Consider the following 57,671-nt stretch of genomic DNA (forward strand, 5'->3'; position numbering starts at 1 on the left):
ATGGCGCCGAGACCGCCGGCAACGTCGCTGGCGCGCTGGTTGCCGGCGAGGTACTTCTGGTTGGTATCGCCCCAGCGCTCCAGCATGCGGCCCGTCATGCCCATCGCGACCAGCACCTCGGCATTACGGCGGCTCGTGGTGGCCAGATCGTTGCGGCGGGCGGCGAGGCCCATCGCCTCCTTGGCGGGGGTGCGGGTCAGAAATTCCGTGATCAGGGTCAAGGTGACGAGGATGACGGCACCGACCAGCGCGGTCACGCCGAGCAGGACGTGGAAGGCGAAGCAGATCGCCAGATACAGCGGCAGCCACGGCAGGTCGAAGAACGCACCGGGGCCCTGGCTGCCGAGAAAGCTCCTGATATTGTCGAGGTCGCGCAGCGGCTGCAGCCCCTCGTTGCGCCCGCCGGACGACAGCGGCAGCCGGACCACCGTGTCGAACACCCGGGCGTTCAGGCTCTCGTCCAGCGCGGTGCCGATCCGGCCGAGGATGCGGCTGCGGATCATGTCGAGCGCGCCCTGGGCCATGTAGAGACCGGCCGCGATGATGATGAGGCCGATCAGGGTCGGCACCGAGCGGCTCGGCAGCACGCGGTCATAGACCTCGAGCATGAAGATCGAGCCGGTCAGATACAGCAGGTTGATGATGCAGCTCATCACCCCGACGCCGATGAAGGCGCTGCGGCAACCGTGCAGGGCATCGCTCAGCTCGGATTGCCTCACGTGAGGTGCGGCCGCCATCACCACCATCTCTTCAATTGATCAAATGAGCTGCAGAGCCGCCGATCAAACCGACAAGTTGGCGGCAAACAAGGCGAAATATACTGATTCCTGCGGCGAGCGTCCAACGACGCGCGCTTTAGCGTAAATTAGCAGTTGCGCCTGATGTGTCTCGCGGCGCAACGAAAACGTTCAGAACAGCGGGATCGCAGCGCTAGAGGCGTCCGCCGGTTCGCACCAGCCGGACGACGAGCAGCAGAATGATGGCACCGAGCGCGGAATAGACGATCTCGGACACCAGCCCCGTTCCGAGCCGGATGCCGAGCCGCGGAAAGATGAGGCTCGCGACGAGCGCACCGAGCACGCCGATCACGATGTCGCCGATGAGCCCGAAGCCGGTGCCGCGCACGATCTTGCCGGCCAGCCAGCCTGCGATCAGGCCGACGAACAGGATGACCAAAATACCTTCGTTCGATACGTGCATGGCATGTCCTCAAGGGCGGCGGACGATCGGTCCCGCGCGCCGCCGCAGCATAGCGATGCTGTCGCCAGGCTTCGACATGCGATGCAGGGTTCCGTCCGGGCGGCGCTGCGTTTCGGTGCAACCGTTACGTTGCCGCCACACTGGCCGGCGCTTCCGCCAGGATGCAGCGGGCGAGGCGCTGGGGACCGAGATCGACATTCGGCGGCAGCGTCTCCGCGCAACGCGGCTGGGCGAGACTGCAGCGTGGCGCGAACGAGCAGCTCTGCGGCGCATGGTCGAGCGAGGGCGGTGTGCCGGGAATGGTCTGCAGCCGCTCGCCGCGCTTGGCGCCATGGACGGTGGAAGCCAGCAGGCCGCGCGCATAGGGGTGGACGGGCTGGCGAACGATGTCGCGCAGGGAGCCCTGCTCCACGATCTGGCCGGCATACATCACCGCGACGCGATCGCAGATCTCGATCGCGACGCCGATGTCGTGGGTGACGAAGATGACGGACATGCCGAACTCGCGCTGCAACTCGCGCAGCAACAGCAGGATCTGGATCTGCACGGTGGCATCGAGCGCGGTGGTCGGCTCGTCGGCGAGCAGCACCTTCGGCCGGCACGCCAGCGCGAGCGCGATCATCGCGCGCTGCCGCATGCCGCCGGACATTTCGTGCGGATAGGACTCCAGCCGCCGCTTGGCCGAGGGAATGCGGACCACATCGAGCATCTCGAGCGCCCGCGCCGTGCCCTCCGCGTAGCTCTTGCCCTCGTGCCTCATCACCGTCTCGGCGATCTGCCGGCCGATCGTGTAGACCGGATCGAGCGCCAGCCCCGGCTCCTGGAAGATCATCGACACCGTGCGGCCGCGGAACTGCGACAGCTCCTCGTCGCTCATGGCGAGCACGTCGCGTCCCATCACTCGGACGCTGCCGGATATCTGCGTCCGCTTCTTCGGCAACAGCCGCATCAGCGCCCGCATGGTGACGCTCTTCCCGGACCCGGACTCGCCGAGCAGTCCAAGCACCTCGCCATCCCCAAGCGACAGGCTGACGTCGTTGACCGCGTGCACCGTGCGCTCGCCGGTGAAGCGGATGGTGAGATTGTTGATCTCGACGAGGTTGGTCATCTCTACTTCACTTTGCTGTCAGGAGCGCCTTGGCAAGCTGCCACCCTCCCCTGGAGGGGGAGGGTCGGCTCGCATGAAGCGCAGCGGAATGCGAGACGGGGTGGGGTGGCAGCCCCTCCATTGGCTCGCTTCTAGACGGAGAGACTGTCACCCCACCCCGATTGCGCATTGCATGCGCAATCGACCCTCCCCCTCCAGGGGAGGGTGAGAGCGTCGGGCGGGATGCAGGTGTCTGTCCCATCATGGCAGCGTCGGCACCCGGGCGTGAAAGTCTGTCGCCCTCTGGAAGGCGGCGCCGATGGTGAGGATCGTCGCTTCGTCGAACGAGCGGCCGATCAGCTGCATGCCGACCGGAAGCCCGGTCGACGTGAAGCCGGTGGGGATCGCGAGCGACGGCAGGCCGAGATAGTTCACCGGCCGCGTGAAGCGGGTGATGCGCTGGATCACGGCTTCGGCGCCGGGTGCGCCGCCGACATCGCTGTCCGCGATCGACGGCGTCACCAGCGGCGAGACGGGCGCGATGATCGCGTCGACGCCCGAGGTCGCCGCGACATGCGCGGCCAGCGCCGCGCCACGCCAGCGCAGCGCTTCGAGATAGGCGACGCCTGAGACGGCGAGCGCGTTCTGCAATCGCATCAACACCTGCGGGCCATAATCCTGCGGCCGCTCGATCATCCAGCGCTTGTGGAACGCGGCCGCCTCGACCGCCAGCACGAGCTGGCAGGCTGCGGTGAGCTGGCGCTGGTCCGGGAGATCGACCTGCACGACATCGGCGCCCTCGGTCTTCAGGACCGCGATCGTCGCATCGAGGCAGCGCGCGACCTCCGGATCGAGGTCGTCGACATAGAATGCCTTGGGCACGCCGATCCTGAGGCCCTTGATCGAGGCCTGGGTCGCCGCAACGTAGTCCTGCACCGGCGCGGCGCTGGCGGTCGGATCCTCCGGATCCGGACCGGCCATCAGGCCGAGCAGCAGCGCGCAATCCTCCGCCGTCTGCGCCAGCGGTCCGACCGTATCCAGCGATTGCGATAGCGGCATCGCACCGGCGCGGCTGACGCGGCCCCAGGTCACCTTGAGGCCAGTGACGCCGCAGAAATTCGCGGGCATCCGGATCGAGCCACCGGTGTCCGAGCCGAGCGCCGCAAACGTCAGGCGGGCGCCGACTGCGGAGCCCGAGCCGGACGATGAACCGCCGGTGACGTAGCCGAGCTTCCACGGATTGTGCACGGCGCCGTAATGCGCGTTGTGGCCGGTCGGGCCATAGGCGAACTCGGCCATCTGCAAAGTGCCGAGCCGGATCGAGCCGGCGTCCTTCAGCCGCTGCAACGCGGTCGAGGTCGTCGTCGCGACGAAGTCGCGGCGGATCAGCGAGCCGCAGGTCGAGACGTGGCCGGCCTCGTAGTACATGTCCTTGTGCGCCAGCGGCACGCCGTGCAGCGGCCCCTTCAGACCGTCCGTCGCAAGCGCCGCATCGGCCTCGGCGGCGGCCTTCAGCGCCGGCTCGGACTCGATCGCCATGAAGGCGTTCAGCTTCGGCTGCCACTGCGCGATGCGGTGCAGGCAGGCGCGCGTCACTTCGACGGCGGACAGCTTCTTCTCCGCGATGGCTTTCGCCACCTCGGTCAGGGTCATCAGCGCGGGCTCGGTGCTCATCGGCCCACCTTCAGGGTCTGCGCCACGACGTAGCTCGCCGGCTCCAGGTCGAACGGCAGGGTGCCGGCGACGGCCGCGAAATTGTCGAACGCCGGTCCGATCGAGTCGGCGATGCGGGTCGCGACCTCCTTGTCGACCGGCAGGCCGGAGGCCTCCGCGATGGCACTGACTTGCTGGGGCGTGGGTCTGGTCATTGACGCTTCTCGCTGCTGGTGTCTGCCCTCAGGCGGCCGGCGCGCGGCTGTGCCCCGAACCGGGGATCGCCATGTGGCAGGCGGCCTGATGGCCCATTGTATCCAGCTCCGTCAACCTTGGCGCGACATTCGAACAGGGCGCCTCGGCGAACGGGCAGCGGGTGTGGAAACGGCAACCGGCCGGCGGATCGATCGGGTTGGGCGGATCGCCGGACAGCGGCGGCACCTGCGTGCGCCTGTCCGGGTCGGACGACGGCATCGCCGCCAGCAGCGCGCGCGTATACGGATGCGCCGGCTTGGCCCAGACCCGCTCGACCGGGCCGAGCTCGACGACCTCGCCGAGATACATCACCAGCACGCGGTCGGAGATGTAGTTGATGACGTTGAGATCGTGGCTAATGAACAGATAGGTCAGACCGAACTCGCGCTTCAGGTCCATCAGCAGGTTCAGCACCTGCGCCTCGACCGATTTGTCGAGCGCGGAGACGGCCTCGTCGAGAATGACGAGGCGAGGCGACAGCGCCAAGGCGCGGGCAATGTTGACGCGCTGGCGCTGGCCGCCGGAGATCTCGTGCGGATAGCGGTTGGCGAAGGTTTCGGGCCTCAAGCCCACCTTGCCGAGCAGCTCGCGCGCGAGCGCACGCGCGGCGCCATCGGCCATGCCGTGCACCTTCGGCCCGAACGCGATCGATTCCTCGATCGTCAGCCGCGGATTGAGCGAGGCATAGGAGTCCTGAAACACCATCTGCATGCCGCGGCGCAGCTCGCGCAACGAGATCTCGTGGCCGACCTGCCGACCGTCGAAGATGATCTCGCCGGCATCGCGGTCCATCAGATGCATCAAGAGGCGCGCCGTCGTCGACTTGCCGCAGCCGGACTCGCCGACGATGCCGACGGTCTCGCCCTTGCCGATGTTGAACGAGACGTCATCGACCGCCCGCACCGTCTTGCGCGCGCCGAACAGCCCGCCGCGCACGGGAAAGTGCTTGGTCAGTCCATCGACGCGCAACAGCGGCTGCGCCTTGCCGCCGAGATCTTCGATCGGTGCGAGCCCGGTGACGGTTGCTGCTTCGCTCATAATGCCCCCGAACGTACGCGACAGAGATGGTGCGCACCCTCTCCCCGTTCTTCACGGGGAGAGGGTTGGGGTGAGGGGCAGCCACACGGGAAGTGTATGCGGAGAGACCTGTACCCCCTCACCCGGATCGCATCTTTCGATGCGATCCGACCTCTCAGCGCGAGCGAAGCTCGTCGCGCCCCCGCATCCGCCTTCGCTCTTCGAGCTACGGCGGACAAGAGCGGAGCGAGGTGCACTACCGATGCCGCGCGCCTCTCTTTACAAATTAGCATGGCAAACATCAGCTCCGGATATCCATGGCGCTACGCAAGCCATCACTCAGCAGATTGAAGCAGATCGACACAGCGAAGATCATCACGCCGGGCAGCGCCGCCACCCAGGGATTGACGTAGATCGCCGTGCGCAGCGTGTTCAACATCAGGCCCCATTCGGGCTCCGGCGGCTTGGTGCCAAGGCCGAGGAACGACAAACCCGCGGCGAGGATCATCGACACCGAGATCAGGCCGGTGGCGTAGACGAAGATCGGCCCGAGCACGTTGCCGAGCATGTGCGCCCGCATGATCGTGAAAGCGTTCGCGCCGGAGGCGCGCGCCGCTTCGACGAAGTCGCGGTTGCGCACGCCGGTGGTAACGCTCTCGGCGACGCGGGTGATCTGCGGCACGAACACGATGGTCAGCGACACGATGGAGTTGGTGATCCCGGCGCCGAGCGCGCCCGAGATCGCGATCGCCAGCAGGACCGACGGGAACGCATAAAACACGTCGATGGTGCGCATGATCATCGTGTTCACCCAGCCGCCGACATAGCCGGCGATGAGCCCGAGCAGGGTGCCGATGCTGAAGGCGAGGATGACCGGCGAGATGCCGATCAGGAGCGACAGCCGGCCGCCATAGATCAGCCGCGCCAGCATGTCGCGTCCGAGCTCGTCGGTGCCCAACGGGTAGTTCGGCGTGCCGATGTGGCGCAGGCGGCGGATCATCGAGCCCTGGTAGGGATCGGCGAGATGCAGATACGGCGCGAGCAATGCAGAGAGAAAGATCAGCAGCAGGATCGCGACGCAGACCATGCTGACCTTGTCCCGGACGATGCGGCGGCCCACGGTCGCCCAATAGCCGCGCGCGTTGGCCACTGGCGCGGCCTGCAGCGCGGAGTCGTTCATCGCGCTCGAACCGACGCTCATCGCTAGCCCCGCTTGATGCGCGGATCGATCGCGGCCTGCGCGATGTCGACCACGAGGTTGAGGATGACGAAGAACATCGCCAGCACCAGGATCGTGCCCTGCAACAGCGGCAGATCGCGCTGGAAGATCGCGGAGTTCAAGAGCAGGCCCGAGCCGGGCCAGGAGAACACCGTCTCGATCAGGATCGATCCACCGAGCATGTAGCCGAGCTGCAGGCCCATCACCGCGAGCGCGGTCGGCGCGGCGTTCTTCAGCACGTGACGGAACACCTGCGTCTCGCGCAGCCCCTTGGCGCGCAGCGCCTCGACGAAGTCCTGACTGAGAATGTCGCCGGTGAGCGCGCGGACGGTACGCGTGATGATGCCCATCGGGATCACCGACGTCGTGATCGCCGGCAGAATGAGAAAGCGGATGTGCGCCCAGTCCCACGCCCACGCGCCGGAGCCGGACGGGCCGGCGCCGACCGCGGGCAGCCAGTTCAGCTCGACCGAGAAGATGATGACGAGCACCATGCCGAGCCAGTAATGCGGCACGGACACGCCGGCGATCGCGATGGAGGTGGCGACCTTGTCGATCCAGGTATCGCGGAAATAGCCGGCGACGAGGCCGAAGAACAGGCCGAGCGAGAAGCCGATGATCGCCGCGGCAATCGCCAGCGTCACGGTGTTCGACACCGCGCGCAGCACCTCGGCCAGCACCGGCCGGCCGGTCGCGATCGAGCTGCCGAGATCGCCGTTGATCGCGCGCCACAGCCACAGGCCGAACTGCACCGGCAGCGGCTTGTCGAAGCCATAGGCGACACGCAATTGCTGCGCGAGCTCCTGCGAGGCGTCGGCCGGCAGCACCGCGACCAGGGGATCGCCGGGCGTGATGTGAACGAGCATGAAGCAGACGAGCGCGACGCCGATGATGATCGGGATCGCATAGACCATCCGCCGGGCAGCATAAGAGAGCACGAGTCACCTACTAAAGGTCTATCGATCGTCATGCCCGGGCTTGACCCGGGCATCCACGCCTTTCCCTCCGCGGGTAAAGATGGATGGCCGGGTCAAGCCCGGCCATGACGGCGACTGATGTTGGTCGCTTACGGCTCCACCGAGATCGGCGAGAAGTCGATGAACCAGCTCTTCGGCTGCACCACGCCCTTGACCTTCGGGCTCATCGCGCGCGGGCCGACGTCGTGGGCGACGTAGAGGAACGCCGCGTCATCCACCGACGCCGCATGCAGCTCGGCCAGCGCCTTGTCGCGCTCGGCGGGATCGAAGGTCTGGCGCGCCTTCTTCACCAGCTCATCGAACTTCGGGTTGTTGATGAAGCCCCAATTGTTCGACACGGGCGGGGCCATCGACGACTGCAGGAAGCGCACCAGCGCGAAGAACGGATCCATCGCCGCATAGGTCACGTTGGTGGCGTTGGCGCCGTTCGCCGAGGCGTCCTTGGCACCGCGGCGCCAGTTGGTGAACAGCGTGTTCCACTCGATGACGTCGAGTTTGACGTCGAAATAGCACTCGGCGAGCGCCTGCTGCAGATACTCGTTCATCGGCAGCGGCTGCATCTGGCCCGAGCCCGACGCCGAGGTCTGCGTCTTGACCTCGAGCTTCTTGTTCGGACCGTAGCCGGCCTCCTGCATCAGCTTCTGCGCGGCCGCCTTGTCGTACTTGATCTCGAAGGTCACGTTGCCGCGCCAGGGATGGCCCTTCTCGAACGTCCCGCTGGCCGGCACCATCAGCCCGGCGAGCAGGCCGTCACGCAGGCCCTCGCGATCGATGCAGAGATTGGCGGCCTTGCGGACGCGGATGTCGTTCCAGGGCGAGCCCTCGATGCGCGAGAACTGCCACGGCCAGACATGCGGCTGCTCGTTGGCGTAGAGCTTGAAGCCGCGCTGCTTGATCTCCGGCAGCGCATCCGGCGCCGGCGCCTCGACCCAGTCGACCTGCCCCGACAGCAGCGCCGCGGTGCGCGCGTTGGCTTCGGGCATCGGCAGCAGGATCATCTTGTCGGCCTTGGGCACGCGCGCCTTGTCCCAATAGGCCTCGTTCTTGACCAGCTCCAAACGCTCGCGCGGCGTGAACTTGCTCATCTTCCACGGGCCGGTGCCCGAGGCGTCCTTGGCGAACGCCGCCCAGGCGGCTTGCGACTTCGCCTTGTCGTCAGCGCCGGTCGCCGCCTCATAGAGCTTCTGCCACTTGGTCGGGCTCGCCATGAACAGGTTGGTGAGATTGATCGGCAGGAAGCTGTCCGGCTCCTTGGTCGTCAGCTCGACGGTGAGATCATCGATCTTGCGCGCGGACGCGAGCGTCGGCATGCGCGAAGCCGTCACGCCGACCTGGCTCGGATCGAACTGCGGCGCATCCTGCTTCAGCACCTTCTCGACGTTCCACACCACGGCGTCGGCATTGAACGGCGCGCCGTCATGGAAGGTGACGCCGGGGCGCAGCTTGAACGTCCACTTGGTCTTGTCGGCCTCGTCGACCTTCCACTCGGTGGCCAGGCCCGGAATGACAACGCTCGGCTTTTCGGCCGACGACAGGTCCCACATCGTCAGCGCGTCATACATCGTGAGGCCGGTGAAGCGGTTGCCCTCGAAACCCTGGTCGGGCTGGCCGAGCGTGCGCGGAATGTCGGCGGCCGTCATGCCGATGCGCAGTACGGATTCTGCACCCGCCTGCGCCGGCAGCACCAAGGCCGAGACCGTCGTCATCATCGCGGCCGCAACGGTGGCACGCACATTCATGGAGGTCGCAATACGAGAAAGCACGATCTTCTCTCCGATAAGACTGGCTAGATTCTGGGCAGCATTATGCAACGCCTATGCCAGCACGGCCGGCGGAGCTCACCCTGCGACGCGACGCCACAACGTTTGTACTCAAACGATCTCGCTCGAGGGGCTTGGCACCCGGATTGCAGGTTCTGCGCGTCGAATTTGATCCGGTTTCCACGGAGCCTCACCTTCATGCGTCTTCTCAAGCCACTGCTCGCCACCGCGCTCGCGCTCGGCCTCTCTGCCGCTGCCGCACGCGCCGAGACTGTTCTGCGCTACGGCATCTCGATGGCCGACATTCCGTTGACGACGGGCCAGCCCGATCGCGGCGCCGGCGCCTATCAGTTTACCGGCTACACGATCTACGATCCGCTGGTCGCCTGGGACATGAGCGTCGCCGACAAGCCGGGCAAGCTGATCCCCGGCCTTGCCACCGAGTGGAAGGTCGACGAGGCCGACAAGACCAAGTGGCGCTTCAGCTTGCGCAAGGGCGTCAAGTTCCATGACGGCAGCGACTTCAATGCCGATGCGGTGATCTGGAATCTGGACAAGGTGCTCAACGATAAGGCACCGCAGTTCGACAAGCGGCAGAGCGCGCAGGTCAAGACGCGGCTGCCGTCAGTGGCGAGCTACGCCAAGATCGACGATTCCACGGTCGAGATCACGACCAAGACCGTCGACTCCTTCTTTCCCTATCAGATGCTGTGGTTCCTGATTTCGAGCCCGGCGCAATATGAGAAGCTCGGCAAGGACTGGGACAAGTTCGCCAGCCAACCCTCCGGCACCGGCCCGTTCAAGCTGACCAAGCTGGTGCCGCGCGAGCTTGCGGAGCTATCAAAGAATTCCGAATACTGGAACAAGGATCGGCTGCCGAAGACCGACAAGCTCGTGCTGGTGCCGATGCCGGAGGCGCTGACCCGCACCAATGCGCTGCTCGCCGGCCAGGTCGACCTGATCGAGACGCCGGCGCCGGATGCCGTGCCGCAACTCAAGGCGGCCGGCATGAAGCTCGTCGACAACGTCACGCCGCACGTCTGGAACTACCATCTCAGCGTGCTGCCGGGCTCGCCCTGGACCGACATCCGGCTGCGCAAGGCGCTCAACCTCGCGATCAACCGCGACGAGGTCGTCGGGCTGATGAACGGGTTGGCCAAGCCGGCCAAGGGCCAGGTCGACCCGTCGAGCCCGTGGTTCGGCAAGCCGAGCTTCGAGCTGAAATATGATCTGGCCGCCGCCAAGAAGCTGGTCGAGGAGGCCGGCTACTCGCCGGCCAAGCCGCTGAAGACGACCTTCATCATCGCGCAGGGCGGCACCGGCCAGATGCTGTCGCTGCCGATGAACGAGTACCTGCAGCAGAGCTTCAAGGAGATCGGCATCAACATCGACTTCAAGGTCGTCGAGCTCGAGACGCTGTACACGCATTGGCGCAAGGGCGCGGCCGACGAGATGAACGCCGGCATCACCGCCAACAACATCGCCTATGTCACATCGGATCCGCTCTACGCCATCGTCCGCTTCTTCGCCTCCGACCAGATTGCGCCTGTCGGCGTCAACTGGGGCGGCTACAAGAATCCGAAGGTCGACGCGCTGATCGCCGAGGCCAAGCAGACGTTCGATCCCGCCAAGCAGGACGAGCTGATCGCGCAGGCTCACGCGCAGGTCGTCGACGACGCCGTGCTGGTCTGGGTCGTGCACGACACCAACCCGCACGCGCTGTCGCCGAAGGTGAAGAAGTTCGTCCAGGCCCAGCATTGGTTCCAGGACCTGACAACGATCGGGGCGGAGTAACGAGCTGTCGTCTCGGTCTCGCAGCAAAGCGGTTGTCAGATAGTGCGCCCTCTCCCCTTGTGGGAGAGGGCATGTGCGGCCTGTCCGCGAGCGCGGTTCGGTGAGGGGTCTCTCTCAACGGGCGCAACTTGCAGAGAGAGACCCCTCACCCAACCGAGCTTGCCGAAGCGTCCTACATGCCCTCTCCCACAAGGGGAGAGGGCGCATTCATAAGCACTGCACTCATCGCCCGGCAACCGCACCCTGAAGGGGGTAGTTCATCGTTGCTGAGAGTTTAGCGCTACTTCGACGTCAGCGCGTGTGCGCCGTTCCAGTCGACCGGCGGCGGGTCCTGCTGATAGCTGCGAATCCGCGCCTCGTAGAGATCGAACAGCTTCGCCAGCTCCTTGGCCTCGTCCTTCTTCCGTCCGCGCGCGATCGCGGCCAGCGCCTCGTCCCAGTCGCGGCTGCGATAGGCGGCCAGCATCTCAATGGTCAGGTTGCGCAACAGCTGGAAGCGCTCGGAATACATCACGTCCTCGCGGCCGGCGATCGCATAGATCACCTCCGGCTCGGTCTTGCCCTTGACCATGATGAAATCGAGCTCGAGGATCGCGAGCTTGTCCTTGACCGCCATCGCCGTTGCCGAGCCGACGATGATAGGAAAGCCGTATTCCTTGGTCTGGCCTTCGAGGCGCGAGGCGAGGTTGACGCTGTCGCCCAGCACCGAATAATTCTTCTTGAGCTCCGAACCCATGTTGCCGACGACGCCGATGCCGGTGTTGAGGCCGATGCCGACGTTGAGCGGGATGTAGACATGGCCGCCATGGGCGGCCTCCTGCTCGCGCTGCCGGTTGACCTCGTCGATCTTGTCCAGCATGTCGAGTGCCGCCGTGCAGGCGTTGAGCTGATGCTCCCGGTCGTCGAGCGGCGCGTTCCAGAATGCCATGATGGCATCGCCCATGTACTTGTCGACATAGCCCTTGCGCAAGATGATCGCGTCGGTCAACGGCGTCAGAAAGCGGTTCATCAGCATCGTCAAGCCCTGCGGATCGCGCTTGTAGCTTTCCGAGATCGAGGTGAAGCCGCGCACGTCCGAGAACATGATGGTCATCTCGCGCTCCTCGCCGCCGAGCACGAGTTTCTCCGGCGATTGTGCCAGCTGCTCCACCAGCACCGGCGACATGTATTGCGCGAACCAGCCGCGAATCTCCTTGCGCTGCTGCTGCTCGCGAATGAAGCTGGCGAAGATCAGCGTCAGATAGATCGCCGTGGTCGACAGCATCGGATAGGTGAAGTCGATCAGGAACCGGTGCTGCGTATAGGCGTACCAGGAGAGGCCGATCAGAACGCTTGCGAACAGGGCTCCGACGAGCACCAGCGTGACGGCACCGAGCCGCGGCGCGAACACGATCACGAGCAGACCGAAGATCACGGCACCGAAGAACTCGGCCGAAAGCCCCCAGAACGGCGGGGACAGGATCGAGTTCGTGAGGACGGATTCGAGAACCTGCGCATGCACCTCGACGCCCGGCATGGCCGGATCGACCGGCGTCGTCTTGATGTCGTTCAGGCCGATGGCGGACGGTCCGATCAGCACCAGCTTCCTTGCGATCTTCTCCGGCGGCACGCGCCCCTCGAGCACGTCGATGGCCGACACGTAGATCGACGGATCGGAGCGGGCATAGTGCACCCAGATCCTGCCTTTGCGATCCGTCGGAATCTCGAAGCCGCCGATGCGAAGGCTCTTGATGCCGCCGATATCGGCCTTGATCACCAGGGTGTCAGCGCCGCTCACCACCCGAAGCATCTCGAAGCTGAGCGCCAGCATCGTGATGTCCTGCGCCTGCAGGATCATCGGCACACGACGGATGATGCCGTCACGCTCGGGCGGGATCGTGAACAGCCCACGGCCGGACGCGGCATGCTCGATCACCGAAACGTTGCGCAACAGTCCCGGGTAGCTCTCCATGAAGCCATCGGCTTCGGGCCCGATCGTGGCAACGCCCGTGACCGGCAAGGTCTTGTCGAGATCGGCGCGGACCTCGTTGCTGGCCGTCTCACCGAGAACGATCCGCGACCGGCGCAGAGCATCGGCGAGCACCTGATCGTTCGACGGCAGCGCCTTCAGCTTCTCGCGCGTCGCCTCGTCGAGATTGGGAAAGGTCTCGGCCGCAAGCGCCGGGTTCAACCGGTCCGGCTCGGCAAACACCACGTCGAACGCAATGACGAGGGCACCGAGGCGTGTGAGCTTCTCGATGATCTCAGCGATCCGCGTCCGTGGCCACGGCCACTGACCGAGCTTGGGATCGGCGACGCTCTTCTCGTCGATATCGACGATCGTGACCGGACGCACGGTCTTCACCCGCGGGCTGAACGCCTGGAAGTTGTCGAATGTCCGCAGGCGCAGCTCCTGCATCGGCGCAGGATCGGCGGCGCGCAGCGCGGCGAAGGCAACCAGCAGCACGAGGCACATCAAGCGCGCATAGCCGAACTTGCGTGCGAACCACCGGGGAACTGCTCTCAATCGCTTCATGGCGCATCCGTATCACGCCTGGACCGGCGATTCCCGAGGCGTCTGATGATCCCGCAAGAGCGCTCGGCTTGGCAACGCTGCCGCCCGCATCCCGGACGGGCGCCCCGGCTCAGACGAGGTGGAAACCGTCGTGATGCAGCTTGAACTGGTCGAGCGTCACGCCCTTCAAGGTCAGCGTATCATGCGCCGCATCGGTGATGACGGTGTCGTGGCCATTGTTGGCCGATTGCGCCGATGCGAGCAGCGACTCCGGGTTCACGAACAGCGACTGATCGAACTCGACGACGTCCCGGCTGAGATCGAGATCGCCGATGGTGGCGCTGCCGAAATGCGGGTTGAAGACGAAGGTGTCGTTGCCACCCTTGCCGAAGATCGTGACGCCGCCGCCGACATTGACGAAATTGTCGTCCTGGTCCGTGCCATTCACCGTCGAAGCGCCGTTGCCAGCGAGCGTGACGGTCAGCGCCTTGGTCGCGGTTCCGCCGTGACCGTCGCTCACCCGGGCCTGATAGGTGACGGTCAGCGTATCGCCGGGATTGAGGAAATCCAGGTTGACGTCGGCCGGATGATACGTCCAGTGCAGGACGTCGGGCTTGCCGTCGGATGTGGTGCTGTCGAAGGTGATGGCATGGGCATCGGCCAGCGCCTGGACGTGGGCATTGGCGGGGAGGCTCGGCAGGCCGTTGTACTTGATGACGCCATCGTCGATCACTGCGGCCGTCAGCGTGTCACCGACATCCTTGTCGAGCACGGTCAAGGTGCCCGACATCTTGCTCGCGAGCTGGACCGGCTGATCGGCGACGTTGCCAGCCGAGATGTTGTCGATCTCGAATGCATTCTGGCTGCTGGCCAGCACGACCTTGTTGAACGGTGACAGGCCGAGGAACTCGACATAGCCATTCGAGCTCAGCGACCCCTGGCCGCCATTGGCGAGCAGCGGCGCGACGTCGTTGCCCGTGTAGGACGCGACCAGCTTGTTGCCGTTGTAGAAGGAGATGCTGTTGTAGCTGTCGACCGAGCCCCAATACAGCCCAAAACTGTTCTTGACGCTGTCGAAGGTGATGGTCTCCTGCGCGTGACTGCCGATGCTGAGGTAGTTGGTCTTGTCGGCACCGTCGGCCATGTAGGGCGCCGCCGACACCGGCGAGGAGCCGTGCACGATGCCCGCATTGCCACTGGCCGTGAAGGTCGCGTGCAGCGCCTCGCTGTAGAAGCTGCCGTGACCACGCCCGTTGTCGGAGATGTTGCCGGCCGAGACGTGATCGAAGGTTTCGGTCGGCATGCCCTCGGCATTGGTCTTCGCCGTGCTCGCCAGCACGGTGGCCCGCTCCGACAGGATGACGGTCTGCACCGTCGGGTTGGTCTCGCCGGTGATGACGGGCGCATCCTCTGCGCCATTGACCGTGATGGTGACGGGCACGTCGACGACGACGCCATGGCCGTCGTCGATCGCAACCGTGTAGGTCAGCGTCACTTGCTGGCCAACGCCGAGATAGTCGAACACCTTGTCCCGGGCAGCGAAGGTCCAGGCCTGCGATGCTCCGCCCGTGCCGGTTTCGGTGAGCGTTCCGAGCGACAGCCAGCTCTCGAGCACGGACGCGTCCGCGGGCAACCCGCTATCGTTGCCGGAAGTGGCCACTCCGGTCACCTTCAGGACATGCGCATCGGTGATGTCGGCATCATCGAAGGTGATCGTGCCGCTCGCCTGATCGAGCAGATCCGAGCCGAACGTATCCGTGCGCTCGGCAATCGCCGCGGACTGCACCTCGCTCGTGACGACCGGCAGATCGTTGGTGCCGTTGATGGTCACGACCACCGGCGACATCGCAGTGTGGCCCTGATGATCGTCGATCGTCACCGTGGAGGTGACCGTCACGGTCTGGCCGGCCCCGAGGAAATCGAGCGTGCCGTCGGCAATGGCATAGGTCCAGTCGACTTTGCCATTGTTTGCGCCGCTCTGGCTGAGTTTCAGCGCCTGTTCGAGCGCGGCGATCTGGTCCGGCGTGAGCTGACCCGACAAATCGGTCTGCTGATCGGCCGCAAGCCAGGTCACGCTCTGCGTCCCGATCGACGCAGTCGGCCGGTCGGTCAGGTCCGCATCGGTGAATTTTACGCTGCCGGTGACGCTGTGCTGATCGGACGCCCCCGTCTGCGCCGCCGCTTCGGTGATCGCACCCGGCCGACCCGCATCCGCGACCACCGGCGCCGTGTCGTCGGCCTTCAGCGTGATCAGCGTTCCGCCCTGCCCGTCATCGCTGCCCGCGAAATGCAAGTCGCTGAAGTTGCCTTCGAGCGTCAAGGCGATGCTGTGGCCTTCGCCGTCGACGACCGTGAGCACGCCCTTTTCCGCATCGTAGGATGCCGTCGTCGCGTCGCTCCATTTGATCGTCTGCAGGTCGATCCTGTCGCCGGTGCCGAGACCGGCGAGCTTGGCGGAGAAGCTGGCGTCGTCAATGACGATCTCGCTGTTGCCCTCGCTGCTGAAGTCGATCGTCTGATGGATGTGGCCATCGACTGTCAGCGTCGCATCGGCGTCGACCTTGATCAGCCCGGATCCCTCGACATCGCCCGTGATCTCGAATGTGCCCGCCGTGATCTCGATCGTGCCAAAATTGAAGATCGTTCCGCCGATGCCGCTCAGCCCGCTCGCGGTGATCGTGCCATAGATGTAGAGCGTGCCGTCACTGCTCACCTTGGTATCGGCAAGGCCGAGGGTCGCGCCGGGGTCGACGGTGAAGATGCCGAAATTCTGGACGTCCATATCGGACAGTGTCACGTCGTGGCCGACGATCTGCAGCGTGCCGACGCTGCGGATTTCCAGCGTGCCGCCGGTCAGCGCCGTGTTCCCATCCAGCACCAGAGTCGACTCCACCGGGATCTCGCCATCCTCGTCGATGATGATCACGCCGTCGGTGTTGTCGATGGTGACGTTGTCGAAGGTGGTCGCGGCCGCGGTTTCGACATGCACGGTGCCGTGGTTGACGAGATTGCCTCCGGCGATCGTGCTGTTCTCGATCAGCAGCAGCGCATCGTCGTCGACCTGGACCGTGCCGGAATTGTCGACGGTGACGCCGACCAGGGTCGCCGTCTCGTCTGCCGCAACCTCGAGCGTCGAGCCGTCGCCGATGGTGATGTCGACGCCGGTCAGCGACGCACCGCCCTCGACGGTCAGGACCGCCGTCATCTCCGCGAGCGGACCGATCTCGCCGACCAGCAGCACGCCACCCGCGACTGCGCTGCCGTCGATCGTGCTGTCGCCGTCGACCGAGATCGTCCCCTCGCTGGTGACGGCACCGCCGGCGATGCTCGTCCCGCTCAGCGACAGCGCGCCGCCGAGCGCGATCGTGATCGCGGCGGCGTTCGCATTGGTGATCGTTTCGTCGTCGAAGGCATTGCCGCTGCCCGACACAGCGATGATGCCGGAGTTGTCGAGCGCGCCACCGATCAGCGCGGCGCCGCCGGTCAGTGCGATCGTTCCGCCGGCTTCATTGGTCAGCGTGCCGCCCGACATCTCCGCATGCGAGAGCGTCAGGGTCGCGGACTCCGCGATGGTGACGATCGCGCCAACGGCATTGTCGATGATCGTTTCATTGCCGAGCGCAAGCTCGCCGCCCGCCTTGACGTCGATCAGACCGACATTCGTGATGGTCTCGTTGCTGAAAGTATTTCCGCTGCCCGACACCTCGATCGTGCCGAAATTGGTCAGCTCCCCATTGCTGAGCTCGGCCCCGTTCTTCATGGCGAACAGCCCGTTCACGGGCGTTGGCGTGTCCCCGCCTTCGTTCAGCGTTCCGAAATTCTGAACGACCGGCGCACCTTGGATCAAGATGGTGCCGCCATCGATGCTGCCACCATCCAGGGTCAGCGTCGCGCCGAGGTCGACCTGGATCAGACCGGAGCTGTCCTCGCCGACGTTGGTGACGTCGCCTTGCACCGTCAGCGTTCCGCCGGACAACTCGATCGTGCCGGTGTTGAAGATCCCGGCATCGACCCCGAACATGCCGCCGCCCGCCAGCAGCACGGTGCCGGCATTGTGCAACTCGCTTTGCCCCAGGATCTGCACCGAGCCGCCGACGGTGATCGTCGCAGCCGAGAAGTTGTAGATCAGCGAATCGACCTTGGCCGTCAGCGCGCCGCCGATCGTCAGCGTGCCGTGATTGTCGAGCTCCGGAATGGCTCCGCCGCCGAAATCATTCAGCGTGACCGACTTGGCATAGGCGAGGACGTCCTCGTCGATCGTCACCGGGAAGGCCGGCGTCAGGCCGTGCAGCTGGTCGGTGATGATGATGACGTCGTCATCGGCGGTCGGGACCAGGCCGGTGGCCCAGTTCGCGCCGTCGCTCCACAAATGAACCTGCGCGCCGCTGCTGCCGCCGGCTTGCGTCGTCGCGATCCAGACCACGGCGGGATCGTCGGTCCCGGTGATCGTCACCGTGATCGTCTGGGTCGACGTCGCGCCCTGCGAGTCCGTCAACGTCACCGTATAGGTCAGCGTCACGGTCTGCCCGGCCGGAATGAAATCCGCGACATAGACCGGCAGGTTGCCGAGGCTCCAACTGATCGTTCCGGTGCCGCTGCCGGTGCTGTCGGACGATATCGACGCGGTCAGTGCCTGCGCGAACAGCGCCAGCGGCGCCGGCGGAATGCTGCCGCCGCCTTCCAGAACGGCGCTGGTCAGCGTGGCCGAGACCGTATGCGTGTCGGTGAGGTCGACATCCTTGAAGGTCAGCGTGCCCGCGGTCGGATCGTCGGAGGTCAGCGGCCCGCCGGGAACGTTCGTTCCGCCCTCGAACGCGATCGTCGGCACGCTCGCCGTGATCTCGGGCTTGTCATTGGTGCCTGTCACGGTGATCGTGACGGGGACAAGGGTGAATTCGTTGGACGGCGCAAAATTGTTGTCGACGCGGACGATGTAGGTCAGCGTCAGCGTCTCACCTGCCGCCAGGAAGTCGAAATACTTGTCGGGAACGCTGTAGGTCAGCGTCGCCGTGCCGGAGTTCTTGTTGTTCGGATTAGGCGTGACCGTGATCTTCACGGCCGTCGCCATCACGTCCTGCAGCTGCAGCGCATTCAACGAACCGGTGACATCGGTCTGTTGCGCGCTCTTGTATGAATAGGCGTTGAAGCTCACCGAGACCGTCGGCCGGTCGATGCCGTTGACGTCGAGGAAGCTGACGCGGCTGAGCACGGTGTCGAGATCGCTGCCGTTCCCGGTCTGCCCGGCGCGCTCGATCAATCCGAACGCCGCCGTCAACCGGCCGTCGGCGTCGAAGATCCTGACCTCCGGCGGACCCGGGATGTGCAACGGCTGCTCGCCCGTCTGGCCGGTCCCGGTCGTCGGGCCGGCGTCGTCGATCACGCGGACGATCGGCGTTGCACTGGTGCCGTTGGCCAATGTCACCGGCGTCAGCGCCTGCGGCACGCCGATATCGGTGAAGTGGGTCGTCGACTTCGGGTTGGTGTTGTCGGTGAACTTGAGCGTGAAGACGTCGTTGATCAGCTTCTGGATGTCGGGCGAGAGCGGTACCGCGCTCTGATTGACGATGCCGTTGCTGATCTGGATCTGCTGGCCGGCCTGGTTGACGACGGCGATCGGCTGCAACGTCGTCTTGTCGTACAGCACGTAGGAGCCGGTGCGGCCATCGGGCTCGACCAGCACCTGAAACTTGGCATCGGGCAGACCGCCCTGCCCCGGCACCGTGAAGTCGATCTCGACCAGCACGGCCGTGCCGCGAATGCCCATCGTCGCGACGGGCGTATCGACCTTCATGTCGCCATGCTTGGCGGTCTCGCCGGCCACGAACGAGATCGTGCCGGCCACCAGGCTGATCAGCGAGGAGTTGTTCGACCCGTTGGGGTCGTACACCATCTCGTTCAGCACCATCCGGGCGTTCGAGGACAGGCCGAACACGGTGCCGTCGATGAAGGTGATGCCAACCGTCGAATTCGAGCCGGACTGGACGATGTCGCCCTTCTCGACGTTGTCGCCGTTGTGAAGGAGGATCGAGACGCCGTTGCGGATGACGGTCGCCGTGCCCTGCAGTTTGGTGACGTGACCGATCACCTTGCCGGCGCTCGCAGCGCCGCCGGCCTGGCTCACCTGCACGGCGCCCGACAGCGCGTTGACGAGGTCGCCGGTCAGATGGGCGCCATCGGGCGAGGCCAGCGGCGCCCGCTTCTCGCCCTTGAAGTAGTCCGGCAACACGAGTTCGCGACCATCGGACGACAGCACGAGGTCGAGGCCGGAACGCTTGAAATCGGCGTTGAAAAGAAAATGCGCGTCCGGAACGACGATCGCATCCGCCGGCGCATGGGCCGGCGGCGCATCCAGCTTCAAATAAGCCGGCGCGGACGTGCCCAGGCCGTCGGAGAAAAGCGCGGCGTCAGACTTGCCAGCGTAATTCACGGGGCCACCGACTATGGTTAATTATTACATAACAATTTGTGTTCAAAGCGTGCATATCACTGGCGAGTGTCCGGAGGAACCATCTTCAGCTTGTGCTCCCGAGGCGTGGAAACGGCGGCGTCCACCGGTTTGCTTTGATATCGTCAAGCTTACGCCTTCTTTCTGGCGAGCAAATTGCGGTATAATCAAGTATTCATTGGCCCCGATAGAGCGACTACAAGTCTAGATCTGTATTTCCGAGACCACGATTACAGACCCCGACCGGAACATCCGCACCCGCATACTCCTGCGGACCCATTTCGAGCGGAGGACGGAGACCGGGCGGACGGAAATCTACAAATTGCATCAATTAAGCGTGTGCTGGGGGTGATCGACGGCCACAACCCGAACGCGAATCGCAGTGATCCTACGCGACCCTCGCCTGGCTTTCGCTAGGATTTGTCGCATCGGAGCAACACAACGTTCAGCCTGACTGACGCGATTTTATCGCGGGCACCCCCGCCTTAAGCAGCGCCAAAGCCTCGGCGCGCATGCTGGCCCCAACAACACCCGGTTCCGCAGGCGCGTCTTCGCCGGCGAGGTCCGGGGACGGGGCGTCACATGACCATTCTCGCGCTGATCCGCGCATCATTTGCGGCTGCGGCTGCCACGGCGATGCTGTGGATCGGCAGCCCGGCACAGGCGGGTCCCGTCGGGCAGCCAGCGGAGCTCGGGGCCTTCATCGGCGCTGACGAGCCATTCGGCCTGAGCCGCACGGAGCTCGGAGCCGGCCCGCTGCTGAGCAAATGGGTCACGCTGGCGCATCGGCTCGACGACGAGCGCGTGCAGCTCGCTTTGTGCGACGGAGATCGCGAGCGCTGCGTCTCGCCGGCCGCACTGCGCCTGCTCGCCATCGTCGATCAGGCGCGCGCCAGAGACGGTCGCGCCCGGCTCGGCGAGATCAACCGGGCGATCAACCTCGCCATCCGGCCAGCCAGCGACCAGGTCCAATATGGCGAGCCCGACGTCTGGACGTCCCCGCTCGTCACCTTCGGAAGCCTGGCGGGGGACTGCGAGGACTACGCGATCGCGAAGTTCGTTGCGCTCCGGCTCGCCGGCATTGCGGCGCAGGATCTGCGCATCGTCATCCTCCGCGACACCGCGCGCAACGAGGATCACGCCGTCGCCGCCGCGCGTCTCGACGGACGCTGGCTGCTGCTGGACAACCAGCGGATGGCCATGATCCAGGACGGCGATGCACGGCAGGTGCGGCCCCGCTTCGTGATCGACGAGACCGGCATGTCGATCCTCGAGCCGGCGCCGTTGATGGCCGAGGCGAGCGGCCCGCGGCTCGACCGTCCGGCGCCGGGCACCATGTCCGCCAGCAACTGACGATCGTCCGCAGCGCTCAGTCCCTGGTGACGTGCACGGCCGGTGTCGCCCCGCCGTTCCACTTCCCGTCGATGGCGCGTTCGATCTGGGCGGCCAGCTGCAGCAGCAGGCCGTCATCGGCCTGCTTGCCGATCGCCTGGATGCCGAGCGGCAGGCGATGCTCGTTGGTGGCGAGCGGCAGCGAGATCGCCGGAATGCCGCAGAGATTGGCCAGCGGCGTGAACGCGAAGTTGCGCCAGAGATTGCCGAACCAGTCGAGCACGTCGGGATTGTCGCTGATCGTCAGATATTCCGTGGTGCCGATCTTCGGCGTCGGCAGCGCCGTGATCGGGGTCAGGATGATGTCCCATTCCTCGAAGAAGGCACCGAAGGCGCGCGAGGTGGTGTTGAACACCGCCTGCATCGCCGCGCGCTCGGCGAAGCTGGTGCCGCGGCCCGCTTCCCAGATGCGGATGTTGACCGGCTCGATCAGATCGGCCGGCGGCCGGTCGAGCTGCCGCGACGCCAGGAGGTTGTTGATGACGATCGCGAAGTTCGAGATGTAGCAGGTGGTCTGCGCGGCGAACGCCTTGGGATAGTCGACATCCGGCAGCGCGTAGCCGACGTGATGGCCGAGGCCCTCGAGGAATGTGCCGACGCGCGCGAGCTCGGCCGCAATGTGCGGCGTTGCGCGGTAGTCGCCCCATTGATGCGACAGCGCGATCCGCAGCCTGCCGGGATCCCGCTTGATCAGCTCGACATAAGGCTCCGGCGTGGTCCAGTACGGCATGAACTCGCCCGGCGCGCCGCCGCGGCAATGATCGACGAAGGCCGCCGTGTCGCGCACGCTGCGCGACTGGCAGCCCTGGATCGAGACCAGCCCCGACAGGTCCGACAGATGCGGCGCGATCGAGAACACGCCGCGCGACACTTTCAGGCCGATATTGCCGTTGACGCCGGCGGGAATCCGGATCGAGCCGCCGCCATCGGTCGCATGCGCGATCGGCACCACGCCGGCGGCGACCATCGCCGCACTGCCGGCCGACGAGCCGCAGGTCGTGTAGTCGGTGTCCCAAGGATTGCGCGTCACGTAGACGGCAGGGTTCTCCGCCGAGCTGCAGACGCCGAATTCCGGCGTCGTGGTGCGCCCCATCAGATTGAGGCCGGCCTTGCGCATCTTCGTGGTGAGGTGCGTGTCGGCAGCGGGACGGTTGCCGCGCATGTAGAGCGAGCCCTGCTCCTGCAGGCGGCCGGCCATGGTCGGGCCGAGATCCTTCATCAGGAACGGCAGGCCGGCAAACGGACCCGCGGAATTCGCCCCGGCCTTGATCGGATCCTCGACCGCGTCGGCGAACACTTCAACGACGCCGGACAGCTTCGGATCGACCCTGGCGATGCCCGCCGCGGCCTGCTGCGCCAGCTCCGCCGCCGTCAGCTCGCCGCTGCGAACGCGCGCCGCCAGCGCCATGCCATCATGCCGGGCCCACTCGTCCCAGCTCATCGCCAAAGTCATCTGTCGTCCGATCCTTCGCGCGACCACCGATGGATGCGATGATTCTGCGCAGTGGTGTTCCGCCGCGGACCTTAGTTTGCGAAGGCAACGAGTCAATCAAGCACGCTGCATGCCGCCAATACGGCCTGCTCATGCGCCGCGGCTTACCGCTGAGCAAGGACACGTTCCGGAAATCGGAACTCAAGCTCCCTCGAGCCGCGAGCCGATCGCGAGATGCCTGGCCGACCTTGACCCGCATCAAGGCAAGCAGACGGCGCGCGTGCTCGATGCCCGGATGGACCTCCCGACCTTCGTCGCCGCAAGCATCGCCCTCCTCGCCACGCCCGGACCGACCAACACCCTGCTCGCGACTGCGGGCGCGAGTCGCGGCATCCGCAGCTCCGTGCACCTGCTGCTTGCAGAACTCGCCGGCTATCTGCTCGCGATCCTGGTCCTGCGCGTCGCGCTCGGTCCGGCGCTCGCGGCGATGCCGGTGATCGGTCACGTCCTGCGCATCGCGGTCGTGCTCTATCTGCTGCATCTCGCCGTCGAGCTGTGGCGCCACGGCGGCGGCCGCAGTGACGATGCCGTGCCGGTGACGCTGCGCCGGGTGTTCATCACGACGCTGCTCAATCCAAAAGCCATCATCTTCGCCTTCACGCTGCTGCCGGCGGACGACACGGCGCGCCTGCTGCCGCACGCCGCCGCACTCGCTTTGTCGATCGCGACCCTTGGAGGCGGCTGGATCCTCGTCGGCGCAACCTTGCGCCACGGCCTCGGCGGCCTCGTGCCGGCTGCGCTCGGCTATCGCTGCAGCGCTGCGGCGCTGGCCGTGCTCGCCTGCGTGATCCTCGCGCCGGCGCTGGCCGTGCCGTAAACGGTTCCGCTTGTTACATTGTTGCTGATCGACAACGCCCGACGCCGCATGCTATCCGCGGAGCGAACAGGGGGCACCGTGCGCGGCATGGGTCGATCATATCTCACGAGCCGTCCGCGCCTGCTGCGCCGGATCGCGGCGTTGTGCCTGATGATCGCCTATCTGCTTGCCGGCACGCTGCACGGCGCCTGCGATCTCGATGTCGCGCATGCGTCGGCCGGCAAGCCGGAGATCGCCTCCCTGCTCGACAAGGCCGGGCACTCCGACCAACGCGGCATCGCTGATCATCATTGCCATGGCTGCTTCTCGGTGGCCGTGCCGCAGCTGCAGCTCGCGGCCGTTCCGGCCGAGATCGTCGCAGCGACGGACTGGCCGATCCCCGCCATCAGTGCCGGCATCCTGTCCGAGTCCGATTCACCGCCGCCAAGACACCTGACCTGACGCTACGTGCCGGACGGCGAACGCCGTCCTTCCTCGCTCGTCCAGACAGGTTCATCTCATGCCATTCCCCGCGATGGCTGCGCGCGCGATCTGCGCCGCGGCCCTGCTCGCGACGTCCGCGCACGCCGCGGCCGCACAGACGCTGACCTTGCGCGAGGCGCTGTCGCGCGCGCTCGCCACCAATCCCAGGCTGTCGGCCGCCGACCGCGACATCGGCATCGCCTCCGGCCAGCGGCTGCAGGCCGGCGCGCTGCTCAATCCGGAGCTCAGTTACGAGCAGAACAATTCCCTTGGCTCCGGCCAATATCGCGGCACGCGCTCGGCCGAGACGACCTTGCAGATCAGCCAGGCGTTCGAATGGTTCGGCAAGCGCGACGCGCGCGTCGCCGCCGGACAAGCCGGAGTGCGCGTCGCCGAGATCCAGCGCCAGGCGGTGCGGCTCGAAGTCCTGTCGGAGACGGCGATCGCCTTCGTGACGGTGCTGGCCACGCAGCGCCGCATCCAGATCCTCGACGACCAGGTCGCCGCGCTCGATCGCCTGACGCCCTTGCTGCGGCGGCGGGTCGAGGCCGGTGCGTCGTCGCCGGCGGAGACCGGCCGCGCCGAGGTCGCCTCCGCCCTGGTGCGGGCCGATCGCGAGCGCGTCAAGGCGACATTGGCGAGCGCGCGCCGTGAGCTCGCCGTGCTCACCGGAGACAGCTCGGCGAAACTCCCTTCCGTCACCGGCCGCTTCGATGCCACGACCCAACCGCCGTCGTTCCAGACCGTCATCGCGGCCATCGATGCCAACCCCCAGCTCGTGCGCTGGACTGCCGTCTACGCGCAGCGCAACGCCGAGCTGCTGCTGGCGCGGCTGAAACCCTATCCGGACGTGCGCGTCGGCGCGGGCTGGCGGCATTTCAACGACACCCAGGACGATGCGGTCCGGCTCAGCGTCTCCGTGCCGATCCCGGTGTTCGACCAGAACCAGGGCAACATCCTCTCGGCGCAAGAGAGCGTCGCCAAGACCGAGGCCGAACGCAAGGCCAACCGCAACGCGCTGCTGGTGATCGCCGGCCGCGCCTACGATTCGCTGCAGGGCTCGCTGCGCGAATTGTCCGTGCTGCGCGAGATCGCGATCCCCAAGGCGCAGGAAGCCGCGGACGAGATCGCGCAGGGCTACAGCGCCGGCCGCTTCTCCCTGCTCGAGGTGCTCGATGCGCAGGCGAGCGTGGCGCAGGCGCGGCTGCGCGAGCAGGAGGCGCTGCAGAACATCCATGTCGCCGTGGCGACGATCGAGGGCCTGGTCGGCCGTCCCTTCACGCTGGCACGGGAGACCGCGCGATGAAGACATCCACCGTCATTCTCATTGCGATCATTGCGGCCGTCGGCGGCGCCGGAGCGTCGCGCCTTCTGGTGGATGCGGTGCCGCACACCGAAGCAGCTGCCGGCCATGCCGAGAAGGACCACGCCGAGAAGGCGCCGAAGGATCACGTCGAGCAGGACGAGCACGGCGCCGACCGCATTCGCATCAGCGACGTCAAGCTCGCCGCGGCCGGCGTGACGCTGGCCGAAGCCGGGCCGGCAACCTTGTCGGATACGCTGGCGTTCAACGGCGTGCTCCGCGCCAATCAGGAAGCGCTGGTGCAGGTGACGCCGCGCTTTCCCGGCATCGTCCGCGCGATCAGGAAGCGCATCGGCGACACCGTCGCCAAGGATGAATTGCTGGCATCGATCGAGAGCAACCAGAGCCTGACCGCCTACGATCTCAAGGCGCCGATCGGCGGCACCATCATCGACCGCCAGATCTCGCTCGGCGAATACGCTTCCGAGCAGAAGCCGGCCTTCGTGGTCGCCGATCTCTCGACCATCTGGGTCGACCTGTCGATCTACCGCCAGGATCTCCGGCGCGTCCGGCTCGACGACGAGGTGCTGATCGATCCCGACGACGGCCGCGGCACGATCCGCGGGCACGTTTCCTACATCGCCCCCGTCGGCGCCAGCGAGACCCAGACCGCGCTGGCGCGCGTCGTGCTGGCCAATGCCGACGGCCGGCTGCGCCCCGGCCTGTTCGTCTCGGCGCGGCTGGTGCTGGCCAAGCGCAGCGTCGCCGTCGCGGTTCGCGCCAGCGCGATCCAGACCTTGGAGAACAAGACCGTCGTGTTCGTGCGCGAGGAGGGCGACAAGATCGAGGCGCGTCCCGTCGCGCTCGGCGAGTCCGATCCGACCCATGTCGAGATCCGCGACGGCCTCTCGCCCGGCGAGCACTACGTCGCCGAGAACAGCTTCGTGGTGAAGGCGGAGATGGGCAAGGGGGAGGCCGAGCATGATTGACGCGATCCTGGCTTTCGTCGTGCGACAGCGCTGGCTGGTGCTGCTGGTCTCGCTCGCCGCAGCGGCGTTCGGCGCCTGGAATTTCACCCGGCTGCCGATCGATGCGGTGCCCGACATCACCAACGTCCAGGTGCAGATCAACACCAAGGCGCCCGGCTATTCGCCGCTCGAGACCGAGCAGCGCATCACGTATCCCGTCGAGACCGCGATGGGCGGCCTGCCGCGCCTCGACACCACGCGCTCGCTGTCGCGCTACGGGCTGAGCCAGGTCACCGTCGTGTTCCAGGACGGCACCGACATCTACTTCGCGCGCCAGCAGGTCAATGAGCGCGTCCAGGAGATCAAGGATCAGCTGCCGCCCGGCATCGAGGTCGCGATGGGACCGCTCTCGACCGGCCTCGGCGAGATCTTCATGTATGCGGTGGAAGCAAAGCCCGGCGCCAAGACCGCCGAAGGCACCGACTACTCACCGACCGATCTGCGCACCATCCAGGACTGGATCATCCGGCCGCAGCTGCGCGGCGTGCCCGGCGTGATCGAGGTCAACACCATCGGCGGCTTCGCGCGCCAGTTCCACGTGCTGCCGGATCCCGGCCGCCTGATGGCCTACAAGATCAGCTTCCGCGACGTCATCGCCGCCCTCGCCTCCAACAACGCCAATGTCGGCGCCGGCTATATCGAGCGCAATGGCGAGCAATATCTGGTGCGCGCGCCCGGCCAGGTCGGCAGCGCCGCCGAGCTCAGGGACATCGTGATCGGCGCCCGCGGCGGCACGCCGGTCCGGATCGGCGACGTCGCGGAGGTCGCCGAGGGACGCGATCTGCGCACCGGCGCCGCGACGCTGAACGGCGAGGAGACGATTCTCGGCACGGCCATGCTGCTGATCGGCGAGAACAGCCGCGCCGTGGCGCGGCGCGTCGCCGCCCGGCTCGACCAGATCGCAAGATCATTGCCCGAGGGCGTGATCACGCGCACGCTCTACGACCGCACCCATCTGGTCGAAGCCACGATCCGCACCGTGGAGAAAAATCTCCTCGAAGGCGCAGCCCTTGTCGTCGTCGTGCTGTTCCTGCTGCTCGGCAATATCCGCGCCGCGCTGGTCACCGCCTGCATCATCCCGCTGTCGATGGCGATGACCATCACCGGCATGGTCGAGAGCAAGGTCAGCGCCAATCTGATGAGCCTTGGGGCGATCGATTTCGGCATCATCGTCGACGGCGCCGTCATCATCGTCGAGAACTGCCTTCGCCTGCTGGCGCAGGCGCAGCACAACAAAGGCGGCCTGCTGACGACGTCCGAAAGATTGCAGACCATCGTCAGCGGCGCCCGCGAGGTGATCGGGCCGAGCCTGTTCGGCACATTGATCATCGGCGTGGTCTATCTCCCGGTGCTGACCCTGACCGGCGTCGAGGGCAAGATGTTCACCCCGATGGCGCTGACCGTGCTGATGGCGCTCGGCGCCGCCGTGCTGTTCTCGATCACCTTCGTTCCGGCCGCGGTCGCGATCTTCGTCACCGGCAGAGTGTCCGAGCAGGAGAACCTGGTGATGCGCAGCGCACGGCGGATCTACGCGCCGCTGCTGCGGACCGCGATCGCCTATCGGATGACGGTCGCAGCCGGAGCCATCGTCATCGTCGCCGTGAGCGGCGTTGCCGCGACGCGGATGGGCGGCGAGTTCATTCCGAGCCTCGACGAGGGCGACGTCGCGCTGGCCGCGCTGCGCATTCCCGGCACGAGCCTCACGCTTTCAGTCGATCTGCAGAAGGCGCTGGAGACGCGCCTGCGCCGGATCCCCGAGGTCAGGGACGTCTTCACCCGGATCGGCACTGCCGAAGTCGCCACCGATCCGATGGCGCCGTCGCAGGGCGACGGCTACATCATGCTGAAGCCGCGCAGCGAATGGCCAGATCCGGCCAAGGACAAGGCGAAGCTGGTGGCGGAGATCGAAGCGGCCGCCGACGAGATCCCTGGCAGCAATTACGAGATCTCGCAGCCGATCCAGCTGCGTTTCAACGAGCTGATCTCCGGCGTCCGCAGCGATGTCGGCGTCAAGATCTTCGGCGACGATCTCGACATCCTGCAGGGCGCCGCACGCCAGGTGGAAGCTGCGATCCGCGGCATCAATGGCGCGACCGACGTCAAGACCGAGCAGGTCGCCGGACTGCCTATCCTCACCGTGAAGATCGACCGCCAGGCGCTGTCGCGCTACGGTCTCAGCGTCGCCGACGTGCAGAACGTCGTCGAGATCGCGATCGGCGGCAAGGCGACGGGAAAGCTGTTCGACGGCGACCGCCGCTTCGACATCATCGTCCGTCTGCCCGAGCGCCTGCGCGGCAATCTCGATGCGATTCGCGCCATCCCGATTCCGCTGCCCGCCGGAGAGGACACGACGGCGACGCCGCTGCGCACCGCCTTCAACACCACGAGCCAGCCGCGCTACGTGCCGCTGTCGTCGGTGGCCGCGGTCGCCTCCGCGCCGGGACCGAACCAGGTCAGCCGCGAGAACGGCAAGCGCCGCATCGTCGTGTCAGCCAATGTCCGTGCCCGCGATCTCGGCTCGTTCGTCACCGAGGCGCAGGCCGCGGTCGCGGAGAAGGTCAAGCTACCGCCGGGCTACTGGATCGGGTGGGGCGGCCAGTTCGAGCAGCTGGTGTCGGCGACAAAGCGCCTCACCATCGTGGTGCCGATCGCGCTCGCATTGGTGTTTCTGCTGCTGTTCATGAGCATGGGGTCGCTGGCCGATGCGGCGCTGGTGTTCTCCGGCGTGCCGCTGGCGCTGACCGGCGGCATTGCCGCGCTGCTCGCCCGCGGCCTGCCGCTGTCGATCTCGGCCGGGGTCGGCTTCATCGCGCTGTCCGGCGTCGCCGTGCTCAACGGCCTCGTCATCATCGCCTTCATCGAGCGGCTGCGCCGGGAGGGACGCTCGGTGCGCGTCGCGGTGGAGGAAGGCGCGCTGGCGCGGCTGCGGCCGGTGCTGATGACCGCGCTGGTCGCCTCGCTCGGCTTCGTACCGATGGCGCTCGCCACCGGCGCCGGCGCCGAGGTGCAGCGCCCGCTCGCCACCGTCGTGATCGGAGGCATCATCTCCTCGACCGTGCTGACGCTGCTGGTGCTGCCCGCGCTCTACGTGCTGTTCAGGCGGGAGACGCGGGCAGGCTAAAGCATGATCCGGAAAAGTGCGCAGCGATTTTCCGAAACGATCATGCACAAACAACAACCTAAAGCGCGATGACGATTCATCCTGATCTCATCGCGCTCTAGCGACGTGGCGAGCGCTCCCGCTTGCCACGTCGCGGGACGATGTCGCGGCGTTAGTTGAACACCGGGGTCGCGTTGGCCATCCAGCCATCCAGCCGGCCATTGCGGGCGAACCGCTGGTAGCGCGGCGCGCGGGCCTCGCGCGTCGTGCGGGAGGCTGCGCCGAACATGGTCGAGCCGCCCCTGGGGTTCACGATCGTGTAGCCCGCAATCGAGCGCGGATGCTCGCGGGTGACGTGACCGCCGGAGTTGCCGTCGTGAACGAGCCAGACGTTGCCGGCCACCTGCTGCTGCAGGATCATGACATGCCCGGAGCGGACCGCCGCCATGCCCGGCGCGGGCGCCGTGCGCGGAAAGCGGCGCCAGTTCGATGCGAGATTCAGCTCGGGAATGACGCGGCCGAAGGTGTAGAGCGACGCTTCGCAGCCACAGAACGCGTGCGGGCATCCTGACGGCCGGCCACCGACGACGCGGCCTTCACCCGGAATCGAGGCCATCGCGTTCATGACGGAGTGGTGGCGGTGCGAATAATGATGATGACGGTGATGATGATGGCGAGGGCGGGCCTCCGCCTGAACTGATAGAGCGAGCAATGCGACGACGACAACAACAACGCGGTACATTCGGAGGACTCCTGTACACTGTGAAATCCCCCTGCCGCGCGCCTTTCAACGGCCAAACGTGTCCTCAACGTGACCGAATCGCCCGCGAGCCATGCATTTGCGGGATGCGCCTGCCCGCTTCGGCAGTTCCCAATTGACCTATTTGCTTGACTCGCTCCCACTGCACGACCGCCCAAGATCAACTCATCAATCGAAGCTCGCAGGAGGAAAATATGACCGCATTCCGTGGTAGTTGCCTGTGCGGCGAAGTTGCCTTTGCGGTTGATGGACCGTTCGACAAATTCCTCAACTGCCATTGCTCGCGCTGTCGCAAGGCAAGCGGCACGGCCCATTCTTGCGAGGTCATCGTCAGGGCAGAAGCGCTGCGCTGGCTGCACGGCGAAGCCAGCGTCACGCGCTTCGACCTGCCGCAGGCGCGGAGCTTCGCGACCGCGTTCTGCTCCCGATGCGGCAGCCCGATGCCGCATCTGACCCGCAGCGGCCGCGAGGCGATCGTGCCCGCCGGCAGCTTCGATCAGCCGCTCGGCACCGCGCCGGATCGCCACGTCCATTGGACATCTCGTGCGGATTGGTACGTCCACGGTGAGCGCCTGCTCATCGAGGATTGAAGCTGCGAAGCTGGCCCTGCCTGCCCGGCGGGCGACTCGCCCAGGATGGGAGGGCTCGAGCAGGTCTCCGAGCCGCGCAAACGACCGTGCGCACGAATTCTGATTTCACGAGCAGGTTCAAGCTGATTTGGGCTGTCCAGTCCCTCGGACGAAAATATTCCGCTTCGCGTTTTCGGAATTTCATGATCTTCTCCCGTCATCCCGCCTCATCGACGAGGGGCGCTGCGCGGTCGTCACGAAGCGTGGAGTGCGGGATGTGATGGGCGGGCCGGTTTGCAGCGTGAGCAGTCGCGCCGACGAACAACACCGGCCCGCACGGTCAAGTCGCGTGGTCCTGGCCTCCCGAAGCTGAGGTCAAGTCCGTGCCGATGCGCTGCAAGCGCTCGCGTGGATGACGGTGGCCAACAAGCCCGGCGCACCGGGGAGATCGCGAAGCAGCCGTTCAAACCATCGCGCAGGGAGGGCCGGGTCGATCCGGCTGGACCTGTGGTACCTGCCGCCTGCATTTTTTTCGCAGGCGGGCCACGGGCCTCAGTCGAGGCCCGGCCTTCCCTGCACCCTCGGTTTGGAGGGTGATCAATCACAACACTCGGACGCAAACAGCGGGCGCGAGAATGAATGACCGCGCCGATCTTCTCCGCAGTCGTCCCGGACAAGCCGTGACGCGCAACGCGCGTCGCGGCGCCGATCCGGGACCCATAATCCGCAGCAGTCGTACGAGGCACGCTGGAGCATCCCGCTCGTGCACCCATTCCCGCCGGTGGCTATGGGTCCCGGGTCAAGCCCGGGACGACAGCGAAGAATGCCGCGCTGCCTTCGCCATTGACCGCCGTATCCATTGGCCTATCTCTTCGAAGATCCCCAAAGCAACGGAACTGGACACCCGATGACAGCACATCCCCGAAGCTTCGATACCGCCATCGATCCCGTGAAGCTCGACCGCCTCGCCGAGGTGGCGGTGAAGGTCGGGCTGCAATTGCAGCCGGGGCAGGATCTGCTGCTGACGGCGCCATCGGTGGCGCTGCCGCTGGTGCGCAAGGTCGCCGAGCACGCCTACAGAGCGGGTGCTGGGATCGTCACCTCGTTCTTCTCGGACGAAGAGTTGACGTTGGCGCGCTACCGCTTCGGTCATGACGACAGCTTCGATCGCGCCGCCGACTGGCTCTACCAGGGCATGGCCAAGGCGTTCTCGGAGAACACCGCGCGCCTCGCCATCGTCGGCGACAATCCCATGCTGTTGTCCGGCCAGGATCCGGCCAAGGTGGCGCGCGCCAGCAAGGCCAACTCCAAGGCCTATCAGCCGGCGCTGGAGAAGATCACCAATTTCGAGACCAACTGGAACATCATCGCCTATCCGAGCCCGGCCTGGGCCAAGCTGGTCTTTCCAGACGTCCCCGAGGAGGCCGCGGTGGCAAAGCTCGCGGACGCGATCTTCGCCGCGTCGCGGGTCGACCGCGAGGATGCGGTGTCGGCCTGGGAGCGTCACAACGCTGTGCTGCGCGAACGCACCGAATGGCTCAACGGCCAGCGCTTCAGCGCGCTGCATTACACCGGCCCCGGCATGGATCTCACGATCGGTCTGGCCGACGGCCACGAATGGGAAGGCGGCGCCTCGACCGCCAAGAACGGCATCACCTGCAACGCCAACATCCCGACCGAGGAGGTGTTCACGACGCCGCACTGCCGCCGCGTGTCCGGCCACGTCAGGAGCTCCAAGCCGCTGTCCTACCAGGGCACGCTGATCGACAACATCCAGGTCAGGTTCGAGGAAGGCCGCATCGTCGAGGCCAAGGCGTCGAAGGGCGAGGAGGTGCTGAACAAGGTTCTCGATACCGACGAGGGCGCGCGCCGGCTCGGCGAGGTCGCGCTGGTGCCGCACTCCTCGCCGATCTCCAAGAGCGGGTTGTTGTTCTACAACACGCTGTTCGACGAGAACGCCGCCTCGCACATCGCGCTCGGCCAATGCTACTCGAAGTGCTTCGTCAACGGCACCTCGCTGTCGCCGCAGCAGATCGCGGCGCAGGGCGGCAACCAGAGCCTGATCCACATTGACTGGATGATCGGCGCGGCCGAGACCGACATCGACGGCGTCCATGCCGATGGCCGCCGGGTGCCGGTGTTCCGCAGGGGCGAATGGGCCTGATCTGATTCACGCGGTCGGCGGTGCATCGCATGATGAGACCGCCGACTGCACGAGATCGTGCGTAGAATTGTTTGTTGTTGTTCAAAGCCGTAGATCTACTGCATCCAATGGTTGAATAGTTCGTTCCTGCCCGCCTCGATTAGTTCGTCCTTAAGCACGATCCATGACACTCGCCCCTGTTGCTCAATTGATTCACAGGGAACGACAATGAGTGCGCTCGCGGTCTCCGCGCAGGGTCGGATTCGTTTTGGGCTCAAGGGCCAGATTCTTTGCCTCGGTGTCGCCGGCGTGGCGGTCATCGGCTGCCTCTATCTCACCGGACTATCGATCGAACGGCGCAGCCAGCAGGTTGCGGATCGTGTCGGGATGCTGGCTGGCTTGAGCGGCGGCATCTGGGAAGGGCTGTTACAGGCCCGCGGCACCGCGACGGAGTTCCTGCAGAAGCCGTCCGACGCCAAGGTTGCCGCGCATCAGCAGATCGTCGCGTCGATCGGGTCGCGGCTCGACCGCGCCGACGCAATCCTGTCGGCGGCTCCCGGCGACGAGACCGCGCGGCAGGCCGCGTCGTCGCGCGAGGCCATCGCCGGCCATGCGGCGCGTTTCGCCAACGTCGTCGCAGCGCAGAAGATCATCGGCTTCGACGAGAACGACGGATTGCAGGGCAAGCTGCGCGGCGCCGTTCGCGCGATCGAGACCCAGTTGACGAAACACGATCAGCCGCGTCTCGCCGTGCTGATGCTGATGATGCGGCGGCATGAGAAGGACTTCATGCTGCGCGGCGATCCGAAATACGGCGACGACCTGCGCAAGCGCGTCGACGAGTTCGGCGCGGCGCTTGCGAAATCCGATCTGCCCGAGGCGGTCAAGTCCGAGATCGTCAAGCTGATGGACGTCTATCGCGCGAGCTTCCTCGCCTATATGGGCGGACAGACCAAGCTGCTGGACGAGGCGGCAGAGCTGACACGGCACTACGAGAGCGTCAGCCCGACGCTGCAGGGAATCCGCTCCGCCGCCGATCAGCGTCTCGGTGTCGTCAAGGCCGAGCTTGCAAGCGTCAAGGACTCGGTGTTCTGGTCGATCTGCATCACGGTGCTGATCACGGCGATTGCGGCTCTGCTGTTCGGACGCTGGCTGGCTTCGCCGCTGCTGCAGATGGCCCGCGCCATGGAGCGGCTGGCGCAGAATGATCTCGATGTCCAGCTGGAGCCGGTGAAGCGCCGCGACGAGGTCGGCCAGATCTCGCGCGCGCTCGGCATATTCCACGGCAAGCTGCTGGAGAACCGGCAGCTCACGGAGGAGCAGGCCCGCGCGAAGGAAGCCGCCGAGCGCGAGCGCAAGAAGATGTTCGCCGAGATGTGGGAGCTGCTCGAGACCGATCTGGATTGCGCCGTCGCCGAAGTCATGACCATCAGCGGCGATGCGTCGTCGCGCAGCGCTCAGGCCGTCTCGGAGGCGAAGACGATTGCCAGCGAGGCCGGCATGGTGGCCCAGGCGTCGGCTCGCGCCAGCAGCAACGTCACGACGGTGTCGAGCTCGGCGGAGGAGCTGTCGGCAACGGGACGGGAGATCGCCCAGCGCGCCGCCGAGACGGCCGAGCTGGCCAGCCGCGCCGCGCGGGAAGCCCAGCAGGCCGGCTCGACGGTCGCCGCCCTGAGCGATGCGGCCGAGCAGATCTCATCCGTCGTCAGCACCATCGCCGAGGTCGCAGCCCAGACCAATCTGCTGGCGCTCAACGCCACGATCGAGGCGGCGCGCGCCGGCGAGGCGGGTGCCGGCTTTGCCATCGTCGCGCACGAGGTCAAGGCGCTGGCGCGCAAGACCTCCGACGCCGCTGACGACATCGCCCAGCGCATCGAGCGCATTTCGACTGCGACCTCGGATTCGACGGCCGTGATCAGCAAGATCAGTGCTGCGATCGGCAGCATCGACGGCGCCAGCGCCGCCATGGCCGCGGCCGCCGAGCAGCAGGAGGCGACATTGCGCGAGGTCGCGCGCAGCCTCACCGAAGCCTCGGCCGGCGTCGCCCTTGTGGCAGAGAACGTCACCCGCATCTCCAGCCGTTCGACGGAGATCGAACAGCAGACCCAGACCGTGTCCGAACTCGTGAACGGCACCAATGGCCGCGTGTCCGAACTGCGGGCCAACCTGATGGTGTCGCTACGGACCTCCAGCCTCGGCGATCGTCGCTCGTCCGACATGCGCCGGCCGCTCAGCACGCCCGCGCGCCTGCACAGCCGAGGCGGTCATGTCGACGGCGCCCTGCTCGATATCTCCGGCGGCGGTTTGCGTTTCCGGGCTGCGATGGACGTGGTCGGGCTGGCCGAGCAGCAGCGGGTCAGGGTCGAATGCGCAGCGTTCGGCGTCGTGGAAGCCGACATCGTGGCGATCGGCAATCGCGACGTTCATCTCAGCTTCGGCGAGCTCGACCAGGCCCAGCGCGAAGCAGTCGATGGATTGCTCGCCAAGATCGATCGCGCCGAACAGGCGCATGTCGATGCCGCGCGGGCCATCGCGGACGAAATCACCGAGGCGATCGAGCGGTCGATCGCCTCGGGCGAGTCCACCGTGGCGCAATGGTTTGATTTCGACTATCAGCGCATTCCGGGCACCGATCCCGAGCAGTTCGAGGCGCCGTTCACGGCGCTCTGCGACCGGCTGCTGCCGCCCATCCAGGAGGCTGCGCTGGTTGCGGATCCGAACGTCGTGTTCTGTGTGGCGATCGACCGCAACGCCTACATTCCGACGCACAACCGCAAGGTCTCACTGCCGCAGCGGCGCGGCGAGCGGGTGTGGAACGTGGGCAACAGCCGCAACCGCCGCTTCTACAAGGACCGCGCCGGCATGGCCGCGGCCCGGACCCTTCATGGCCATCTCGCGCAACGTTACGAGCGTGACATGGGCGGCGGCGTCACCATGCTGGTGAAGGAGATCGACGTGCCGATCAGGATCAACGAACGCCATTGGGGCGGGCTGCGGCTGGCGTTCAAGATGTAGATGAGCACGAGCTTGCACCACACAGACGCCAGCCGCGCAGCCCGCCATGACGCGGGCCGCACAGCGGTCGTGCTCAGGCGACTTGGCCTGCTAGGGCGACTTGGCCTGCGTGGTCGGCTCGACCGTGATGGTGATCCGCTCCGACATCACGGGCTTGTTGTGCGGAACGTGGCTCCAGTCGCCGAGCACCATCTGCAGGGTGTGACTGCCCGGCGTGAGGTTGACCGAGGCTTCGGTCTGGCCCTTGCCGAAATGAACGTGCTCGGCATCCACCGGAATGGCTTCGTTGAGCGCGTCACCCGTGAGCGCGGGCGCGTCGATCAGCAGATGATGATGACCGGTGTTCGGCGCCTCGGTGCCGGACGGCGCCACGCCCATGCCCGACAGGCCGAAGCGGATCAGGACCGGCGAGGAGACCTTGTCGCCGTCCTTGAGGTTGATGAAGTAGGCCTTGGCGTTATCCGGAGCGGGCGTCTCGCCGGCCATGACATGGGTTGTCGTGGCGAGGCTGGCGGCGGACAGGGTGAGGGCGATGGCGAGGCTCAGTCGGCGCATCCTGGAAATCCTTATCTCTGCGACGGCGGAAAATCTCTAAAGGTGAAGGCACGATGCAGGATGGGTCGTGCGACCAGCGGAGGCATGTCGCATCTTGCAGTGCGAGCAAACAGTAGATCGGCAGGTTTGGCGAGGCCGCGAACAAATTGCGGCGTTCGCGTGAAGTTTATAGCGCTGGCGTGGTTGTGATGCGACGGCTGGTCGCGGCAGTTCGTTCACATCTTAACGATCGCGGAAAGCAGCCATTAGGCGCAACCGGCTACGGTTGCAGGCCCATGCCGGCTCACGTCCGGTCATTTCAGCCCATGAATTTGAGGTCCTCAATGTCTCCTTCCTTGATCGAAACCGCCAATCTCGCCGTCGACCTGTCGCCGGCGCCGATCGAGCCGTCCTGGATCATCGAGGGCAACCCGACAGCGACCTCCTGCACCGTCGCCCGCAGCAGCGACGGTCTCGGCTCGACCATCGTCTGGCATTGCACCGAGGGCAAGTTCAACTGGTACTACGATTTCGACGAGACCATCCTGATCCTCGAAGGCTCGATCACGCTCGAGAGCGAGGGCATGCCGGCGAAGCGCTACGGACCCGGCGATGTGATCTTCTTCCGCGACGGCGCCCATGCCAAATGGCATGTCGAGGGGCACGTCAAGAAGCTCGCCTTCTGCCTGAAGACCCAGCCTTACGTGCTCGGCCTCGCCGTGCGCGTGATCAACAAGCTCAAGCGCATGTTCCTGACGCCGGAGGGCCGCCGCGGCACCAGCCTCGCGGGTGCCTGAGCTTACACGCCGTCGAGGATGATCACGGTCGGACTCGACGGCAGCAGCTCGCGCGACATCTTCAGCGTCCGCTCGACGCGGCGGTCGATCTCGAACTGCTGGCCGATCTTGCGCATGAACTCGTCGAGCGGCGTCGCGAAGCGGTGCATCGGCAGCACGACCGAGGCGCGCAGCCGCTTGGTGATCTCCGAGATGCCGTCCAGCGACATCGTGTAGGTGCCGTCGATCGGCACCATCACGACGTCGAGCCGGCCGATCGCGGCGAAGTGCGTCTCGTCCAGCTTGACGTGCAGATGGCCGAGATGGCCGATGCACAGGCCGGCAACCTCGAAAATGAAGATCGAGTTGCCGTCCTTGATCATGTCGGCACCGAGCGAATCGCTGAAATAGCGGCGGATGTCGGTGGTGATGTTGCGCACGAGCACGTCGCCGATCCGCTCGAACACCTGCGCCGGCTTGCCGTCGTCGCCCCAGCCGCGCAGCACGTGCGGAATGCGCGGATCGGGCGCCAGCGTGTAGTGCGTCGAGTGCGCGCGGTTCATGGTGATCACGTCGGGCAGCCGTCCGACCTGATAGGCGCCGCTGTAGTCGGTGGCGATGCGGATGCCCATCGGGGTGTCGATGAAGTAGGTCGAATGGCCGGCATAGGTGATCGTCACCTCGTTGGCGGCGGCGGTCCGGCGCAGGCTCACCGGCATGGCGCGCGGCGGGCTGCCGGCCATGGCGAGACATTCGCTGGTGCGCGGTCCCGATTGTTGCGCCAGAGCGGGCGATGCGAACGAGACCAGGACGGCGAGCAGCGAGACCAGCGAGCGCAGCATGGCGGTTCCTCTTCAACGGCGCGTGAGAGTGTAGCGAGGATTCCGGAACAGAACTATCCTCATCGCAGCGCGCGGCGGGCTCAGCGAAGCGGGAGGTTGGCATGAATGATCGGGACGGATCGTCGCAGGCGCAGCCGATGCAACCGATCAAGGCAGTGGATGCCGGGGTCCTGAGCATTGCCTATGTCGAGAGCGGGCCGGCCGATGGACCCGCCGTCATCCTGCTGCACGGCTACCCCTACGACATCCATTCCTATGTCGACGTCGCGCCGCGCCTTGCGGCCCAGGGCTGCCGGGTCATCGTGCCCTACCTGCGCGGCTATGGCCCCACCCGCTTCCTCGATCCATCCACGCCGCGCTCCGGCCAGCAGGCCGCCATCGGCGCCGACCTGATCGCGCTGATGGATGCGCTGGCGATCCCGCGTGCGGTGTTCGCCGGCTATGATTGGGGTGGCCGGGCCGCCTGCGTCGGCGCGGCGCTATGGCCGGAGCGCTGCACGGGCCTGGTGTCGGTCAACGGCTATCCGATCCAGGACATCGCCAGGGCGTTGGAGCCCGCCCCGGTGCCGCGCGAATTCGCGTTCTGGTATCAATGGTACTTCCAGACCGAGCGTGGCCGCGCCGGCCTCGCCGCGAACCGCGCCGAAATCGCCCGGGTGCTGTGGCAGCAATGGTCGCCGAACTGGCGGTTCGACGACGCGACCTTCGCGCGCGCGGCCGCCGCGTTCGACAATCCCGACCATGTCGACGTCGTGATCAACAGCTATCGCCATCGCTACGGTCTGGCCGCGGGCGATCCGCGCTACGACGAGCTCGAGCGGCGACTGGCGGCCCTGCCCGTCATCACCGTGCCCACGATCACCCTCGATGGCGACAGCGACGGCGTCATTCCGGCGACGGACGGCACGGCACATGCCGCGAAATTCAGCAACCGGATCGCGCATCGCGTGATCCGCGCCGGGCACAATCTGCCGCAGGAGGAGCCCGCGGCATTCGCCGAAGCGGTCATGGAGGTGCTGCGCTGAGCAGGTCAGGTCCGCGCGGGGCTCAGCCTCCAGGCGGCAAACAGCAGGCCTGCGGTCATCAGGCCGCAGATCGCAGCGGCTTCGGGCAGCGCGAGCGCCAGCGCCGCGGTCGCGGCCCAGCCGATCGACGAGAACGCCTCGGCAAAGGTCGCAAGCCGCGACGAGGTCTGACGGCGCCGGAACTGGCTGCGCCGCGCCTGGATGCGGAACCAGAGCTGAATGGCGGTCGAGGACATCGTGGCAACCAGCACCGCCGCCGCGGTGACCAAAGCCTGCCATGGAGCGATCCAGCCGAGCGCGAGCACCAGCGGCGCGAAGATCACCGCGATCGTCATGAGCACGACCTCGATCTTCGCGCGCACAATGCGCGCGGCGGTCAGCGGGGCGGTGGCGACCAGTTCGGGCGCATCCTCGCCGGAGATCGTGAGCCAGGCGAGGCCGCCGGCGAGCTGGCCTGCCGCCATCACGATGACCGGCGTGATCAGGATCACCGCCTGCGAGCTGTCGGAATAGCTGCGCCACAGCAGCAGCGCCGGCGGCACCAGATAGAGCAGCTGCATCAGCGTCTGCGAGATCAGCCAGGGATCGCGCCGCAGCAGCATGAACTCCTTGCGCCTGAGCGCCTGCTGCCGCGAGCCGCCGCGGAAGCTGCGGATCCGCGCGCCGGTGCGGCTGGTGACGCCTTGCGCGGCGGCACTGATCGCGGTGTCGGCAAAGCGCGGCGAGAACACCATCATGACGACGCCGAGCAGCAGCAGGCCTGCGGCAAGCAGGATCAGCAGCGCCTGAATGTCGCCGAGCGCGGCGCGCGCCGGCAGCCACACGACGCTCTCCGGGTCGGGCGCGATGGCCGCGGCGGCATCGGAGGTGAGCACGGCAAAGCGCGACAGCGTGCCGTAGGACACGATCGCCGCGATCTGCAGCACGATGACGAAGCCGGCGCCGATCACCGCTGCCAGGATCTGCGCCACCAGTCGGGTGCGTGCAGGGCCGATCAGGCGAAACAGAATGATCGTCACCGCGATGGCAGCCGCGGCCGCCGACAGGCCGACCGCTGCGACGACGACGAACGCAGCCAGCCAGCGCACCCCGCCCTCGATCAGCAGCACGTCCACGAAGGGCGTAGCCAACAGCAGCGCCATGCTGGTGACCGAGAGCGCGATGGCCGCGATCCGGACAGAAAAGATCTCAGCCAGTCGCACCGGCGAGGACATGATCAGGTCGAGATCGGCACGGGCATAGAACACGCGTGTGACCGACTCGATCGCCTGCGACAGCATCAGGGCCCACGACAGCATGATGGTCGCGGTGATGACGATGAGAGCGGTCTTGTCGAGCGGCGGCTGCAGATCGGCATAGCGGCCGACCACGGCCCAGGCCGGCAGATGCATGATCGCGCCGAACAGCACGAGGCCGATGATCGCGGCGCGCGTGCGGCGACGTCTGCCCGCGGTGATCATTCCGAGCCATTCCCGCCAGGCGAGCCTGAGCTCGTGGCGGGCGAACCAGGCCAGCGTCGCCGCCCGCGTCATGCCGCGGACTCGACGTCGACCAGCGCGATGAACAGCTCCTCGAGGCTGGTATCGGTCCGGCCGTTCTGCTCGCGCAGCTCGGCAAGCGTTCCCTCGGCGACGATCCGCCCGGCGGCGATGACGCCGATCCGGTCGGCCATCCGCTCCGCCACTTCGAGAATGTGCGTCGTCATGATCACGGTGCCGCCGCGGCGGACGCGCTCGGCGAGGAGCCCCTTGACGTGACGGGCCGAGACCGCATCGAGGCCGGTGAGCGGCTCATCGAGAATGATCAGTTGAGGATCATGGACCAGGGCGCCAGCGAGCGCCACCTTCTGGCGCATGCCCTTGGAGAAGCCTTCGCAACGCTCGTGCAGATGCCGCTCAAGCCCGAGCGAGACCAGCAGCTCGCGCGCCGCCTGACCGGACGTCATGGGATCGATGCCCCACAGGCCGGCGACGAATTCGAGATATTCGAGCGGCGTGAGCTTGTCGTAGATCATCGGCTCATCGGACACCCACGCCATCACCTGTTTGGCGGCAATTGGCTCGCGCAGCGCGTCGATGCCGAAGATCGCGATCTCGCCGGCGTCCGGACGCAGCAGGCCGGCGACCATGCGCAAGGTCGTCGTCTTGCCGGCCCCGTTCGGGCCGACGAGGGCGTAGAACTCACCGGCGCGCACGACGAGGTCGAGCCCGTCGACGGCCGGCCGTTCGAAACATTTGGTTAACCCTCGGACGGTGAGGGCGGAGCTCTGTGGGGTCATGACCGCTCATTCGGTTCGCATCGGCAACTTGGACGCAACTCGTTGCGGCGCGGTGAACGACCACTCGATCGTGATCGCGACGTGCCTTCCCCGCAACCGGCCCCGAGCCCCCGAACCGGATCGCTCCGGCCCGACTTGGCGTCATGATCCGAACGCAGGGCGATTTCGTTAGCACGACGACCAGCCGCCATCGCGGCTGCGCGGCTCCGGCGAGGATGGACGTGACGGACCAGCTGATCGCGACCGCGGCGAGTGACGGCACTCCGGAAGCAGCAGCGGCCCTGCCCCGGCACACCATTCGCCTGGAGTCCTTCCCGCGCGGCGGCGTCGCTGCGGTGTTCGGCGCCAGCGGCGGCATCGGCTCCGCGCTGAGCGCGATGCTGACCGACAGCGGGCGGTTCGACGCCGTGGTCGGCTTCAGCCGCAGCACAGCTCCTCCCTTCGACCTCACGGATGAAGAAAGCCTCGCGCGGGCCGCCGAGCAGGCGGCGGACGCTGGCGAGGTCCGGCTCGTGATCGTCGCAACCGGCATGCTGCAGCAGGGCGAGATGCTGCCGGAAAAGAGCTGGCGCGAACTCGATGCCGACCGTCTTGCCCGCGCCTTTGCCATCAACGCCACCGGGCCGGCGCTGCTGATGAAGCATCTGCTGCCGAGGCTCCCGCGCAGCGGCAAGGCGGTGCTCGCCGCGCTGTCGGCGCGGGTCGGTTCGATCGGCGACAACCGGCTGGGCGGCTGGTACGCCTACCGGGCTTCGAAGGCGGCGTTGAACCAGCTCGTGCGTTGCGCGGCCATCGAGCTTGCCCGACGGGCGCCCGAGGCGATCTGCGTCGCGTTGCATCCCGGCACGGTGGCGACGCGGCTGTCGGCGCCGTTTGCCTCGGCCGCGGGCATCGCACCGGCCGAGGCCGCGCGGCATCTGCTCGGCGTCATCGACCGGCTTGAAGCAAAGGACTCCGGCGGCTTCTACGACTGGCGCGGAACACAGGTCCCCTGGTGACTCCCCATGCCGAAGATGCGCCGCAAAGCCGATTTGCCGACGAAGACCTGCACCGCCTGTGGCCGCCCCTTCGCGTGGCGGCGCAAATGGGCGCGCGACTGGGACGAGGTGAAGTTCTGTTCCGACCGCTGCCGGTCCGAGCGCGGCCGGGCGTTTTCTTCGATGCCCAAGAAGCGAGCGAGCTAGCCTCATGATGCCTGGCGTCCCCTCTCCGATGCGCGCGCTCGGCCTTGCCGGGCTGATCCCGTTTGTCGGCCTCGCTGGGCTGGTGATCGCGGGTGACGAGACGGTCCGGACGGCCGCACTGCGCGCACAGATCGGCTACGGGGCGGTGATCGCCAGCTTTCTCGGCGCGATCCATTGGGGGCTGGCGGTGCAGACGCCGGCGCTCTCGACCCTGCCGCGCATGGGCTGGGGCGTGACGCCGGCTTTGCTCGGCTGGGCAGCGCTGCTGCTGCCACCTGTCCCGGCGCTGGTGCTGCTGACGACGGCACTGCTCGCAGCGCTCGTGATCGATGAATTCAGTTTCGGCGGTGGCGATCGGCGGGCCTGGTTCCTCAAGCTGCGACGGCTGCTCAGTGTCGGAGCCATGCTGTCCCTGCTCGTCACCTTGATCGACCTCGTCGTGAAGGGTCCACCGGGCTCGGCCTGATATCCGCACCGCCATGGACAAAGCCGTCATGCCTCGGGCAAGCTCGCCCATCCCCCGTGAGGCGCCATGAACATCCTGCTGCTGAATCCAAACATCCGCACCGACATCACCGATCTCATGCTGCAGGTCGGCCGCGACGCTGCCGCACCCGGCACGACGCTGATCCCCTGCACCGCGCCGCGCGGCGTGCCCTATATCGCCACTCGCGCAGAGGCGCAGATCGGTGGCGCCGTGGCGCTGGAGATGCTGGCCGAACGCAACGGCAGCTTCGATGCGGCAATCATCGCCGCGTTCGGCGATCCCGGTCTGTTCGCGGCGCGTGAGCTGTACGACGCGCCGGTGATCGGGTTGGCGGAAGCCGCGATGCTGACCGCCTGCATGGCGGGGCGTCGCTTTGCCATCGTCACCTTCGCGCAGGCGCTCGGCCCCTGGTACGAGGAATGCGTGCGCATGCATGGGCTGATGGAGCGCTGCGCCGGCATCCGCATGCTCGACGGCAGCTTCAAACAGATCTCGGACGTGCAGCACGAGAAGGAGGAGTTGCTGGTAGAGCTGGCGCTGCGCGCGGTCGAGGAGAACGAGGCCGACGTGCTGATCTTCGCCGGAGCTCCGTTATCGGGACTTGCGGCCCGCGTCGCACACCGCATCCCGGTGCCGGTGGTCGATCAGGTGATCGCCGCCGTGAAGCAGGCCGAGGCGCTGCTGGCGCTGAAGATGCGCAAGGCCACGGCCGGGACGTTCCGGCGTCCGGCGGCCAAGCCGACGACGGGATTACCGGAGGCGCTGGCTGCCCGGCTGGAGCATCGCGACGGATAGTTCGGCGAACGACGAGGGGCCCCGTCTCTCTCCACGCCGTCATTCCGGGGCGCGCGTCAGCGCGAGCCCGGAATCCATAACCACGACTGTCTTTGGCGATACGAGATGTACCCACGACCATCCCGCTCTCCAACAACTGCCTGTGGGTATTGATTCCGGGCTCGCCCTTCGGGCGCCCCGGAATGACGTGGAGAGAGGCGGGCATGAGCTGACTGCGTGCGCTTAGATCGAGCGTCGGACCTCGCCACACACTTCCATACCGCCCACCCGCTCGCTTGTACACAAACGGCCGCCACTGCCTCAAAAGACGGCACGCTTCTTGCTTTTTCAACTCAGTTGAGCAGGAAGCCCATGGCCAGCGTATCGGAAGCCAAGTCGCTCGTTCTCGATCGGATCACGCACCGCTTTGCCAGCGGCACGATGGCCGTCTCGGACATCAATCTCGATGTGAAAGGCGGCGAGATCATCGCCCTGCTCGGCCCGTCCGGCTGCGGCAAGACCACGCTGCTGCGCATCATCGCCGGCTTCATCGGCCAGAGCGAAGGACGCGTCATCATCGGCAATGACGTCGTCGACGCGCTGCCGCCCAACCGGCGCGCGGTTGGCATCGTGTTTCAGAACTACGCGCTGTTCCCGCATCTGTCGATCGCGGAGAATGTCGGCTACGGCCTCGCCGCGCGCGGCGTCGACAAAACGACGCGCAACAAGGAGTCGCAGCGGCTGCTCGACATGGTGCAGCTCGGGCCGTTCGGCGAGCGCTTGCCGCGGCAGTTGTCCGGCGGCCAGCAGCAGCGCGTGGCGCTGGCGCGCGCGCTCGCGATCAAGCCGTCGATCCTTTTGCTCGACGAGCCGTTCGCCGCGCTCGACAAGAATCTGCGGCTGGACATGCAGATCGAGGTGAAGCGGCTGCAGCGCATGGCCGGAACGACCACGCTGATCGTGACCCACGATCAGGAAGAAGCGCTGTCGATGGCCGACCGTGTCGCGGTGCTCAGCCACGGCCATCTCGAGCAATTCGGCACACCCAGCGAGATCTACGATCAGCCGCAGACGTTGTTTGTGAACACCTTCGTGGGAACCGCGAATAGGCTAAAGGGCACGGTGCTGGCGACCGATGCTGGCAGCGTGAAGGTCGCCCTGGAGGCCGGCGGCGAGATCATCGCGCGCGCGCCGAACCCGGTCGGTGCCTCCGACAAGGTCACCGTCTGCCTGCGTCCCGAGCATCTCACCTTCGTCGACGACGACTCCGGCTTTACCGGCGAGATCGGCATGGCGCTGCCGCTCGGCTCCACGGTGGTTCATGAGATCAAGGCCAAGGACGGCTCCAGCATCAAGATCTCGCAGGCCCGCACTGGCGGCACCCCGCTGCGCGAGGCCGGCACGCCGGTGCGCATCGCGCCGCTCGCGCCGGGGCTCGCGACCGTGTTCCCGCAATAGACAACCAACACATCGGAGTGAAACATGATGCTTGATCGCCGCCGGCTCCTGACCAGCGCCCTGACGCTGGGAGCCATGCACGCCTTCCCGGGCCTGAGCCTCGCGCAGGCGCGGCCGCTGGTGTTCGCAACCTTCACCGGCAGCTGGGAGGAGGCGCACAAGGCGGTGCTGGTGCCCGCCTTCCGCAAGGCCAATGGCGATGCGGGCATCGTGCTCGACCCGATGCTGTCGGTCGACCAGATCGCCAAGGTCAATGCCGCCAAGGCCAATCCGCCGATCGACGTCATGCTGCACGATCCGGGTCCTGCGCTGGTCGCGATCGGCCAGGATCTCGTCGAGCCTTACCCGGCCGACAAGAGCGCCTATTTCAAGGACCTGATTCCGGAAGCCCAGGACGCGATGGGCCCGGCGCCGTTCTTCCAGGTCGTCGGCCTCACCTACAATCCGGAAACGGTGAAGACGCCGCCGACGTCCTGGGCCGATCTGTGGAAGCCCGAGTTCAAGGGCAAGGTCGGCATCACCAACCTCAACTCGACGCTCGGCACCGGCTGGCTCGTCGAGATCGCGCGCATGCGCGGCGGCTCGGAGGCCAATGTCGACGAGGGCTTCAAGGCGCTGGAGGAGCTCAAGCCGAACCTCGCCGCGGTCGCCGCCAATCCCGGCGCGCTGGCGACCCTGTTCCAGCAGGGCCAGATCGACATCTCGCCCGGCAATTTCAACGCCATCCAGATCCTCAAAGCCCGCGGCGTACCGGTCGAGTTCGTGGCGCCCAAGGAAGGCGCGATCGCGTTCAAGACGACGATCCACATCGTCAAGAATTCGCCGAACAAGGAGCTTGCCTTCAAGCTGATCGAGGCGGCGCTGTCGCCGGAGGTGCAGACCACCTTGATGAACTCGCCTTATCTCATCGTGCCGACCAACACCAAGGTTGCGATGTCCGGCGAGATCGCCAAGGTGCTGGCCAAGGACACCGCCGAGCTGAAAAAGAAGTTCGTGTTCCAGGACTGGAAGAAGATCAACGAGCAGCGCGCCTCCTGGATCGAGAAGTTCAACCGCGACATCAAGATCTGACGCGATGAAGAGCGCCACGACATCACCGGGAGACGTGACCAGCTTCAGCCTGGGGCTTGCACTGCCCTTGGGCCTGGTGTTCGCGATCTTCTTCGTGCTGCCGCTGGCGCAGCTGCTCTATCTCTCACTGCACAACGACACCGCGGCGACGGTGTGGGGGCTCGGCCAGTACATCAAGTTCCTGACCGACCCTTTCAGCCTCGCCGTGCTCGGCTCGACGCTTCTGCTCGGCGCCGAGGTGACGCTCGCCTGCCTCGTGCTCGGCTATCCCATCGCGTGGCTGTATCAGCGTTCGGGCAGCCGGGTGCAGACCCTGATCATCATGATCGTGCTGCTGCCGCTGCTCACCAGCGTGGTGGTCCGCACCTTCGCCTGGATCGTGATCCTCGGGCGGCAGGGCATCATCAACTCCGTGCTGCAATCGCTCGGCCTGATCGGCACGCCGCTGCGCATGATCTACACGCAAGGCGGGCTCATCGCGGCGCTGGCGCAGGTGCAGATGCCGCTGATGGTGCTGCCCCTGATCACCGCGATCGGCCGCATCGATCCCAACCTCTCCGACGCCTCGGCCTCGCTCGGCGCCGGCAGCTGGCGCACCTTCTTCAAGGTGATGCTGCCGCTGTCGATGCCCGGCATCATCGCCGGCTGCACCCTCACTTACGCCGCGGCCATCACTGCGTTCATCACGCAGTCGCTGGTCGGCGGCGGGCAGATGCTGTTCATGCCGATGTATCTGTATCAGCAGGCCTCGACGTTGCAGAACTGGCCGTTCGCCGCGGCGATCTCGATCATCTTCCTGTTCGCCGTCCTAGCCATCGTCGCGCTGTTCTCGACGCTCGGCCGGCGCGCCCGCGGCTATGGAGACGCTCGATGAGCCGGCGGCAGAATAATCTCGAAGCGCTGAGCTTCCAGATCGTCATGACGGTGATTGCCGTGCTGGCGCTGATCCTCATCGTGTCACCGTCGCTGGTCGTGGTGATCGTCTCGTTCACGTCAGGCTTCTCGCTGAAATTCCCGCCGCCGGGCTATTCGACCCGCTGGTACGTCGAATTGTGGAACGCCTGGCAGCTGCAGTTCGCGGCACGCAACAGCGTCGTCGTCGCGCTGTGGTCGACCGGGCTCTCGATCGTGCTCGGCGTCGCCGCGGCGCTGGCGATCTCGCGCTCCAAGGCGCTCACGGCAAAACTTCTGGACTCGCTGTTCATGTCGCCGCTGGTGTTGCCGGCGCTCGCCTTTGGGTTGGCGGCGCTGATGTTCTTCTCGCTGATCGGCCTGCCGGTGTCGCTGCTGACGCTCGTGATCGGCCACACCATCGTCTGCGTGCCCTATGTCGTCCGCAACACCGTGGCGGCGCTGGCGCAGCTCGAGCCGACCTTGCTGGAAAGCTCGGCGATCCTCGGCGCCTCCAGGCTCTACACGTTCCGCCGCATCGTGCTGCCGCTGATCCGCCCCGGCATCATCTCCGGTGCCTTCATCGCGTTCATGTCGTCGTTCGACAACGTGCCGGTGTCGCTGTTCCTGCGCGACGCCGCCACCGACATGCTGCCGATCCGGATGTGGCAGGACCTCGAAGGCAAGCTCGACGTCACCATCGCCGCGCTGTCCAGCGTGCTGATCATCGCCACGGTGGCGCTGATGGCGATCATGGAGCGGACAACGGGGCTGTCGAAGCGACTGACGGGTTAAGGCTGCTTGGCTCTCATCAGTGCCGGCTTGTCCCCGTCTCCATCAGCGCCGTCATGGCCGGGCTTGTCCCGGCCATCCACGTCGATCAGCGATTGCGGACGGACGTGGATGCCCGGGACAAGCCCGGGCATGACGAGCATCTCCTTGGCAGCGACCTCTTTCAATCATCAGCGTACGATGGTGCGAGGCGTACCGCCCTCACGCCCCGCGAAAAATCGAATAGCCCCACGGCGTGAACTTCAGCGGCAGGTGAAAATGCTCCTCGACCTTGTCGATGGCGAAGCGAAACGGCACTGTGGTCAGGAATTTGGTTTGCGCATTTGCCCCGAAGAACTCGCCGATATGGAACAGCACCTCATACTCGCCGGCAGTGACGCCGTCGCCCTTGACGACCGGCGCCTGAAGGGTGCCGTCGGCGCCGAGCGCTCCTTCGGCAAGCAGCGAGCGGTCCGGCGCAACCCGCCAGATCGCGACGCGCAGGCCCAGCGCCGGGCGCCCGTTCGCCACATCGACCGCATGAACCGAGATACCGCCGGCCATTTCGTGCTCCGCCATCAGGTTGTCGCGGCATGATAGACGCGAAACCCGATGCGGCGCCAGCGCCGCCGCTATGGCCCGCGCTGGCGGCAATGACGGCGTTGCAGGCGCTGGTGTCGCTGGCGCTGTTCGCGCCCGGCACGGTGGCGCCGCGCGCCGGGCTCAGCATCGAGGAATTGTCGCTGTTCTCGACCGCGGCGTTTGCGATCAGCCTGGTGTCCTCGTTCTGGGGCGGCACCCTGGTGCAGAAGATCGGCTCGCTGCGCGTTGCGGCGCTGTGCGCGGTGGCCGTCTGCGCCGGAATGTCGATGGCGACGCTCGGTCAAGGTTGGGCGTTGCTCGGCGCCGGCCTCGTGCTCGGACTTGCGGCCGGACCGGAAACGCCGGCGAGCGCGGCCCTGCTCGGACGTCTCGTGCCGCCCGAGCAGCGCGCCATGGTGTTCTCAATCCGGCAGACCGGCAGCCAGATCGGCGCCGTCGTCGGCTCGCTGGTGCTGCCGCCGCTCGCAGTCGGGCTTGCGCCGAGCTCCGCCTATGCCGCCGTGATCATCTGTGCCGTCATCGGTTTCATCAGCTTCGAGCGGCTGCGCCCGGCCTATGCGGTCAAGCTGCCCGCCATGCCGTATCTGGGCCTGCGGCAGCGGCTGCAGCTCGTCAGCTCCGACCGGCGCATGGCCGCGCTCGCGGTGGCCTCGATCCCGTTCAGCGGCATGCAGGTGATCCTCAACACCTGCTACATCTCCTTCGGAACGTCCGAGCTCGCACTCTCTCATGTCGAGGCCGGCTGGCTGCTGGCGTCGGCGCAAGGCGCGGGCCTGATCGGACGACTCGGATGGGGCGCCGTGGCGACGCGGCTGCGCTCGGCGCGCGCCGTGCTGGTGATGGCGGGCGCGGGCATGGCGATCTGCGCGCTGCTGCTCGGGCTGTGGGGGCCGCTGCTGAGCGGATCGGTCCTGGTCCTGCTCACATTCGTGTTCGGACTGACGGCGAGTGGCTGGAACGGCGTGTTCATCGCCGAGATCGCCAACCTTGCCAAGCCGGGCCGCGTGGCGGAGGCCACCGGCGCGGTGCTGACCACGTCGTTTCTCGGCCTCGTCGCGGCGCCGCTGCTGGTGGCGGTGCTGACGCCGCGCATCGGCCTCGGCGGCAGCTTCGTCGTTCTGGGATTGACCGCGGCCGCAGGCGCCGCCGTGCTGCTGATGGAGCGATCCCGTGCGCGCAACTGAGATCGCAAGCGCCGTGACGGCGCGGCAGACGACGGCGAGAGAGATGGCCGAGCAGGCGCTGGCACGCATCGCCGCGAGTGACCTCAACGCTGTCGTGACGACTGATCTGGAGCGAACACGCGCGGACGCCGAAGCTGTCGACCGCCGTGTTGCATCCGGCGAGAGGTTACCGCTCGCCGGCGTACCCATCGTGGTCAAGGACAACATCTGGGTCGAGGGCTGGCGCATCACGCAGGGCTCGCGGCTGTTCGTTGACTTTGTGGCGCCCGAGGATGCCATCGCCATCGCGCGGCTGCGCCGCGCCGGCGCCGTGATCGTCGGGATCGGCGCGACGTCGGAGTTTGCCTGCAAGGGCGTGACGACGTCACTGCTGTACGGACCCACGCATCATCCGCTGGACCCGCACCTCACGCCGGGCGGCTCATCGGGCGGGCCGGCCGCCGCGGTCGCGGCAGGCCTCGTGCCGCTCGCGATCGGCACCGATGCCGGCGGCTCGAGCCGGCGGCCGCCGGCGCATGTCGGCGTGGTCGGCTTCAAGCCGTCTTACGGCGCAATCTCCTATGGGCCCGGCTTTGCCGAGCCGTTCTGGCGCATCTCGGTGATCGCACCGATCGCCGCCGATGTCGCCGATACGAGGCTCGCGTTCGATGTGATGGCAGGTGCCGATGCGCGCGACCCCGACTCATTCGACTTGCCATCGGCTGCTGCCGGGGCGCCAATGCGGCTGGCGTTCTCGCCGCGGCTTGGGCTCGACGTCGCCGTTGATGACGAGGTGAGCTGCGGATTGCAGCAGGCGGTCGATCGGCTCCGGGCCAGCGGCCTGGCCATCGTGGACAAGGATCCAGTCTGGCCCTCGGGGCTCGCCGAAGACGCGGTGATGCCGCTGCAGCATGCAGGGTTGGCCGCACTTTACGGCGACACCTTCCGCAGCGATCCCACGCAGTTCGATCCTGATATCGCCAAGCAGATCGAGCGTGGCCTCGCTCTCAGCGGCGCCGACGTCGGCCGCGCGCTGGAGGCGAGCAGCCGCATCGCGCGCGCCTTCGCCGCGTTCTTCACCGAGTTCGATGTGCTGCTCACGCCGACCGTCCCCTGCGTCGCCTGGCCGTTGACTCAGCTTGGCCCATCCGAGATCGGCGGGCGGCCCGCGAGCCCGCGCGCGCATGCGGTGTTCACGCCGTTCGCCAATCATGCGGGGGTGCCGGCGATCTCGATTCCGTGCGGAAGGAATGCGCAGGGGCTGCCGTTCGGAATGCAGCTGATTGCGGCGCGCGGGCGGGATCGCCTGCTGCTGGATGTGGCTGCGGCGGCGCAGCGGGCATTGCTGGGCTAGCTTGCCTCAGCTCTCGCAGCCCGCGCGGTGCTCATCTCGCCCTGCAGCCGGCCGGGCAATCGCATATGGAGATGCTGGGCCGTCGCGGCGAGCAATCCTGCACATTAGTTACGCCGTCATGCCCGGGCCTGTCCCGGGCATCCACGTGGTTCTCAGCATGCCGGACGACGTGGATGGCCGGGACAAGCCCGGCCATGACGACTTGGAGAGAGACGGGCACAAAATTGCGATCGCCATAGGCGATCGCCCTGCCGCAACCGGGACGAGGGAGGCACCGCCTCCTGGCAACCAGCGTCGACTGGGCCCCCTGATCTGCCGCTCACCCCTGCTCGAACTTCTTCGCCAGCCTGGCCCGGGTGATGTGACCGATCTGGTCGATGGCATTGGCGATCTCCGTGTCCAGGTCGTTGCTGATGCGACGGTCCATCTCGGCGATGACGGAGGGACGGTCGGCGTGCAGTGCGAGCGCCACGATCAGCGGCATGCCGAACTTGTCGCGATAGCGGCGGTTGATATCGGCGACACGCTCGAACTCGGCGCGCGACAGCGACGTAAAGCCGAGACGGCCCTGCTCGCCGATCGAGTCGTTCGTCATCTCGCCGGCCAGCGCCTCGCGCCCGGCGAGCTCGGGATGGGCGCGGATCAGCTTCAGCTTCTCGTCGCGGCTCATGCCGCGGACGACGTTCATCAACGTCGTATGCAGCGCATCGGCCGCATCGTCGAAGGCGGACAGGCCGGCGCGATAGGCGCGCTCGGCAATCTCGGGCGTGTGCTCGAAGATGTCGCCATAGCGCTCGACGAACAGCACGCGGGACATCTGCGACGGGCGAAGATGACCGGCCGGCGGATGCGTCCGGATCCAGTGCCGGGCAATGTCGAGCCGGGTCGCGACCCAGACCTTGTCGTAGCTCATGATGTAGTCGAGGAAGCGCGCCAGCGCCGCGGCACGTCCGGGACGCCCGACCAGCCGGCAATGCAGTCCGACCGACATCATGCGCGGGCAGTCGGCGCCTTCGGCATAGAGCAGATCAAAGCTGTCCTTCAGATAGGCGAAGAACTGATCGCCGGAATTGAAGCCCTGTGGGGTCGCGAAGCGCATATCGTTGGCGTCGAGCGTATAGGGCACGATGAGTTGCGGGCCGTGCGGTCCTTTGATCCAATAGGGCAGCTCGTCGGCATAGGAATCCGCGCTGTAGACGAAGCCCTGCTCCTCCAGCACGATGTCGAGCGTGTGCTCCGACGTGCGGCCTTGATAGAAGCCGAGCGGCCGCTCGCCGGTCAGCGTGGTGTGAAGCCGGATCGCCTCCTCGATCTGAGCACGCTCATCGGCCGCGGAGACGTCTCGATAGTCGATCCATTTCAGACCGTGCGAGGCGATCTCCCAATTGGCCTCCTTCATCGCGGCCACGGCGTCCGGATTGCGCGCCATGGCGGTTGCGATCGCGAACACCGTCACTGGCAGCTTGCGCGACGTGAACATCCGCCACAGCCGCCAGAACCCGGCGCGCGAGCCGAACTCGTAGATCGACTCCATGTTCATGTGGCGCTGGCCCGGCCAGGGCGCTGCGCCGACGATCTCCGACAGGAACGCCTCGGAGGCGGCGTCGCCGTGCAGGATGTTGTTCTCGCCCCCCTCCTCGTAATTGATCACGAACTGCACGGCGATGCGGGCATCGCCCGGCCAGCGCGGATGCGGCGGCGTGCGGCCGTAGCCGATCATGTCGCGCGGATAAGAATCAGCAGTCATCGACTCAACTCCCGCGATAGGTCTGGTAGCTCCAGGGCGTCGCAAGCAGTGGCACGTGATAGTGCGCGCCGGCATCGGCGACCGCGAAGCGGAGCGGGATCAAATCCAGGAACAGCGGATCATCCGCCGCAAGGCCGTGGGCCTTGAAATAGGCGCCCATGTGGAAGGTCAGCATGTAGGTGCCCGTGGTGAGCTCGTCCCCGGCCAGCACCGGCTGGTCGGTACGCCCGTCGGCATTGGTGCGGACCTGCTTGACCCGGTGCCAGGACCCGTCGGGCTCCAGCACATCGAGGTCGATCGCGACGTCGGCGGCGGGCTTGCCCCTGACCGTGTCCAGAACATGCGTGCTCAGCCGCCCCATCCGTTACCCCCAATGCTACGAGTCCAACCAGGACATTAGCAGTAGCCGGGAGTGTGCTCGAAGCGATTTTCTTCGACGCGTCAGCCCGTGATGACGTCGGCGAAGAACGTCACCGGTCCCATTTGTCCGCCCTTGAGGATGATGTCGCGGCCGTCGAGATGGGGATCGTCGCTGTGCAGGCGGCACAGCGGCGCGCCAGGGACCATCGGCGCCCGGTACGACAGGCCCCAGGCGTCGAGCGCCGCGGCCGCATGGCTCGACGTATCGCCGCCGGCCACGACGATGCGCGAGACGTCGGCTTCGCCGAGCACAGCACCAAGCAGTGCGGCGGTCGCCTGCGCCACCCGCGCCATCTCCGCGCCGGGAGCCTCGTTCGTGACCAGCATGACGTGTCCCTGGGCAAGGCCCGCGATCGCCGCACGCCCCAACCCGTGCTGATACGCGGGATCCGCGAGCAGCCTCGCCGGCTCGATGGCGATGATCTGGTAGCCGCGCGCCGCCGCGACCTGGGCCCGTGTCACCGGTGACAGGCTGCCGACCAGCGCCAGCACAGGGCCGCCGGTGCGCGGCCGAGCGTGAGGCAGGACGAACGGCGCGGCCGGCTCGTCCCAGACGGCTGCCAGCGCCCGCGCCACCGAGCTCGGACCGACCGCGAGCATCGGCCCCGCGACGAGGTGATCCGTCAGCAGCCGGCCGATGACGGCCAGGTCGCTCTCCTGGGCGACATCGAACAGGACGGCATGAGGCGCGGCCGCCAGGTTGGCATCGAGCCTGGTCTCGGCATCCCCCTCCGCATAGGCGCGGTAGTCGATCAGGGCGACCCTCTCCAGCCCCTGCGCTGTCAGATGCCGGCGCAGATCGGCCTCCGCCATCGGAGTGACCGGGTGCTTGCTCATCGTCGGATGACGATCGATGCGATGGACGGCGCCGCCGGCGCCGGCTGCGGCGAACAAATTGCCGAACAGGCAATAACGGCCGAGATTGGGTTGACCACCCAGGATCGGCACCAGCGGATTGGCGACATGCCGTCGCAGCACTGCCACGGCGGCGCCGATGCTGCCGATATCGGGCGCGCTGTCGAACGTCGAGCAGCATTTGTAGTGCACAACGTCGACGCCGAGCGCGGCGAAGGCGCGGCCGGCGGCATCGAGCTCCGCGGCCGCGGCATCGGGCGGCATCGAGCGCGCTGCGCCGGCGATGCCGACGGCATCGAGCGGCCCGGCCGCCGCCAGTTGCGAAGAGGTCGGCGGACGCAGGAACAGCAGCGCGCGACGGCCGCGCTCGGCCCAGGTCGCGAGCGTATCGGTGGCGCCGGTCAGGTCGTCGCCATACCAGCCGACCCGCGGCCGCGCGAAATGCGCCGGCGCACTCATCCGGCGCGCCCGAAGGTGGCCAGCGCCTGCCGCAACTCCGGCTGCTCGCGTGCAGCCTGTTCGAGCCGTACGCCCGACGTCACCGCGTCCCAGGCCTGACGGATGCTAGTCACGCCCGCCGCGGGTCCGCCCGGATGCGCCATGATGCCGCCGCCGGCCATGAACAGGAGATCGGCATGGCCGATCGCGGCAAAGGTCGCCTGGACCGTCGCAGCGGACTGCCCGGACGAAAACGCCGGCAGCACGCGATCGTCGCAGCCTTCGGCCAGCGGCGTCACGCAATCCCTAGCCGCGCTTACGACCTCCTCGTCGTCCTGCGCGAACTTGCCCTGCAGGCCGTGCACATGCATGTGGTCGACGCCGGCAAGCCGCCACAGCGCCTGATAGGCCTGAAAGCCGATGCCGAGCAGCGGATGACGCGAGATCGCTCCAAAGCCGTTGCGGTGGCCATGGAGGGCGAGATCGGTGCTGCGGCGAAGCGTCGTCACCGCAGAGAATCCGCACCAGTTCAGCGACACCATGGCGCAGGACCCGCCGTGCTGCGCGATCAGATCGGCGTGGCGCCGCATCGCGTCGGTCTCGTCGGTGATGTTGAACGCCATCATCACGTGCTTGCCGGTTCTGTCCTGATGCCGCTTGACGGCGGTGAGGACGGCGGGAATTCGCTGGGCAAGCGGAGCATGATCGGGATCGGCCGAGATCTCGTCGTCCTTGATGAAGTCGACGCCGGCGGCACAAAGGCGCGCAACCAATGCAGCGGTCTCCTCGGCGTCGAGACCGACATTCGGCTTGATGATCGAACCGACCAGCGCACCCTTGCTCACGCCCGTGAGCCGACGCGTGCCGGCGATGCCGTGCTTCGGCTTGTCGAAGCGCGCGCGATACGTCGCCGGCAGCGTGATCCGCTCCAGCCTGAGGCCGGTGACCTCGCCGAGATCGTAGAGATTGCCGGCGACCACCGAGGCCAGCGTCGGCAGATTGGCGCCGACATTGACCACGGGAAACGCGATCGTCACGCGCGCCCGGCGATAGGGTCCATCGACGCGTTCGCGCCGCAGCCAGGCATTCGGCAGGCTCGGCTGATCCGCCGGCAGCAGTTCGACGATTTCGGTCACAGTGGCCCGGGCACGCGCGCGCAGATCGTCGGTCTCGCCCTCGACGCGGGTGAACGTGCCGCAGGACTGCTCGCCCGCCATCACCTCCGCCACGACAGCGGGATCGAGCGGCGTCTCGATCAGATAGCTTGCCTCGAAGCGGTCGAAGGCCGTCATGCTCACAGCCTGCTGAGATCCGGGAACGGGCGCACCGGATCCTTGCCGTCCCAGTTCTGCGAGGCCTCGCGGATCATGCGGAACATCGTGCCCTTCGGCCCCAGCACCTCCGACAGCTCGATCACGGTGCCGGGATGATAGTGCGTGTCAAAATAGATGAAGCGGCCGCGCTCGCCAACCTCGCCGCCCATGACCGGCTTGAAGCCTTCGCCGAGCAGCCGCTCGAGATCGGCATCGAAGCTTTCGGTCCAATAGGCGACATGCTGCAGGCCGGAATGGCCGGCTCGCGTGAAGTCGCGGTACATCGACGGCACGTCGTTGCGGCACTGGATCAGCTCGATCTGCAGCGATCCTGAATTGGCCAGCGCCACCGAATTATGCGGCTCGAAGCTTTCGCCCCGGTACTGATAGTTCCGGATCGGCACACACTCGTTGTAGAAGAACGGGCCGACGCCGAGCACACGCGACCAATAGTCCATCGCCGCCTCGATGTCGGGTACGACATACCCGGCTTGACGGATCTCGCCGAACAGGCGGCTCATGGCAACGTCCTTTCCAACACTCGCTCAATCATCAAAGGAAGCCGGTCGAGAACCACGGGATCGCGGCCACGGCGACGATGCCAAGCAGCAGCGCGAGCACATAGCTCCAGATGTAGCGCAGCCCCTCGTCCGGATTGATCTTGCTGATGGCGCAGGCGCCGTAATAGCCGACGCCGAAGGGCGGCGCGAACAGGCCGATGCCCATCGCGAAGATCACGACCATCGCATAGTGCACCTCGTGCACGCCGGCCTGGCGCGCGATCGGGAACAACAGCGGTCCGAACAGCACGATCGCAGGAATGCCTTCGAGGATGCTGCCGAGGACGATGAAGGTGAGGATCGAGATCGCAAGAAAGCCCCAGGCGCCGCCGGGAATGGCCGCCATCAGCTCCGCCAGCTTCTGCGAGAAGCCGGATTGGGTGAGGCCCCAGGCCATCGCGGTGGCGCAGCCGATGATGAAGACGATGGCGCCGGTCAATGCGGCGGTCTCGACCAGCATCGCCGGCAGCCGGCGCCAGTCGAACTGGCGGTAGATCAGGAGGCCGGCGAGCACGGAATAGGCGATGCCGATGGTCGAGACCTCGGTGGCCGTCGCGACGCCCTCGACCACCGCCAGCCGGATTACGAACGGCAGCGCGATGGCGGGCAAAGCGATCAGGCCGAGCCGTCCGACCTCGCGCCAGGACGGGCGCGCGATATGGCTGAGATCCTCGTTGCGATAGCGCCACCAGACGATGCTGCACAGGCCGAGGCCCAGCACGACGGCCGGCAACATGCCGCCGGTGAACAGCGCGGCGATCGAGACGCCGGTGACGGAGCCGATCGTGATCAGCACGATCGAGGGCGGAATGGTTTCGGTCTGCGCGCCCGTCGCGGCGAGCAGCGCGACGAGGTCGCCGGGCTTGGCGCCGCGTGCGCGCATCTCCGGAAACAGCACCGGTGCGATCGCGGCCATATCGGCGATCTTCGAACCGGAGATGCCCGACACCAGATACATCGCGCCGATCAGCACATAGGAGAGGCCGCCTCTGACATGGCCGAGCAGTGACGACAGCCATTGGATCATGGCTGCGGCCATTCCCGTCATGCCGATCAGGGCGCCGAGGAAGATGAACAGCGGCACCGCCAGCAGCACGAGATGGCTCATGCCTTCGTCGAGCCGTCCGATCATCACCAGCATTGGC

The 57,671-nt window shown here is 66.6% G+C and carries 46 protein-coding genes (2 of these 46 cut by a window edge); 22 read left to right on the forward strand and 24 right to left on the reverse strand.

What is annotated here, in order from left to right:
• The 9 genes from QXZ94_RS22025 to QXZ94_RS22065 form a co-directional block, all read right to left on the reverse strand.
• Positions 1 to 737, reverse strand: the 5' portion of a protein-coding gene (locus QXZ94_RS22025; RefSeq protein ID WP_315722189.1) for a type I secretion system permease/ATPase. Its footprint begins 1,006 nt before the window's first position; the window shows 737 of its 1,743 coding nt (coding positions 1-737); its start codon is at positions 735 to 737; its stop codon lies beyond the left edge, outside the window.
• Between the two features lie 193 nt (positions 738 to 930).
• Positions 931 to 1,200, reverse strand: coding sequence for a GlsB/YeaQ/YmgE family stress response membrane protein (locus QXZ94_RS22030; RefSeq protein ID WP_009030922.1), 270 nt, complete (start codon positions 1,198 to 1,200; stop codon positions 931 to 933).
• A 124-nt stretch (positions 1,201 to 1,324) separates the two neighbouring features.
• Positions 1,325 to 2,308, reverse strand: coding sequence for an ABC transporter ATP-binding protein (locus QXZ94_RS22035; RefSeq protein WP_315722190.1), 984 nt, complete (start codon positions 2,306 to 2,308; stop codon positions 1,325 to 1,327).
• A 240-nt stretch (positions 2,309 to 2,548) separates the two neighbouring features.
• Positions 2,549 to 3,961, reverse strand: coding sequence for an amidase (locus QXZ94_RS22040; protein WP_315722191.1), 1,413 nt, complete (start codon positions 3,959 to 3,961; stop codon positions 2,549 to 2,551).
• On the reverse strand, positions 3,958 to 4,155 hold the full coding sequence (locus QXZ94_RS22045) for a hypothetical protein (protein WP_006611297.1): 198 nt from the start codon (positions 4,153 to 4,155) through the stop codon (positions 3,958 to 3,960). Before QXZ94_RS22045 ends, QXZ94_RS22040 begins: the two co-directional genes overlap by 4 nt.
• 28 nt (positions 4,156 to 4,183) lie before the next feature.
• The gene (locus QXZ94_RS22050) at positions 4,184 to 5,233 is read right to left on the reverse strand and encodes an oligopeptide/dipeptide ABC transporter ATP-binding protein (RefSeq protein WP_315722192.1); all 1,050 of its coding nucleotides are present in this window, start codon (positions 5,231 to 5,233) and stop codon (positions 4,184 to 4,186) included.
• 280 nt (positions 5,234 to 5,513) lie between these two features.
• Positions 5,514 to 6,413, reverse strand: coding sequence for an ABC transporter permease (locus QXZ94_RS22055; RefSeq protein WP_315722193.1), 900 nt, complete (start codon positions 6,411 to 6,413; stop codon positions 5,514 to 5,516).
• A gap of 2 nt (positions 6,414 to 6,415) precedes the next feature.
• On the reverse strand, positions 6,416 to 7,369 hold the full coding sequence (locus tag QXZ94_RS22060) for an ABC transporter permease (protein ID WP_315722194.1): 954 nt from the start codon (positions 7,367 to 7,369) through the stop codon (positions 6,416 to 6,418).
• A 128-nt stretch (positions 7,370 to 7,497) separates the two neighbouring features.
• Entirely contained in the window at positions 7,498 to 9,117 is a 1,620-nt protein-coding gene (locus QXZ94_RS22065) for an ABC transporter substrate-binding protein (protein ID WP_315726435.1), read from the reverse strand.
• A gap of 249 nt (positions 9,118 to 9,366) precedes the next feature.
• Between QXZ94_RS22065 and QXZ94_RS22070 the strand changes: the two genes are divergently transcribed.
• Complete coding sequence (locus QXZ94_RS22070; protein WP_315722195.1) at positions 9,367 to 10,962, forward strand: ABC transporter substrate-binding protein; 1,596 nt, start codon at positions 9,367 to 9,369, stop codon at positions 10,960 to 10,962.
• A gap of 280 nt (positions 10,963 to 11,242) precedes the next feature.
• On the opposite strand, the gene QXZ94_RS22075 is transcribed toward QXZ94_RS22070, so the two are convergent.
• Positions 11,243 to 13,477: an adenylate/guanylate cyclase domain-containing protein gene (locus QXZ94_RS22075; RefSeq protein WP_315722196.1), complete on the reverse strand. Its 2,235-nt coding sequence runs from the start codon at positions 13,475 to 13,477 to the stop codon at positions 11,243 to 11,245.
• Between the two features lie 109 nt (positions 13,478 to 13,586).
• Positions 13,587 to 19,883 carry a VCBS domain-containing protein gene (locus tag QXZ94_RS22080; RefSeq protein ID WP_315722197.1) on the reverse strand — a complete coding sequence of 2,099 codons (6,297 nt, stop codon included), beginning with the start codon at positions 19,881 to 19,883 and terminating at the stop codon, positions 13,587 to 13,589.
• Positions 19,884 to 20,483: 600 nt separating this feature from the next.
• Here QXZ94_RS22080 and QXZ94_RS22085 point away from each other — a divergent pair.
• Positions 20,484 to 21,254: a transglutaminase-like cysteine peptidase gene (locus QXZ94_RS22085; protein WP_315722198.1), complete on the forward strand. Its 771-nt coding sequence runs from the start codon at positions 20,484 to 20,486 to the stop codon at positions 21,252 to 21,254.
• Between the two features lie 16 nt (positions 21,255 to 21,270).
• Here the strand turns inward: QXZ94_RS22085 and QXZ94_RS22090 are convergent, their stop codons facing one another.
• Positions 21,271 to 22,746, reverse strand: a complete 1,476-nt coding sequence (locus tag QXZ94_RS22090; RefSeq protein WP_315722199.1) for an amidase — start codon at positions 22,744 to 22,746, stop codon at positions 21,271 to 21,273.
• A 274-nt stretch (positions 22,747 to 23,020) separates the two neighbouring features.
• On the opposite strand from QXZ94_RS22090, the gene QXZ94_RS22095 reads away from it, so the two are divergent.
• The 5 genes from QXZ94_RS22095 to QXZ94_RS22115 all read left to right on the forward strand — a co-directional run bounded on the left by QXZ94_RS22095 (position 23,021) and on the right by QXZ94_RS22115 (position 29,516).
• Positions 23,021 to 23,602 (forward strand): LysE family translocator, encoded by a 582-nt coding sequence (locus QXZ94_RS22095; RefSeq protein ID WP_315722200.1) that lies wholly within the window; start codon positions 23,021 to 23,023, stop codon positions 23,600 to 23,602.
• Positions 23,603 to 23,689: 87 nt separating this feature from the next.
• On the forward strand, positions 23,690 to 24,043 hold the full coding sequence (locus tag QXZ94_RS22100) for a hypothetical protein (protein WP_315722201.1): 354 nt from the start codon (positions 23,690 to 23,692) through the stop codon (positions 24,041 to 24,043).
• 58 nt (positions 24,044 to 24,101) lie between these two features.
• On the forward strand, positions 24,102 to 25,370 hold the full coding sequence (gene ihpA, locus QXZ94_RS22105; RefSeq protein WP_315722202.1) for a divalent metal ion exporter subunit IhpA: 1,269 nt from the start codon (positions 24,102 to 24,104) through the stop codon (positions 25,368 to 25,370).
• Complete coding sequence (gene ihpB / locus QXZ94_RS22110; protein WP_315722203.1) at positions 25,367 to 26,356, forward strand: divalent metal ion exporter adaptor subunit IhpB; 990 nt, start codon at positions 25,367 to 25,369, stop codon at positions 26,354 to 26,356. The genes ihpA and ihpB overlap by 4 nt, the downstream gene beginning before the upstream one ends.
• Entirely contained in the window at positions 26,349 to 29,516 is a 3,168-nt protein-coding gene (locus QXZ94_RS22115; protein WP_315722204.1) for a CusA/CzcA family heavy metal efflux RND transporter, read from the forward strand. The genes ihpB and QXZ94_RS22115 overlap by 8 nt, the downstream gene beginning before the upstream one ends.
• Before the next feature lie 151 nt (positions 29,517 to 29,667).
• Here the strand turns inward: QXZ94_RS22115 and QXZ94_RS22120 are convergent, their stop codons facing one another.
• A complete protein-coding gene (locus QXZ94_RS22120; protein ID WP_315722205.1) occupies positions 29,668 to 30,237 on the reverse strand; it encodes a hypothetical protein in 570 nt (189 codons plus the stop codon).
• A 212-nt stretch (positions 30,238 to 30,449) separates the two neighbouring features.
• On the opposite strand from QXZ94_RS22120, the gene QXZ94_RS22125 reads away from it, so the two are divergent.
• From QXZ94_RS22125 to QXZ94_RS22135, 3 genes are all read left to right on the forward strand, one after another.
• Positions 30,450 to 30,845 carry a GFA family protein gene (locus tag QXZ94_RS22125; protein ID WP_315722206.1) on the forward strand — a complete coding sequence of 132 codons (396 nt, stop codon included), beginning with the start codon at positions 30,450 to 30,452 and terminating at the stop codon, positions 30,843 to 30,845.
• An 886-nt stretch (positions 30,846 to 31,731) separates the two neighbouring features.
• Positions 31,732 to 32,988: an aminopeptidase gene (locus tag QXZ94_RS22130; RefSeq protein ID WP_315722207.1), complete on the forward strand. Its 1,257-nt coding sequence runs from the start codon at positions 31,732 to 31,734 to the stop codon at positions 32,986 to 32,988.
• 207 nt (positions 32,989 to 33,195) lie between these two features.
• Complete coding sequence (locus QXZ94_RS22135) at positions 33,196 to 35,982, forward strand: methyl-accepting chemotaxis protein (RefSeq protein WP_315722208.1); 2,787 nt, start codon at positions 33,196 to 33,198, stop codon at positions 35,980 to 35,982.
• A gap of 90 nt (positions 35,983 to 36,072) precedes the next feature.
• On the opposite strand, the gene QXZ94_RS22140 is transcribed toward QXZ94_RS22135, so the two are convergent.
• Entirely contained in the window at positions 36,073 to 36,537 is a 465-nt protein-coding gene (locus QXZ94_RS22140; protein WP_172131286.1) for a DUF4399 domain-containing protein, read from the reverse strand.
• Positions 36,538 to 36,860: 323 nt separating this feature from the next.
• On the opposite strand from QXZ94_RS22140, the gene QXZ94_RS22145 reads away from it, so the two are divergent.
• A complete protein-coding gene (locus QXZ94_RS22145) occupies positions 36,861 to 37,313 on the forward strand; it encodes a cupin domain-containing protein (RefSeq protein ID WP_172111574.1) in 453 nt (150 codons plus the stop codon).
• 2 nt (positions 37,314 to 37,315) lie between these two features.
• Here QXZ94_RS22145 and QXZ94_RS22150 read toward each other — a convergent pair whose 3' ends face one another.
• On the reverse strand, positions 37,316 to 38,134 hold the full coding sequence (locus QXZ94_RS22150; RefSeq protein WP_315722209.1) for an MBL fold metallo-hydrolase: 819 nt from the start codon (positions 38,132 to 38,134) through the stop codon (positions 37,316 to 37,318).
• A gap of 101 nt (positions 38,135 to 38,235) precedes the next feature.
• Here QXZ94_RS22150 and QXZ94_RS22155 point away from each other — a divergent pair, with 101 nt between their 5' ends.
• Complete coding sequence (locus tag QXZ94_RS22155) at positions 38,236 to 39,159, forward strand: alpha/beta hydrolase (RefSeq protein ID WP_315722210.1); 924 nt, start codon at positions 38,236 to 38,238, stop codon at positions 39,157 to 39,159.
• A 5-nt stretch (positions 39,160 to 39,164) separates the two neighbouring features.
• Here the strand turns inward: QXZ94_RS22155 and QXZ94_RS22160 are convergent, their stop codons facing one another.
• Together QXZ94_RS22160 and QXZ94_RS22165 are read right to left on the reverse strand one after the other, a co-directional pair.
• Positions 39,165 to 40,691, reverse strand: coding sequence for a permease (locus tag QXZ94_RS22160; RefSeq protein ID WP_315722211.1), 1,527 nt, complete (start codon positions 40,689 to 40,691; stop codon positions 39,165 to 39,167).
• Entirely contained in the window at positions 40,688 to 41,437 is a 750-nt protein-coding gene (locus QXZ94_RS22165) for an ABC transporter ATP-binding protein (RefSeq protein WP_315722212.1), read from the reverse strand. The genes QXZ94_RS22160 and QXZ94_RS22165 overlap by 4 nt, the downstream gene beginning before the upstream one ends.
• A gap of 221 nt (positions 41,438 to 41,658) precedes the next feature.
• Between QXZ94_RS22165 and QXZ94_RS22170 the strand changes: the two genes are divergently transcribed.
• The 8 genes from QXZ94_RS22170 to QXZ94_RS22205 all read left to right on the forward strand — a co-directional run bounded on the left by QXZ94_RS22170 (position 41,659) and on the right by QXZ94_RS22205 (position 48,097).
• Positions 41,659 to 42,435: an SDR family NAD(P)-dependent oxidoreductase gene (locus tag QXZ94_RS22170; protein ID WP_315722213.1), complete on the forward strand. Its 777-nt coding sequence runs from the start codon at positions 41,659 to 41,661 to the stop codon at positions 42,433 to 42,435.
• A gap of 6 nt (positions 42,436 to 42,441) precedes the next feature.
• Positions 42,442 to 42,621: a DUF2256 domain-containing protein gene (locus tag QXZ94_RS22175; RefSeq protein ID WP_315722214.1), complete on the forward strand. Its 180-nt coding sequence runs from the start codon at positions 42,442 to 42,444 to the stop codon at positions 42,619 to 42,621.
• A 4-nt stretch (positions 42,622 to 42,625) separates the two neighbouring features.
• Complete coding sequence (locus tag QXZ94_RS22180) at positions 42,626 to 43,087, forward strand: DUF3429 domain-containing protein (protein ID WP_315722215.1); 462 nt, start codon at positions 42,626 to 42,628, stop codon at positions 43,085 to 43,087.
• A 66-nt stretch (positions 43,088 to 43,153) separates the two neighbouring features.
• Entirely contained in the window at positions 43,154 to 43,903 is a 750-nt protein-coding gene (locus QXZ94_RS22185) for an aspartate/glutamate racemase family protein (protein WP_315722216.1), read from the forward strand.
• Positions 43,904 to 44,254: 351 nt separating this feature from the next.
• Complete coding sequence (locus QXZ94_RS22190) at positions 44,255 to 45,340, forward strand: ABC transporter ATP-binding protein (protein ID WP_315722217.1); 1,086 nt, start codon at positions 44,255 to 44,257, stop codon at positions 45,338 to 45,340.
• 24 nt (positions 45,341 to 45,364) lie between these two features.
• On the forward strand, positions 45,365 to 46,411 hold the full coding sequence (locus QXZ94_RS22195) for an ABC transporter substrate-binding protein (protein ID WP_315722218.1): 1,047 nt from the start codon (positions 45,365 to 45,367) through the stop codon (positions 46,409 to 46,411).
• 4 nt (positions 46,412 to 46,415) lie between these two features.
• Positions 46,416 to 47,285, forward strand: a complete 870-nt coding sequence (locus QXZ94_RS22200) for an ABC transporter permease (protein WP_315722219.1) — start codon at positions 46,416 to 46,418, stop codon at positions 47,283 to 47,285.
• A complete protein-coding gene (locus tag QXZ94_RS22205) occupies positions 47,282 to 48,097 on the forward strand; it encodes an ABC transporter permease (protein ID WP_315722220.1) in 816 nt (271 codons plus the stop codon). Before QXZ94_RS22200 ends, QXZ94_RS22205 begins: the two co-directional genes overlap by 4 nt.
• Before the next feature lie 198 nt (positions 48,098 to 48,295).
• Here the strand turns inward: QXZ94_RS22205 and uraH (QXZ94_RS22210) are convergent, their stop codons facing one another.
• Positions 48,296 to 48,637: a hydroxyisourate hydrolase gene (gene uraH, locus QXZ94_RS22210; RefSeq protein WP_315722221.1), complete on the reverse strand. Its 342-nt coding sequence runs from the start codon at positions 48,635 to 48,637 to the stop codon at positions 48,296 to 48,298.
• A 29-nt stretch (positions 48,638 to 48,666) separates the two neighbouring features.
• On the opposite strand from uraH (QXZ94_RS22210), the gene QXZ94_RS22215 reads away from it, so the two are divergent.
• Both QXZ94_RS22215 and QXZ94_RS22220 read left to right on the forward strand, forming a co-directional pair.
• Entirely contained in the window at positions 48,667 to 49,860 is a 1,194-nt protein-coding gene (locus QXZ94_RS22215; protein ID WP_315722222.1) for an MFS transporter, read from the forward strand.
• Complete coding sequence (locus tag QXZ94_RS22220) at positions 49,847 to 51,193, forward strand: amidase (RefSeq protein ID WP_315722223.1); 1,347 nt, start codon at positions 49,847 to 49,849, stop codon at positions 51,191 to 51,193. Before QXZ94_RS22215 ends, QXZ94_RS22220 begins: the two co-directional genes overlap by 14 nt.
• Positions 51,194 to 51,512: 319 nt before the next feature.
• Here QXZ94_RS22220 and puuE read toward each other — a convergent pair whose 3' ends face one another.
• The 6 genes from puuE to QXZ94_RS22250 all read right to left on the reverse strand — a co-directional run.
• Complete coding sequence (gene puuE, locus QXZ94_RS22225; RefSeq protein WP_315722224.1) at positions 51,513 to 52,940, reverse strand: allantoinase PuuE; 1,428 nt, start codon at positions 52,938 to 52,940, stop codon at positions 51,513 to 51,515.
• A 4-nt stretch (positions 52,941 to 52,944) separates the two neighbouring features.
• Positions 52,945 to 53,301, reverse strand: coding sequence for a hydroxyisourate hydrolase (uraH, locus tag QXZ94_RS22230; RefSeq protein WP_172111590.1), 357 nt, complete (start codon positions 53,299 to 53,301; stop codon positions 52,945 to 52,947).
• 80 nt (positions 53,302 to 53,381) lie between these two features.
• Positions 53,382 to 54,674, reverse strand: a complete 1,293-nt coding sequence (locus QXZ94_RS22235; protein ID WP_315722225.1) for a four-carbon acid sugar kinase family protein — start codon at positions 54,672 to 54,674, stop codon at positions 53,382 to 53,384.
• On the reverse strand, positions 54,671 to 55,945 hold the full coding sequence (locus QXZ94_RS22240) for a ribulose-bisphosphate carboxylase large subunit family protein (protein WP_315722226.1): 1,275 nt from the start codon (positions 55,943 to 55,945) through the stop codon (positions 54,671 to 54,673). The genes QXZ94_RS22235 and QXZ94_RS22240 overlap by 4 nt, the downstream gene beginning before the upstream one ends.
• Before the next feature lie 2 nt (positions 55,946 to 55,947).
• Positions 55,948 to 56,487 (reverse strand): VOC family protein, encoded by a 540-nt coding sequence (locus QXZ94_RS22245; RefSeq protein ID WP_315722227.1) that lies wholly within the window; start codon positions 56,485 to 56,487, stop codon positions 55,948 to 55,950.
• A 31-nt stretch (positions 56,488 to 56,518) separates the two neighbouring features.
• Positions 56,519 to 57,671, reverse strand: the 3' portion of a protein-coding gene (locus QXZ94_RS22250; RefSeq protein ID WP_315726437.1) for a TRAP transporter large permease subunit. 704 nt of this gene lie beyond the right edge of the window; 1,153 of the gene's 1,857 nt are visible here — the last part of the coding sequence; its start codon lies off the right edge, out of view — the gene reads right to left on this strand; it ends in the stop codon at positions 56,519 to 56,521.

Source organism: Bradyrhizobium sp. SZCCHNS2022, assembly GCF_032377575.1.
Taxonomy (GTDB): domain Bacteria; phylum Pseudomonadota; class Alphaproteobacteria; order Rhizobiales; family Xanthobacteraceae; genus Bradyrhizobium; species Bradyrhizobium aeschynomenes.

Coding starts and splice junctions, on each gene's coding strand:
- QXZ94_RS22240 (WP_315722226.1), bottom strand. CDS start 55,945: ATGACGGCCTTCGACCGCTTCGAGGCAAGCTATCTGATCGAGACGCCG.
- QXZ94_RS22165 (WP_315722212.1), bottom strand. CDS start 41,437: ATGACCCCACAGAGCTCCGCCCTCACCGTCCGAGGGTTAACCAAATGT.
- QXZ94_RS22235 (WP_315722225.1), bottom strand. CDS start 54,674: ATGAGTGCGCCGGCGCATTTCGCGCGGCCGCGGGTCGGCTGGTATGGC.
- QXZ94_RS22190 (WP_315722217.1), top strand. CDS start 44,255: ATGGCCAGCGTATCGGAAGCCAAGTCGCTCGTTCTCGATCGGATCACG.
- QXZ94_RS22040 (WP_315722191.1), bottom strand. CDS start 3,961: ATGAGCACCGAGCCCGCGCTGATGACCCTGACCGAGGTGGCGAAAGCC.
- QXZ94_RS22150 (WP_315722209.1), bottom strand. CDS start 38,134: ATGCTGCGCTCGCTGGTCTCGCTGCTCGCCGTCCTGGTCTCGTTCGCA.
- QXZ94_RS22065 (WP_315726435.1), bottom strand. CDS start 9,117: ATGATGACGACGGTCTCGGCCTTGGTGCTGCCGGCGCAGGCGGGTGCA.
- QXZ94_RS22125 (WP_315722206.1), top strand. CDS start 30,450: ATGACCGCATTCCGTGGTAGTTGCCTGTGCGGCGAAGTTGCCTTTGCG.
- QXZ94_RS22120 (WP_315722205.1), bottom strand. CDS start 30,237: ATGTACCGCGTTGTTGTTGTCGTCGTCGCATTGCTCGCTCTATCAGTT.
- QXZ94_RS22135 (WP_315722208.1), top strand. CDS start 33,196: ATGAGTGCGCTCGCGGTCTCCGCGCAGGGTCGGATTCGTTTTGGGCTC.
- QXZ94_RS22140 (WP_172131286.1), bottom strand. CDS start 36,537: ATGCGCCGACTGAGCCTCGCCATCGCCCTCACCCTGTCCGCCGCCAGC.
- QXZ94_RS22035 (WP_315722190.1), bottom strand. CDS start 2,308: ATGACCAACCTCGTCGAGATCAACAATCTCACCATCCGCTTCACCGGC.
- QXZ94_RS22245 (WP_315722227.1), bottom strand. CDS start 56,487: ATGAGCCGCCTGTTCGGCGAGATCCGTCAAGCCGGGTATGTCGTACCC.
- QXZ94_RS22100 (WP_315722201.1), top strand. CDS start 23,690: ATGGGTCGATCATATCTCACGAGCCGTCCGCGCCTGCTGCGCCGGATC.
- QXZ94_RS22075 (WP_315722196.1), bottom strand. CDS start 13,477: ATGAAGCGATTGAGAGCAGTTCCCCGGTGGTTCGCACGCAAGTTCGGC.
- QXZ94_RS22155 (WP_315722210.1), top strand. CDS start 38,236: ATGAATGATCGGGACGGATCGTCGCAGGCGCAGCCGATGCAACCGATC.
- QXZ94_RS22185 (WP_315722216.1), top strand. CDS start 43,154: ATGAACATCCTGCTGCTGAATCCAAACATCCGCACCGACATCACCGAT.
- QXZ94_RS22045 (WP_006611297.1), bottom strand. CDS start 4,155: ATGACCAGACCCACGCCCCAGCAAGTCAGTGCCATCGCGGAGGCCTCC.
- QXZ94_RS22085 (WP_315722198.1), top strand. CDS start 20,484: ATGACCATTCTCGCGCTGATCCGCGCATCATTTGCGGCTGCGGCTGCC.
- QXZ94_RS22070 (WP_315722195.1), top strand. CDS start 9,367: ATGCGTCTTCTCAAGCCACTGCTCGCCACCGCGCTCGCGCTCGGCCTC.
- QXZ94_RS22215 (WP_315722222.1), top strand. CDS start 48,667: ATGATAGACGCGAAACCCGATGCGGCGCCAGCGCCGCCGCTATGGCCC.
- uraH (WP_315722221.1), bottom strand. CDS start 48,637: ATGGCCGGCGGTATCTCGGTTCATGCGGTCGATGTGGCGAACGGGCGC.
- QXZ94_RS22050 (WP_315722192.1), bottom strand. CDS start 5,233: ATGAGCGAAGCAGCAACCGTCACCGGGCTCGCACCGATCGAAGATCTC.
- QXZ94_RS22205 (WP_315722220.1), top strand. CDS start 47,282: ATGAGCCGGCGGCAGAATAATCTCGAAGCGCTGAGCTTCCAGATCGTC.
- QXZ94_RS22095 (WP_315722200.1), top strand. CDS start 23,021: ATGGACCTCCCGACCTTCGTCGCCGCAAGCATCGCCCTCCTCGCCACG.
- QXZ94_RS22180 (WP_315722215.1), top strand. CDS start 42,626: ATGATGCCTGGCGTCCCCTCTCCGATGCGCGCGCTCGGCCTTGCCGGG.
- QXZ94_RS22195 (WP_315722218.1), top strand. CDS start 45,365: ATGATGCTTGATCGCCGCCGGCTCCTGACCAGCGCCCTGACGCTGGGA.
- ihpB (WP_315722203.1), top strand. CDS start 25,367: ATGAAGACATCCACCGTCATTCTCATTGCGATCATTGCGGCCGTCGGC.
- QXZ94_RS22055 (WP_315722193.1), bottom strand. CDS start 6,413: ATGAGCGTCGGTTCGAGCGCGATGAACGACTCCGCGCTGCAGGCCGCG.
- uraH (WP_172111590.1), bottom strand. CDS start 53,301: ATGGGGCGGCTGAGCACGCATGTTCTGGACACGGTCAGGGGCAAGCCC.
- QXZ94_RS22175 (WP_315722214.1), top strand. CDS start 42,442: ATGCCGAAGATGCGCCGCAAAGCCGATTTGCCGACGAAGACCTGCACC.
- ihpA (WP_315722202.1), top strand. CDS start 24,102: ATGCCATTCCCCGCGATGGCTGCGCGCGCGATCTGCGCCGCGGCCCTG.
- QXZ94_RS22090 (WP_315722199.1), bottom strand. CDS start 22,746: ATGACTTTGGCGATGAGCTGGGACGAGTGGGCCCGGCATGATGGCATG.
- QXZ94_RS22030 (WP_009030922.1), bottom strand. CDS start 1,200: ATGCACGTATCGAACGAAGGTATTTTGGTCATCCTGTTCGTCGGCCTG.
- QXZ94_RS22130 (WP_315722207.1), top strand. CDS start 31,732: ATGACAGCACATCCCCGAAGCTTCGATACCGCCATCGATCCCGTGAAG.
- QXZ94_RS22200 (WP_315722219.1), top strand. CDS start 46,416: ATGAAGAGCGCCACGACATCACCGGGAGACGTGACCAGCTTCAGCCTG.
- QXZ94_RS22145 (WP_172111574.1), top strand. CDS start 36,861: ATGTCTCCTTCCTTGATCGAAACCGCCAATCTCGCCGTCGACCTGTCG.
- QXZ94_RS22115 (WP_315722204.1), top strand. CDS start 26,349: ATGATTGACGCGATCCTGGCTTTCGTCGTGCGACAGCGCTGGCTGGTG.
- puuE (WP_315722224.1), bottom strand. CDS start 52,940: ATGACTGCTGATTCTTATCCGCGCGACATGATCGGCTACGGCCGCACG.
- QXZ94_RS22160 (WP_315722211.1), bottom strand. CDS start 40,691: ATGACGCGGGCGGCGACGCTGGCCTGGTTCGCCCGCCACGAGCTCAGG.